Source organism: Pseudoflavonifractor sp. MCC625 (assembly GCF_018784545.1).
Taxonomy (GTDB): Bacteria; Bacillota; Clostridia; order Oscillospirales; family Oscillospiraceae; genus Pseudoflavonifractor_A; species Pseudoflavonifractor_A gallinarum.
The window spans coordinates 121316-177960 of the sequence record NZ_WQOJ01000030.1; the positions used below are offsets into that span (position 1 = coordinate 121316).

Consider the following 56645-nt stretch of genomic DNA (forward strand, 5'->3'; position numbering starts at 1 on the left):
GAGTCCTATCGCCACAAGATCGGGAAGGACGGGCGCAAAGCCCTCCGTTCCCCAAAAGGCGGTTATGACCAGAGAGAGTCCCGCCGAGGCGATGAGGGACACGATGGCCGGACGCAGGCCGTACAGGGCCCCCTGGATGGCGGTGAGACTCCGGTACCGGTAGTAGACCCAGGCCAGCAGGGAGACAATGACGCAGGAGGGAAAGACGCACCCCAGCGTAGCCACAATGGCCCCCAGGGGCCCGGCGATCTGGGTGCCCACAAAGGTGGCTGCATTGATAGCAATGGGCCCCGGGGTCATCTGGGAGATGGTGATGAGATCGGTGAGCTCCGCCATATCCAGCCAGTGGTGGACGTCCACCACCTGGGTCTGGATGAGGGGAAGGGCGGCATATCCTCCGCCGAAGCTGAAGAGTCCGATCTGGAGAAAGCTGAAAAAGAGCTGGATCAGGATCAAGGCGAACCCTCCTTCCGGCGCTGGGCGGCAAAGGTGGCAGTGATGCCCAGAAGCGCGCAGACCAGAAGGATCCAGGCCACATTGAGCCCGTCCCAGAGCAGGGTCACCAGAAAGGAGCCCGCCATGATGGCGGTGGGAAGCCATTCCCGCCGCCGCAGGATGTCCCCGCCCATGTCCACCACCACACTGGCGATGACGGCGGACACACCGGCCTGCATCCCCTTGAGGACGGCGGCCACCACCCGGTTTTCCCGGAAGGCGGTGTAAAAGAGCGAGACCACCGACAAGATGAGAAAGGGCGGCAGAATGGTCCCAAGGATGGAGAGGGCGGCCCCCAGCGGCCCGCCCACCCGGTACCCCAGCAGGATGGCGGCGTTGACCGCGATGGGGCCGGGCGCGGACTGGGCGATGGCGGTGAGGTCCAGCATCTCCTGCTCCTCCAGCCAGTGGAGCTGGTCCACAAACTTCTGCTTCATCAGGGGAACAATGACATAGCCCCCGCCGAAGGTAAAGGCGCTGAGCAGAAAGGTGGAGGAGAACAGACGGAAATAGAGTGTGTGGTCCCGCTTCAAAACAGGAAACGCCTCCTTTTGCACTGTGCTTGCCGGGAAAGGGGAGTGGACAGCCCGTCAGGGACGGGTGGCCACTGCTTCGGCCACCCGCACTCCGTCCACGGCGGCCGACATGATGCCGCCGGCGTATCCCGCGCCCTCCCCGCAGGGGTAGAGCCCCCGCAGGCCGGTGGACTGGAGATCCTCCCCCCGCAGGATGCGCACGGGGGAGGAGGAGCGGGTCTCCACACCGGTGAGGACGGCGTCCGGGGCGGCAAAGCCATGCACCTTCCGGTCAAAAATGGGGAGGGCCTCCCGCAGGGTGTCGGTCACATAGGCCGGGAGACAGCGGGTGAGGTCGCTCCAGGTGACCCCGGGGCGGTAGGTGGGCTGCACCTGACCGGGCCCCTGGGAGGGGCGTCCCGCCAGGAAATCGCCCACGGTCTGCGCGGGGGCGTGGAAGAGGGGGGCGTCTTCCTGCCAGCGAGGGGCCGCGCCGCCCGTCCCCAGCTCCCAGGCCGCCTGCTCCCAGGCCTCCTGGAAGCGGACCCCGGCCAGGGGATCGTCCCCGGGGAAATCCTCGGGCCCCACACCCACCAGGAAGCCGCCGTTGATGTTCTCCCCGTCCCGGGCCCGATGGCTCATGCCGTTGGTGACCACCTGGCCGTAGTCCGAGGCGGCGGCCACCACCTCTCCGCCGGGGCAGACACAGAAGGTGAAGGCACTGCGCCCCGAGGGAAGGTGACAGGAGAGCTTGTAGTCGGCCGGAGGTAGGTCCTTCCAGTAGTCCCCGAACTGGGCGGCGCTGATGTCCCGCTGCCGGTGCTCGATGCGCACGCCGATGGCAAAGTTCTTCTGCTCCATGGGCAGATCCATGGCGTGGAGCATGGCGAAGGTGTCCCGGGCCGAGTGGCCGGGGGCCAGGATGAGGGAATCGCAGGGGAGGTCATAATTGCCCGTGTCGGTGGTGACGGTGATGGAACGGACCGCTCCCTCCTCCGTGTGAATGGCGGTGAGCTGGCTCTCAAAGCGCACGTCACAGCCCAGGCGGATGAGCTCCAGCCGGATGGTTTTGACCACCTGGCGGAGCACGTCGGTGCCGATGTGGGGCTTGTGGCTCCAGGCCACGTCGGCGGGCGCGCCCGCCCCCACCAGGGTGTCCAGCACGGTGCCGATGCGGCTGTCATGGGTGCCGGTGGTGAGCTTGCCATCCGAGAAGGTGCCCGCGCCCCCCTCCCCGAACTGCACGTTGGAGGTGCGGGAGAGGGCGCCGGTGCGCCAGAAATGCTCCACATCCGCGGCGCGCTGGTCCACGTCCCGGCCCCGCTCCAGCACGATGCAGGGGATTCCGGCCCGGGCCAGATAGAGGGCGGCAAAGAGTCCGGCCGGCCCCATCCCCACCACCACCGGCGGCAGGGAGGAGCGGCGCAGCACCGGCGGGAAGCGGTAGGGCTTCCGCTCTACCTTGGAGACCTGCTTGGACTTGCAGCGGCTGAGGACCTTCTCCTCCCGGTCCACCGCCACCTGGACGGTGCAGACCAGATGGACGTCGTTCTTTTTCCGGGCGTCGATGGACTGGCGGATGAGCCGGAGCTCCCCGATGTCCTCGGGGCGCAGATTCAGGACGCGGGCGGCGCGCTTGCGCAGCTGTTCCTCCCCGCCGCCCACGGGGAGGGAGAGATTGCTGATCTGTATCATGGGACAGAGTCCTTACAGGGCGGCGGCGGTGTCCAGGGCCACCTCCATCATGGCGGTGAAGGCAGTCTGCCGCTCAGCGGCGGAGGCGCTGGCGCCGGTGAGGAGTTCATCGGAGACCGTGAACATGGCCAGGGCCTGTTTTCCGGCCCGGGCGGCGTTGCAGTAGAGGGCGTTGGCCTCCATCTCGATGGCCAGGACGCCCATCTTCCGCCAGTCCTCCACGGGGGAGACATCGTCATAGAACACATCGGCCGAGAGCACGTTGCCTACCACGCAGTGGAGATCCTTCCGGGCGGCGGCAATGGCCTCCGCGGTCTTGAGCAGGGGGAAGGAGGCGGTGGAGGCAAAGAGGCCGGGCAGGTGGTACTGGGCGGCGAAATTGGAGGTGGTGCAGGCACCCATGGCCATGACCAGGTCGCCCACCTTCAGGTCCTCCCGGATGGAGCCGGTGGTGCCGATGCGGATGATATTCTCCACATCGTAGAAGTGGTAGAGCTCATAGGAGTAGATGCCCATGGAGGGGCAGCCCATGCCGCTGCCCTGGACGGAGACCGGGACGCCCTTGTACTTGCCGGTGAAGCCCAGCATGCCGCGCACGCCGTTGACCTGCACGGCGTCGGTGAGGAAGGTCTCGGCAATGAATTTGGCCCGGAGGGGGTCGCCGGGCATGAGAACGGTCTTGGCGTAAGCGCCGCGCTCGGCTTCGATATGGGGAGTGGACATAGTGAGATCCTCCTTGTCAGTGAGTGTATGATTTGGGAGAAGTAGGAAAAAACAGACATCCCCACGGCCGGACTGGGACCGCGGGGATGCTGCGATGCAAGAAATTTACTTGCCGACGATCTCGGCGGTGTCGCGGGCGATCATGAGCTCCTCGTTGGTGGGGATGAGCAGGACCTTGACCTTGGAGTCGGCGGCGGAGATGACAGCCTCCTTGCCGCGGACGTTGTTGGCCTCGGCGTCCATCTTCACGCCCATGAACTCCAGACCGGAGGCGATGGCCATACGGGTGGCGGCGTCGTTCTCGCCCACGCCGGCGGTGAAGATGATGGCGTCCACCCCGCCCATGGCGGCGGCATAAGCGCCCACGAACTTGCGCACGCTGTACTGGAAGGCCTCCAGAGCCAGAGCGGCACGCTGGTTGCCCTGAGCAGCAGCCTCTTCCAGGTCACGGAAGTCGGAGGACACACCGGAAATGCCCTGCACGCCGGACTTCTTGTTCAGAACGGTGAGCATCTCCTTGATGTCCATGTTGTACTTGTTCATCAGGTACTCCAGGATGCCGGCATCCAGATCGCCGGAACGGGTACCCATGGGCACGCCGGCCAGGGGGGTGAAGCCCATGGTGGTGTCCACGCTCTTGCCGCCGTCGATGGCGGTGATGGAAGAGCCGTTGCCCAGGTGGCAGGAGATCAGCTTGAGCTCCTCAGGCTTCTTGCCCAGCATAGCGGCGGCACGGCCGGCCACGTACTTGTGAGAGGTGCCGTGGAAGCCGTAGCGGCGGACCTTGTCGTTCTCATAGTACTCGTAGGGCAGAGCGTAGATGTAGCTCTTGGCGGGCATGGTCTGATGGAAAGCGGTGTCGAACACGGCGACCATGGGCACGCCGGGCATGACCTTCTCGCAGGCCTTGATGCCGGTGATGTTGGCGGGGTTGTGCAGAGGAGCCAGGGGGATGCACTCCTCCAGAGCGGCCATCACGGCCTCGTCGATCTTGACGGAGGAGGCGAACTTCTCGCCGCCGTGGACCACGCGATGGCCCACCGCCTCGATCTCGCTCATGCTCTTGATGACGCCGTGCTCCGCGCTGGTCAGAGCGTCCAGAACGGCCTGGATGGCCTCGGCGTGGGTGGGCATGGCGATCTCAAACACGTGCTTGGCGCCGGTGGCGGGGATCTTGTGGGTCAGACGGCCGTCGATGCCGATGCGCTCACACAGACCCTGAGCCAGGACCTCCTCCGTGCTGGGATCCAGCAGCTGATACTTCAGGGAGGAGCTGCCCGCGTTGATAACAAGAACCTTCATGACACATAACTCTCCTTTATTTTGGGTTCCCCGGCTTGTGTGCCGGGGGGAAGGTATTGTAGAATAGAGCTGTAACATATGTATTTTAGCGTATTTTTCTGGAAAGAACAACCCCGCTTTGCCCCATGTGATAGGATTTTTTTCAAGGAGGCCCCTTTTTATGCGCGCAGTTGGAATAGTAGCCGAATATAACCCCTTTCACACGGGACACGCCTGGCATATTGCCCAGACCCGCCGCCGTCTGGGCGGGGAGCGGGCCATCGTGTGCGCCATGAGCGGGCACTGGGTCCAGCGGGGAGAGTGTGCGCTGACCGACAAATGGCGCCGGGCGGAGCTGGCCCTGCGGGGGGGCGCCGACCTGGTGCTGGAGCTCCCCACCCTGTGGGCCTGCGCCTCGGCGGAGGCCTTTGCCCGGGGGGCGGTGGAGGTGCTGGCCGGGACGGGAGTGGTGGATACCCTCTCCTTCGGCAGCGAGAGCGGGGAGTTGGAGTCCCTCCGGGCGGCGGCCGACTGCCTGAACCGGGAGGAGTACCACCGGGAGGTGCGCCGTCTGGCGGGGACGGGGATGGCCTTTCCGGCGGCCCGGCAGGCGGCGGCTGCCGCGCTGCTGGAGGAACAGGGGCGGCCGGACGGGGCGGACTGCCTGGCCCGGCCCAACGACAACCTGGGGATCGAGTACCTCCGCTTTCTCCCGGCCGGGTGGGAGGCCATGACCGTGCAGCGGCAGGGCGTGGCCCATGACGGCGGGGCGGCGGAGGGCTTTGCCTCGGCGTCCCATCTGCGGCAGCTGCTGCGGGCAGGAGAGGGCGGGGCGGCAGAGCCCTTTCTCACCCAGCCCTGGCAGGGAAACCTGGCCGACGGAGCGCGGTGCGAGCGCCTGGTGCTGGACCGTCTGCGTACCATGGAGGAGGGAGACTGGGCCCTCCTCCCCGACAGCGGGGCCAGAGAGGGTCTGCCCGAGCGGCTGGTGCGCTGCGGCCGGGCGGCGGGCACGGTGGAGGAATTTTTGACCCTGGCCAAGACCCGGCGCTATACCCACGCCCGGCTGCGGCGGATGGTGACCTGGGCCTTTCTGGGTCTGACCGCCCGGGACCGGCCCGTGCATGTGCCCTATCTGCGGGTGCTGGGCTTCAACGACCGGGGCAGGGCGCTGCTGGCCGAGATGAAGGAAAAGGCCACTCTCCCCATCCTCACGAAACCGGCCCACGCACGGGCGCTTTCCCCGGAGGGGCGGGCCCTCTTCGCACTGGAGAGCCGGTGTACCGACCGCTTCGGACTGTGCCTGGAGGCGGTCCCGCCCTGTGGGGAGGAGTGGCGGCACAGCCCGGTGGTCCTGCGGGAAACAGAATACAGCGTCATTCCATAGACAAGAAATGGGTCCGTTCCCTCCAGGGGAACGGACCCATTTGTTTATCACTGGATATGCACGTGGTTGTTGATGTGCTCTTTGCAGTAGCAGTAGTAGCCGTTGCACTTGGAGCAGTAGCGGAACTCCAGATCGGGGTAGTCCGTGTCGGTCTTGCCGCACACGGCGCACTTGTGGATGTACCCCTTTTTCTGCTGGGCCTGCTGCGTGGCCTTCTTAAAATTGACGGTCTGAGCCGAGGCCTGATGGCGGCGCCGGGCATTGGCACGGCGGAACAGGCGGCTGATATCCGACCAGAAGAAAATGGCGTAGTTGACCCAGGCGGCGATCAGCATGGGCAGCAGAACGGGGAGCAGAATGGGCAGGAACACCCGGTTCATGCTGACGATGTTCCACACCTGAAGGAAGACATAGAAGCCAGCCAGCCACTTGGCCTTGACGGGCAGAATGAAGTACACCCGGATCTGAGCGTCGGGATAGAGGGTGGCAAAGGCCAGAAACAGGGTCTCATGGACCGAACCGAGGCTGATCATATAGCCCATGGTGCCGCCGGTCCAGAAATAGGTGACGATGCTGGCCAGGAAGGTGAGTACCGCGCCGCAGAGATAGAACAGGGTGAATTTGGCGGTTCCCCAGCTCTCTTCCATGGTATTGCCCAGGAAGTAATAGAAGAACATGGCGACCACGAACCAGATCGGCCTGGAGGCCTCGGGCACAAAGATAAAGGTGACCAGGCGCCAGAGCTGAAGATTCAGAATGGCGGCCCCAAAATCCAGTCCCAGCAGGGCGCTGGCCATACCGCTGGAGAACATGTCCAGCACATAGACGATGACGTTGCCGAAGATGATATAGTTGATGAGATGGGGGATCCCGAACCGCGGATGTTTGTAGCAGAAGCGGTCCAGCCAAGTGTCGATCGAACGCAAACGAATACCTCCCAAACAGTATTGTCCAGAGTCTACCCTATCCTAGCAGGGTGAAACGGAAAAATCCAGAACAATTTGTAAATATTTCAGTCCTACTTCAAAACCTTTCGGATGACCTGCTTCATCTGGGGGGTGAGGACCTTGGAGGCCATGCGGTAGGGCAGCGGGGGCTGGGAGAGGAACTGGGCCGCGGTCTTTTCAAAGGGACGGGTGCGGAAGGAGGCAAAGAAGGCGGCTCGTTTGGGGCTGGGCACGCTGGGGGAAGCCAGACGGGGATTGCCCGCCACTGCCTCGGAGAGGGGGCGCTCCACCTGGCCGAACCGGTCGGCCAGGGCGGCAAAACGCTCCTCCGCCTTGCCCGAGTTGATCAGCACCAGAGAGATGCCCTTGCTCCGGTCGGTAGGCAGCTCCAGCTTGGGGTCCAGGCCCCAGAAATCGCCCAGGGTGAAGTCGGCCGGACGGTGGGTGTTGGTATAGGCGCACTGGGCGCAGCAGGGACGCAGGAAGAGTCCCATGCCGAAGCCCCGGCCGAAGGTGGTGCGATAGAGCACCTCAGTCCAGTGACTGCCGTCCAAGAACTCCGCGGTGAGGTGGGCGGTCTGCCAGCCGTGCTCCTTGTCCCGGAAGCGCAGGCCCGTGACCTGCTTGCCGTGGGTGTGCTCCAGCTCCTCCACAAAGGCGCGGAGGACGGCGGGGGAGGGTACGCCGTGACACACCAGATCCACGGTGGTGAGCTGGGGGTAGTCCCGGCCCAGATAGCGGTTCAAACCGTCCACCTGGCAGGCAAGGCCCGAGAAGAGCACGGGCGTTCCCTGCTCCAGAAGGTCCTTGATCTGGCGGAAGGTGTCGCCCAGGTCGCTCTGGGCGTATTTGGAGCCCCGCATGGGGGCCAGTTCCGCCTCGGTGCGGGCGGGGACATGGCGCACGATGCGGCCCTGCTCCAGCACGGCCCCGAAGACCACGCCCCCCCGCTGGAAGGTGTCCCGGGCCAGAACGGTGAAGAAGCCGCCGGAGGTGCTCTTCTGCCGCACGGCCTCCTCCTTGCACCAGACGGCGTGGACCGGATCGGGCTGAGCGTCGCTGTCGGCGGCGGGACGGGGATGCAGGCCGGGGCAGACTCCCTCGCACTTCCGGCAGAGCACACAGGCGTCGGATACCACGGGGCGGAGGAAGCCCTCGTGATCGGGCTGCATGGAGATGGCGTTCACCGGGCAGACCGAGGCGCAGGCAGTACACCCGGTGCAGGCCGCCGGGGCGCACAGGGTGGGCCGGTTGGCGGGTGCGGTGGGCTCATCCGTCTGCTCGGTGGGAATGGGGGTGCCCTCAATGGCGGCCTTCAGATAGGCCAGACAGTCGCTGCGGGCCTCGGTGAGCTTTTCGTGGACATGGTCGTAGTCGATGGGGGCGTCCACGGGGGCGGTGGTCGCCATGCCGATGACCCGGTCGGCGCAGCCCAGCCGGGAGAGAAGGCTGTAAATGCGGGAGAAGGTGGGGTTGGCCCGCTCCTTGGGGGACATGGAGGTGAAGAAGGGGCGGTCGAACTGGAGGGAGAAGACCGAGCCATGGAAGGAGTTGGTACACACGCAGGCGGCATGCTGGAAGAGGCCCAGGAACTCCCGGGGACCGGCGTCAAAGACCAGCTCCTTCACACCGGGGAGCTTCCGCCGGGCGCCGGCCAGCTGCACGATGGGCCAGCCGGTGCGCTCGGCCAGGGCCTGGACATAGGGAGCCACCTCTCCGGGATCGGAGACAAAATAGCACAGGATGTAGGGGCCCTGGATCTTGGGGGCCACGGCCAGCTCGCCCCACTGCTCGCCGGTGAGGAGCAGGGTGGGGTCCAGCACCAGCCGGGCATCCCGTCCGGCGACCTCTTTCATGAGCACCTGTCCCCGCTTCTCCCGGGCGGAGAGGGCGTCAAAGCTGGAGAGGTAGTGCCGGAACTGGGCGTCATAGGGGGGCGGAAGGGTGGGGGTGGCCAGACTGGGCGCGTAGGAGATCTTCCGGCCCTCCCGGACAAAGTCCAGCAGGAAGGCGGGCTCAAACTGCTTGTCCGCGTAGATGAAGGGGTTCCAGATCTGGTCGCTGCCCGCCACATAGACATCATAGGCGGGCGGATCGTTTTTCAGCTCCTGAAAGGAGGTGTAACGGCGGGGACTCAGATTCATCTGCTCCTCCACAAAGGCATTGAAGCGGTCATAGCGGGCCTTAAAGGCGCCGTAGTGGAGGGCGGTGTGGGCGTCGGAGGCCAGTGCGCGCACCGAGGCCGAGCGCTTGAAGAGCTCATTGGTGCGTGTGGTGTGGGGCAGACGGAAGTCGATGATCTCGCAGTCGTGGCCCAGGCCCTGAATGGCCCGCATGGTGGCGTAGGCCTGAAGCTGAGCCCCGTAATGGTGGGCAAAATGGAAGGTGATAAGACCTGTTTTCATAATCAAGGGTCACTCCTGTATTATTTTCCACGGCATTTAGCTCTCTATTATACCATATACCTATCATACCCTTCAAGACAAATCGGGAAACCGGTGGGAAGAGGAGAATCGGGAAGAAAGAGTGGACAAACCGGGTGGTTGACGGTAAAATAAAGAGCGTGGGTTTCTGTCCACATCAATCAAGAAAGAAAAGGAGGGTCCTTTTTATGATGAAGGTCCTCTATCTGCTCAACTTTGCCGGGAAGGCCGGCACCGAGCGGTATGTAGAGACGCTGGTCCGCTATCTGAACCACACCCGGGTGGAGGCCTATTTCGCCTACAACGAGGGCGGGCTCCTGGTGGAGCGTCTGGAGGAGATGGGCGTGCCCTGCCGCCGGGTGGAGATGCGCCGCCGCTTTGACTTCAAGGCGGCCAAAGAGCTGGCCGAGCTGTGCCGGGAGTGGGAGATCGACCTGGTCCACTGCCACTACCTGCGGGAGCACTACACCGCCCTGCTGGCCAAGAAGTACAACCCCCATATCCGGGTGGTATACACCAACCACTTCGTGCTGGCCAACGATGCCCTGACCCGCCTGTCCAACCGCTGGATGGACAAGCGGCAGGATCAGATGATCGCCGTGTGCAACAAGGGAAAGGAACAGCTCATCGCCAACGGCTGGTCTGGGGATCGGATCCAGGTGATCTTCAACTCGGTGGACCCGGCGGCATGGGCCGGGGACCGGTCGGAGTCCACCCTGCGGCAGGAGCTGGGCATCCCGGAGGACCGGTTTGTGATGCTCTGCGCCTCCCGTTTTGCCGAGGACAAGGGGCACAAATACCTCATCGACTCCCTCAAGCGGCTGACCACCATCACGGCGGTGCCCTTCACCATGGTACTGGCGGGAGACGGCCCTCTGCTGGAGCCCTCCAAGGCCCAGGTGAAGGAACTGGGTCTGGAGGAGCAGGTGAAGTTCATCGGCTTCCGCAAGGACATCAAGAACCTCTACAAGGGCTCGGACCTGTATGTGAACGCCTCGGAGCACGAGGCCCTGTCCTATCTCATCATCGAGGCCATGGCGGCGGGACTGCCCGTCATCGCCACCGATATGGGCGGCAACCGGGACATCGTCAACGACGAGGCCGGCTGCGGCGCACTGGTGCGGTATGACGATCCGGTCTCCATGTCGGAGGCCATGAAGCGCCTGATGGAGGATCCGGGCCTGCTGGCGCGGTGCCGCGAGGGGGCGCTGCGGACCATCGACGAGAAGTTCGAGATCCACAAGTGGATGGAAAAGACCTATGCCGTCTATGAGGCCGCACGGAAACGCTGAAAAAGGAGAATCCCATGTCAATTGCAGAAAACAGTATTTTGCTGCGCTTCCTTTTGGGGATCTGGCAGGTCCTTGCCGGGGCCTGGGGGGAGAGCGCTGTGGGGCGGGTGTTTGCCCGGATGGGCCGGGCCATCTGCCGCTGGGTGCAGGGAAGCGCCCTGTGCCAGTTCGTCTGGCGGGAGGGCACCCTGCCCAAAAGCTGGCGGGAGAGTGTATCCTGCTCTCTCTTCACCCTGATTTTAAATCTGCCCTGTACCCTGGTCCGGTGGATCTACCGGGTGGGGAAGGGTGTGTGGGACGGAAGCCTGGTCTTCCGTGCCCTCTCCGCCATGGGCGGGGCCAGCTTCTTCCTGATGGGCCTCTTCCTGCTGGTGATGCTGATCGCCCCCCACCAGATCTGGAACAATGCCTACGGCCTGCTGGGCGCGGTGGGTGTGACCGCCCTCTTTGTGGTGGGGAGCGCATCCCGGCCCAAGCATCATCTGGAGAGCGCCATCTTCGGGCCCTATATGCTCTTCTATCTCATGTGCATCGGCTGCGCGCTGGTGGCCAGTCTGTCCACCCGCCTGTCCATGCGCTTCTTCTCGTTCCATGTGATCTCCTTCCTCATCGTGGTGCTGGTGGTCAGCTCGGTGAAGCGGTATGAGCAGCTCCGGCTGATGGTGGCGCTGGCGGTGGCCGGAATCACGGTGGCCGCCCTGTACGGCTGCTATCAGGGCTATGTGGGCGTGGAGATCGTGGCCTCCCAGCAGGATATGACCGTCAACTACGGCATGCCCGGGCGGGTCTACTCCTTCTTTGATAACCCCAATAACTTCGCCGAGCTTCTGGTCATGCTCATCCCGCTGGATCTGGGAATTCTGATGGCCGCCAAGACCTGGCGTGGAAAACTCTGGTCCTTTGTGGCGCTGCTGCCCTGTTTGGCGGCCATCGGCCTGACCTACTCCCGCTCGGGCTGGATCGGTCTGGCCCTGGCGGTGTGCGTGTTCATCGCCCTGGAGAACTGGCGACTGGTGCCGGTGATGCTGGTGGCCGGCCTGTGCGCCATCCCCTTCCTGCCGGAGACCATCTATAACCGGATCCTCACCATCGGCAATATGAAGGATTCCTCCACCCGGTACCGCTTTGCCATCTACGACGCGGCCCGGGATCTGATGAACGACTACTGGTACAAGGGCGTGGGCCTGGGCTCCGACGTGATGAAGCAGGCCTTCCACGCTTACCCGGCCATGTTTGATGGAAGCTTCCCCATCCATACCCACAACAACTACCTTCAGATGTGGGGCGAGACTGGAATCTGGGGCTTTTTGAGCTATCTGGCTGTGCTGGCCTACACCCTCAAGACCGGTGTGAAGCAGTACTATCAGACCATGGACAAGCGAGTGCGCCATATGCTGGCCGCCGCACTGGGAGCCTTCTGCGGGATTCTGGTGATCGGCTTTGCCGAGTACACCTGGTTCTATCCCCGGAATATGTTTATCTACTGGTTCCTGGTGGGTGTCATCATGGCCTGCGTAAAGCTCTCCCGGATGCCCCGCCGGGAGGAAAACTGAACAGAGTGCAAGAGAGCGGGCCGTCTGCCGGAAAGCAGACGGCCCGCTCTTTGTTCTTATACCGGTGCGGAAGGTTGCTCGGTTTCGGCCGCCGGAATGCTCCGGGGCGTGCCGCGCCGGCGCCGGAAGAGGAGCAGGCCGCCGGCCAGCAGAAGAAGGACGCCCCCGCCGCAGCCGATCAGCAGGGGGAGGGAGGGACCCGGCTTCACGGCCAGAAGGAGGGAACCGGAGGAGGGCGCAGAACAGACCAGATAGCTGCCGTCCACGGTGGTATCCAGCTCGGTCAGTGCTCCGTCCTCCATGAGGAAGACCCGGGCGGAGGGATCCTCACTGCGCAGGCGCAGTGTGACCTGAGAGGGGACCTCCGCGTCGGGATCGGTGATGTCGTAGGAAGTGCTGTCCAGCACCTTGAGGCCGGAGGGGAGCAGGGCGGCGTCACAGCTCCAGTCGGCAATGCTCAGACGGGCTGCAGGTGAAAAGCTGCCCTCGGCCAGGAGCAGGGGCTGTGTGCCGCCCGAGGAGATGGTGGTGGTCCAGTTGTCATAGACCGCATGGACCGTGACGCTGCGGCGGAGATTGACCTGGGGGAAGTCCTCCCAGGTGCCGTAGCGCCCTTCCCAGACGGGGACGTCAGGGATATCTGAGGGGTCTATGCTGCCGCCGTATTCCACAGGAATGGAGCGGATCACCGTTCCGTTGGAGACAAAGGAGACCTGGAAATCCAGAAAATCGGCGGGCAGATCGGGCAGTGCGGAGAAGGCCTCGTAGGAGAGCCCTTCGGCCTGGCCGGTGTAGCTCATGCCGTCCACGCCTCCCAGCTCTTCCTGGAGGAAGTAATTCTCAGAGACCGTGCCGTCGGCGGTCCCGGCCACGGCGCCCAGCTGTTCGCCGGAACTGTCGATGACGGTCATGGCGAGACAGCCGGAGATGTCCCGGCCCTCGCCGGCGATCCCGCCCAGGGCGTCGCCGCCCTTCAGCTCGGCCTGGGCGGCACAGTCCCGGATGACCGAGCGGGAGAGCCCGGCGATCCCGCCGGCCTGTCCGGCGTCATCCGTCTCCACGCGGCTGCGGCTGACGCACTGGAGGATGGCGCCTACCTCGCACCGGCCAACAATGCCGCCGGCCGAGTCCTTTTTAGCGGTGATATCTCCGTCGTTGCGGCAGCCCAGAACGGTGGCGGTGAGCAGGACTGTGGTGTCCACCAGGACCTGCTCATCCTCCAGGTCCAGATCCTGCTCCGGGTCCTCCCCCAGCTCCAGGGAGACCATTCCGGCAATTCCGCCCACATTGGCATCGGCCTGGATGACACCGGTATTGGTACAGGTGCTGATTCGGCCCGGACCGGTGTCCGCATGGTCGGCGGAGATGTCCTCCACCGTCTTTTTCGGCTGATCGGTCAGCGCCCGGATGGCGGCCCGGGCCACATCCAGCTGGGTGAGGATGGCGGTCGTGGTGGTGTGGACGTCCTGATTGACCGAGGAGGCGCCGCTGGTCATCTTCTCCACCTGGTCGTGGATCAGGGAGAGCTGGACATCAATGTCGTCGGCCGCACTCTGTCCCTTGTCGCTGGCGGTGTCCCAATAGGCTTTGAGGGTGTCAGAGATGAGATCGGTCTGGGTGCTCACCGTATGGAGGGAGTCACTGGCGGACTGCCCATAGGCGGAAGCGCTCTTCCGCAGGGCATCGGTGGCCTTGTCCAGGGCGGAGAGAGCGGCATCGGCATCGTCCCAGTCCTCCTGAAGGTCATCGCTGGTGTCCTGATAGATGCGGTTGAGGGAAGAGCTGAGGCTCTTGCTGATGGAGGCGATGTTGCCGATGGCAGTGCGGATACCGTCCAGATGGCCGCGGATGTCCACGCTCTGGATGGCATCGGCTGCCTCCCGCAGGGCGGCGAGCTTTTCACTCAGCGAGCCATCCCCGCTGACGATGCGCGCCACATCTTTCACAAAGTTCTGGAGCTGCTCCAAATCGCGGTGGAGGGCGTCCAGATTGCCGCCGATCCCCTGGTCCACCTCCCGCTGGATGCGGGAGATGTCGCCTTCCAGGGTGTCAAAGGCGTCGGTAAGACCGGCATCGGCATCTCCCGCCAGGTGATCGGCCGCGGTGCGCAGGTCCGAGATGGATTTGTCCATGGCGCTGAGCTGCCGCTCGGCGTCGGCCCGGAAGGAGTCGGTGCAGTCCAGCAGGAGGTCCAGGGCCTGGCCCATGGACTGTGAGGCAGTATAGATGGTCTGGATGGCGGCATCCGCGTCTTCCAGTCCCTCGGTACCGGCGGCATGTGTCCGATCCCGGATGGCGTCCATGGCGTCGCTGATGGCCTGGGTGTCCTGGGCGGCGTCTCCAGCAGCGCTACTGAGCTGGTCAGAGAGGGTCTGCATCTGCCCGGAGAGGTTGGAGAGGGCCGCGTCCAGCTCCTCCATGGGGTCCGTCCCGAAAGAGAGCTCCACATGGGGCTCCAGCTGTCCCACGATGCCGCCCACATCCTTGCGGCCGAAGATGCTCCCCGTGTTGCGGCAGGAGACCACCGCTCCGCTCTGGAGCCCCACGATGCCGCCGGTGTTGTAGCCCAGATGGGGGTATCCCAGGTCGGCGTCATTTTCACAGAACTGGATGGTGCCCGTGGAACGGCCGGCGATGCCGCCGGTGTTGCTGGGTGCGCTGGCTTCGCCGTCCTGGTTGACGGGACCGTGGTTCACACAGTGCTCCACGAGCCCGTCGTTGTGCCCGACGATGCCGCCGGCGTCGGCGGAGGCCTTTACCTCGGCCTGGTTGGTGCAGCCGCGGATCACGCCGCCGGCCTCGTTGATGCCGGCCAGTCCGCCCACCCGGCTCTCACCCTCCACCTGGCCGGAGACGGTGCAGTTAGCAAGTGTGCCGCGATTCTGTCCAACCAGAATTCCCACATCGGAGCGGGAGCCATCGGGGGCGAGGACGGCGTCCTCCACCGTCAGATCGGAGACCACCGCGCCCGCCTCGATGCGGCGGAACAGGCCGGCCTGGGAGCCCTGCTGGGTGTGGTAAAAGTGGGTGATCTTGTGGCCGTTTCCGTGGAAGGTACCACAGAAGACCGGGATGGAGGTAAATCCGCTGCCCGAGAGATCCAAATCGGTCTGAAGCTCCACGGTCAGCCCTTTGGAATAGGCGTCGCTCTGGCAGGACTGAGCAAAGTCTAGAAAATCGGTGATGCTGGAGATGGAAATGGTATCCCCGGCAGCCCAGGCGGGAGGGAGCAGACTCAGGCAGAGGACCAGGGAGAGCAGCGCCGCCGCGGAACGTTTAAGGATGGTCTTCATGGTCTTCCTCCTGTAAGAGATCGGGTTTCTGGTAATGGCTCTCGATGAGGGCGTCCACACTGCCGTGGAGCACGCCCTTGAACTCACCGTCGATGAAGCCGGAGACATGGCCCCGGACATGGCCGTCCAGGCGCATGGTGCCCTGGTTGAAGCGCTGCTTCCGGTCCCGGTTGAGGGTGATGGCGGTGCGCTCAATGAGGGCGTCACCCAGCAGCAGGAGCTGGGGCAGGACGGTCATGACCAGCAGGATGGAGGTGAGAGTACCCCGTCCGAGGGCCAGCCCCACCGAGCCGATGGTGGCGTCCGTGGAGATATTGCCGATGAGGAAGCCGGCCACCGACATGACGCTGCCCGAGGTGAGTACCGTGGGGAAGCTCTGGTTCAGGGCCTGGACCACCGCCTCCCTGCGGTCCATCCGGGTCTTGAGATCCAGATAGCGGTTGGTGATGACGATGGCGTAGTCGATGGTGGCGCCCATCTGAATGGAGGAGACCACCAGATAGCTGAGGAAGAACATGTTGGTCCCCGTGAGAGCGGGGAAGGAGAAGTTGATCCAGATCGAGCCCTGGATGGTCAGCACCAGCAGGATGGGAAGTCCGGCGGACTTGAAAGTAAAGAGCAGGATGACCATGACGAACAGGGCGGTCAAAATGCTGATCTTCAGGTTGTCGCCGGAGAAGGAGCTGGAGAGGTCGAAGGCGTTGGTGGAGTTGCCCACCAGCACCACATCGTCACCGTAGTGGGCTTTGGCGATGGTGCGGATTTGATCCAGCAGGGCATAGGTCTCTTCGCCCTCCTGGGGGAGATCGGCCACAAAGACCAGGCGGGACCAGTGTTCGCCCCGCAGCTGCTTGAGCCCGGCGTCCAGCGTCTCCTGGAGGTCCTCCACCTCCCGGGCCTGCTCTCCGCTCAGGGAGACCACGCCCTTGTCCTTCTGTTCCAGCAGGAACTCAAAGACGTCCACCAGGGGGGCTGTGTATTGGTCCACGTCCTGGAAGATGGCCCCGTATTCCTCGTTGGAGAGGCCGTAGGCCTGATAGAGGAGCCGGGCCAGCTCCACATCCACGCCGGCCAGCTCTGCAAACTGACGGGGGGTGAGCTGGTCGGTCAGATAAGTACCGTCCTCCACCTCGATATTGGCAAGGCCCGTGGCCGAGGTGATGTTGGGGAGGGCTTCCACCTGCCGGAGGACCTGGCCCTCCTTCTCGTAGTCGCCCCGGGGGACCAGAAGGGCGATGGTATTGGTCTGGCCAAAGGTGTCGGCCACCTTCTCGTCGGCAATGCGCCACTCCGGCTTGTTGTCAAAGTCGGTGTCCGTGTCGATAAAGACATAGTCGCAGCCATTGGAGAGGACCGCACAGACGATCACCACCACCAGGAAGATGGGGGGAAGCAGAAAACGCAGCTTGACCACGCCCTGGCCCCAGAAGGTGATCTTGGGAACCAGATTCCGGTGCCGGGTGCGCTCGATGGGGGTATGGAAGAGCATCAGCAGACCGGGCATGAGCAGGAAGACGCACAGCATGCTGCATACGATGCCCTTGGCCAGGACGATGCCCATATCAAAGCCGATGCGCAGCTGCATGAGCATCAGGGCCACCAGACCGGAAATGGTGGTGAGGCTGGAGGATGAGATCTCCACAATGGCCTTGGAGAGGGCGGTGATGTCGGCCTCCCGGGCGTCCAGTCCGTTGTCCCGCTCCTCCATATAGCGGTGGCAGAAGATGATGGCGTAGTCAATGGCCAGCGCCAGCTGAAGCACGATCGCAATGGAGTTTGTGATAAAGGAGATGGTGCCGAAGATGAAGTTGGTCCCCATATTCAGCACGGCGGCCACGGCAAAGACAATGAGGTAAACGGGGACCTCCATATAGCTCTTGGAGGTGAAGGTCAGCACGATCACGATGACGGCCGCCGCGATGAGCAGAATGACCGACATCTCCTTCTGGAGGCTGACCGAAATATCCCGGCCCACCGTGGTGGAGGGATAGGCGTCATAGCCCTCCAGAAGGGTATTGATGGCCTCCATGGCGGCTACGGTATCGGGGTCGGTCTCCTCCCCGTCAAAAGTGACGGAGAAGAGGGCGGAGGAGTCCTTGTAGTGCTCCTCTGTGTGATCAAAGACCACCTCGGAGACCCCTTCAATCTGAGAAATATGCTGTGAGAGGGCGTCTGCCTGCTCAAAGGTGATGTTGGACACCATGACATTTGCGGTGCCCAGGGTGACGAACTCCTCCTCCATGATGGTGAGGCCCCGGCGGGTCTCGGTGTCGGCGGGGAGATAGGAGGTGATGTCATTGTTGATCTGCACCTTGTTGATGGAAGCAGCACAGAAGATGCTGGCCGCCAGAAAGACCAGATAGAGCGCCTTGCGCTTGTCTACGATGAAGCGGGCGAGCTTGATGAGGAAGGTTTCACTGTTTTTACTCTGAGACATCGGTCAGCCTTTCTCCGCACAGACGGACCGGCCGGGCAGAAAGCGGTCCAGATGGCGTACCAGGACCTCTTCGGTCACGGGCATATTGTGCTCCACCCACCAGTAGACGAGGCTCGCCATTGCGCTGGCATAGAAATGGGCCGTGATTTCGGGATTCAGATCGCCCAAAATACCTTGAAAAGAGGGCTGAGTCAGATGTTGGGACATGCGCTGAGACAGGGTGGATTCCAGCGCCAGTGCGCCGAAGTGATCCTGCGTGCCCAGTCCCACCTGGAACAGGCTGCGGTGCTGGCTGAGGAAGACCAGCGCGCTGTGGGCCACGGCCAGGAAGAAGTCGTGCGGAGAGAGGGAGGGAGAGGCTGCCGAGATCTCAAATTCCTGGAGGATGCTTTCGATGGTATAGTGCAGCAGCGCCTGTTTATCCTCAAAATGGGCATAGAAGGTCGTGCGGTGGACCATGGCGCGCTGGCAGATGTCCACCACGGAGAGGGAGGAGAAGGATTGCTCCTCCAGCAGTGCGACCAGGGCCTGCACCAGCAGGTGCCGGGTACGTTTTTGCCGCAGGTCCTCCTTGGAACGGCGGATTGTTTGCGTCATAGGGATGCTCCTTTCCGGTGTGCCTGGGATGGTGTGAGATAGCATAGCACGCAAAACAACACATGTCAAGATAAACAACGAATGTAGATTATCTTATCAAACGGATGGGAAAATAGCAAATTATGTGCCAACTCATAAATGGGAATTGAAATATGTAGAGGGCCATGCTATACTATGTTGAGAATAGCGCAGGAATCCGGTATATTAGCTGGATTTATTAGGCAAAAAAGCAAGAGAATTGGTAGAGAAAGAGATGCGGTGCCATGGGGCTGCCGCCAAGTGGTGAGATGAATGGAACTGAACCTTGTACAAAAACAGACACAGACGCTCTCTCCCCTGATGATGCAGTCCATGGAGATCCTCCAGATGGGGACACAGGAACTGATGGAATTTGTGGACAAGACCCTTCAGGAGAACCCGGTGCTGGAGCGGGAGGACCGTTTTGACTCGGGGGAAGAGGACGGGGAGCTCCTCCGGCGGAAGCTGGAGTGGCTGGAGAGCAATGACCGACAGAACCGCACCTATTACCAGCAGGATGACGAGGACCGCCCGCTGTAGAATTACGGCGTGGACCAGGGGGAGGAGGAGACGCTGTATGCGCACATCCTCTTTCAGATCCGCGGGATGGAGTTGGATCCCGCCATCCGGGAGAGTGTGATCTTCCTGGCCGAGAGTCTGGACCGCAGCGGCTGGCTGGATGAATCACTGGAAGTCCTGGCCGAGGATTCCGGTCTGCCGATGGCCGATCTGGAGGAGGGACTGCGTCAGCTCCAGAGTCTGGAGCCTGCGGGGGTGGGCGCGCGCAATCTGTCCGAGTGCCTGTGTATCCAGCTGCGGCGGCTCTATCCCAGAGATCTGCTTGCCCTGCGGATTGCCCAGGAGTGTCTGGAGCCGCTGGCCCGCAACCAGTACGGCCTGATCGCCCGGCGTGTGGGAGCCGATGCCCAGAAGGTGCGGACGGCCTGTGACCGCATCCGCACCCTGAATCCGCGCCCGGGTGCGGGGTTTGCCGGTCGGGAGGCGCCCCACTACATCACGCCCGATCTCCGGGTGGTGTGGGAGTATGACCATTTTGAAGTATATCCCAATGACCAGTGCTTTCCGGAGTTGAGCCTGAGCGGGTATTATACCCGGATGCTCCGGGAATGCGGAGAGCAGGAGGTACAGAATTATCTGTCCGATAAAGTGCGCCAGGCCAAATGGGTCATGCGGAGCATCGAGCAGCGGCGCAGTACGCTGCTGTCCTGCGCGAAATGTATTTTGAAGTTCCAGGAGGAATTTTTCCGCCAGGGACCGGGGCATCTGCTGCCGCTGGCGCTGTCTGACGTGGCTGAGGTGGTAGGGGTACATGAGTCCACGGTGAGCCGGGCAGTGAAGGACAAGTACCTCCAGTGTGACAAGGGGCTCTATCCCCTCTCCTATTTCTTTTCCCGCAAGCTGGGGGAGGGCGGCGAGGGCATGTCTCCCGATACGGCCAAGGCCCTTCTGCGCCGGCTGATCGACGAGGAGGACAAGCATAAGCCCCTCTCCGACCAGCATCTGTGTGAGCTGATGACTGAGGAGGGCTGTCAGATCTCCCGCCGCACGGTGGCCAAATACCGGGAGGAGATGAACATCCCCTGTACCAGCGGCCGAAAGTTCTTTGCCTAAACGGAATCGAAAAAAGCGTCCCGATCTTCCACTGTGTATCGACACAGGGAGATCGGGACGCTTTTCTAAACAGAGGGCGAAGGTCATTGCGGATTGTTTCCGTCCTGCGGATTGACGTTGCGCCGCCAGCCGAAGAGCCGGGCGGGGAGCGAGTAGCCCACCAAAATTCCCAGCGCGATGGCCACGGCAAACATCAGCGTGGTATAGGCCTGGGCCACCGCCTCATCCGGCTGGTTCATAAAGATATAGTACGCGGTATAGTAGATATAGGCTCCGGGCACCAGTGTAAAGATACCGCTGAGGAGAAAGACCAGGGTGGGCGTCCGCCGCAGGGTGGAGAACCACCGGGCGCATGCAGTCAGGACCAGGGTGGCCAGAAAGGTGGCCAGAGGCGTGGAGTCGGAGCTCCACTGGACCAGCCGGTAAACCAGCCAGCCGATGGCCCCTACCAGGCCGCAGAAGGGGAAATGACGGGGTGCTACCTGAAACAGAATGGAAAAGCCGACGGTACCCACCGCGGCGGCCACCAGCTCCAGAAGAAAATGGGTGAGATTCATAGAACGATCCCTCCAAAGAGCGTATTCCAGGTCGTGATGACACAGCCCACGCCGACCGCGATACAGCCGGCGACCAGTACGGCGTCCGTCAGACGGACCAGACCGGCGATATAATCATTTTCCATAAAATTGCGCACGGCAATGGTAAGGGGCACGCCGGGCACCAGAGGGAAGATGGCGCCCACGATCATCTTGTCCAGATGGTCTCCCAGCCCCAGGTGGAGCGCCACGCAGCAGAACAGCGTGACCAGCGCACTGCTGAGGATATTGGTCATCACCTTGCGGATGTGGAAGCGGTTGCAGAAATTGAGGATGAACACATAGAGCAGCAGCCCGGCCAGGGCGGACATGGCGCAGTCCCGCAGATTTCCGCCGAAGAGAAAACCGAATCCGCCGGCGCCCAGAGCGGAAGCCAGGGTGAGGGCCACTGGCCCCGCGCCCTTGATGGCGCGAATGCGGTGTACTTCGGCCTTGGCCTCCTCCGGACCAACCACACCGGCCGCAATCCGCCGGGAGAGATCGTTCATGGCCTCCACCCGCTCCAGGTGGATGGGGGTGAGCGGAATGTGCCGTACCTGACAGGAATAGAGCTCGCCCTCCACAATGGCAGAGACAAAAATACCGTTGGCGATGGTAAAGACGCTGCATTCCCGCAGACCGAACTGCCGGGCGGCGTAGACCATCAGCTCATTGGTGCGAAAAATTTCTCCTCCGTTGGAGAGCATGGTCTCCCCCAACAGAAGGACCAGATCAAACAATTCCTTTTGACTCACAGAGCCCCCACTCCTTTTTCCACTCCCTTTGCGGGTATAACGGTACTAGAAACCGACCGCTTTGTCAAGTGGAGAAAAAGCCGGCGGTATCATAACGAATTCCAAGGAATTCGACCAGGGCGGGGGAGAAGCTCCGTGCCCTACACAGACGTGAAAAAAACCGGGGACAGGCTGCCTGTCCCCGGTTTTTGCAGATCGGAAAAAGGGTGTGTTCCCGGCCGTTTTTTACACCATCTCGTGTCCGGCCTTGAGGGCCTTGGCCACCTGGGCCACCTTCCGGCCCAGCGTCCGGCAGTTATCGATGCCGATGGGATCGTCCATGGTCGTGGAGCCGTCACCGGGATTCCACAGCATGGCACCGCCGTAGATTCCGCCGCCGCAGGAGCAGATGTTGATGCCGTGGGTGGAAAACAGATTGTGGATGGAGCGGAGCACCGCCTCCTGTCCGCCGTTGCGGGTTCCGCCCACCACGATACCGGCGCCCACCTTGTACTGGAAGAAAGAGGTGTTGTCGACGCTCAGCTTCCAGGAAGAGCGGAAGCGGCTGTAAAACTGTGCCAGCTGGGCAGTGACATTCATATCATAGACCGGACAGCCGATGATGATGCCGTCCGCCTGGAAGAACTTATCATACAGTTCGTCCATATCATCATGGAATACCGTGCAGCGGTCCGAGTCGTCCCGCAGACACTTGTTGCAATGGATACAGGGTGCGATTTTCCGGCCGAAGAGCTCCACCAGTTCCACCTCGACCCCATCGATGCTCTGAGCTCCCTCCATCGCAGCCATCAGACCGGCGTAGGTGGCGGAACGCGCCTTTGGGCGGGGACTGCCGCAAACCAACAAAAGCTTGACTTTGTCCATCCGAATTCCCTACCTTTCATATTCTCCGTTTGCCAAAAGGCAAAAGTCATAATAAGAGTATACGACGAAGTGTAAAAAAAAGCAAGTGGTATCTGTGAAATTTTCTAGGAGCAGCCAAAAGAGAAGGGTAAAACTTGTGCAATTTAGCAGAGCGCCCAACGAAAAAAGACTTGAAACCAAAGTTTCAAGTCTTTTCATGGTGGAGATAAGCGGGATCGAACCGCTGACCTCTTGAATGCCATTCAAGCGCTCTCCCAGCTGAGCTATACCCCCATATTTACTTACTGCGCCGCCGGATCGGCGACTTAACGTTGAATATTATAGCGTTTCACGGAGCGTTTGTCAACCCTAAATTGAAAAAAGAACAGATAAATTTGGAAAGGCCCCGGGCGGACCCATTTGTCCGCCCGGAGCCTTGGGAAAATTACGCCTCCATGAGGGACTCCATCTCATCCAGCAGCTGATCGAACAGGTCCAGTGCGGATTGGATGGGCTGGGGGGAGGTCATATCCACCCCGGCGCCCTTCAGCAGGTCGATGGGGTCCTGGCTGCATCCGCCGGAGAGGAAGTGCAGATAGTCCTCCACGGCCTGGGGCCCGCCGGAGAGGATGCGGCGGGACAGCGCGATGGCGGCGGAATATCCGGTGGCATACTGGAAGGCGTAGTAGTTGTAGTAGAAGTGGGGAATGCGGGACCACTCCAGGGCGATGGCGTCATCCGAGACCATGTCGGGACCGAAATAGGCCTCGTTGAGGGCCTTGTACTCCCGGCAGAGGAGGTCGGCGGTCAGGGTCTCCCCCTGGGCGGCGAGCTCGCCCATGCGCAGCTCAAATTCCGCAAACATGGTCTGCCGGTAGAGGGTGCTCTTGAACTGCTCCAGGAAATGGTTGATGAGGACGGCGCGGGAGCGCTTGTCGGAGGTACGGGCGAGCAGATGCTCCATCAGCAGGGCCTCATTGCAGGTGGAGGCCACCTCGGCCACAAAGATCACATAGTCCCGGTAGACCGTGGGCTGGTCCCGGTTGGAGCGGTAGGAGTGGACGGCGTGCCCCAGCTCGTGGGCCAGGGTGAACATGCTGTCCAGATCATCCTGATAGTTGAGGAGAATATAGGGATGGACCATGGCACCCGACATGTATCCGCCCGAACGCTTCCCCACGTTTTCGTACACATCGATCCAGCGGTGATCCAGCGCCTCCCGGAGGATGGCCTGGTACTCTTCCCCCAGGGGAGCCATGGCCTGGTAGACGGTCTCCTTGGCCTGGTCGTAGGGAAAGGCCGTAACACCGCCCGAGACCATGGGAGCATACACATCATACATATGCAGCTCATCCACCCCCAGCAGCTTCCGGCGGAGGCGGACATACCGGTGCATCTTGTCCAAATTGGCCCGGACCGTGCGGATGAGGGTGTGATAGACCGATTCCGGAACGTGATTGGCGTCCAGAGAGGCGGAGAGGGCGCTGGGGTATTTGCGGGCGGTGGCAAAGAATTGCAGCTGCTTGACCTGAGAGGACAGCGTGGCGGCCAGGGTATTCTTCATTCCGCCGTAGGAGGCATACAGCCCCTCGAAGGCCGACTTGCGCAGGGCGCGGTCCTCGCTGGCCATGAGGAGGGTGTAGGAGGCGTTGGAGAGAGGATGCTGCACCCCCTGGCTGTCCACCGCCGGGGGGAAGGTGAGATCGGCGTCGGTCAGCTTGGAGAAAATATCATCCGGGGCCTGGGCCATGTCACCGGCAGCGGCCAGGAGCCGCTCCTCGGCGTCCGAGAGGGTATGGGCACGGCGGCGCTGGATGTTGTGGAAATAGCGGCGGTAGAGGGTCAGCTCTGGCTTTTGGGCATAGAAGGCCTCCAGCTGCTCCTCCGGAATGGAGAGGACCTCCGGCGTTTCAAAAGCGGTGGCGCGCAGGAAGTCCACATAGAGGGACATGGCCTTGCCCACCATGGCCTGATAGGTGTCTACGCGGGTATCCTCGTCGCTTTTGCGCTGGGCATAGTCCAGCAGCTTGGAGAGCCGCTCGCCGGCCTCCTGCTCCAGTGTGACATAGTCGTACAGCGTATCCGCGCCGGAACCCAGACGCCCGGCATAGCTGCCCAGGGTGTCGATCTGGGTGCGGAGAAGCTGGGCATCCGTATGCCACGCGTCATCCGTGGGATAGAGGTCGGCGGTATTCCAGGTATAGGCCTCCGGAATTTCACTGCGGAGGGGGATCGTTTTATGGTCAGGCATGAAGAGAGCCTCCTTTTCAGAATGATAAGGTGGGGTGGAAAACAGGGTACACCACACGATTAGTATGGTAACACGGCGGAGTGCATATCACAATGGGCAAAGAAAAACTCAAAAGTATCTTGACAAGATGCTTTTGGCTGAGTATACTATTGGTATCCTGACAAGATATTTAAGAAAGGTTTTGTGTGGCTCTTTTTTTCAAGTAAAAAGTATCTTAAAAAGAGCTAAAAGGGAGGAGTATATGGCAACACTGCTGGAATTATCGGAGCGGTATCTGGAGGAGGCGGAGCGGCTGAAGCAGGATATTGCCTGCCGCAGCCGCCTCCTGCCGGAGCTGCTGCCCGAGGAGCAGAAGGCGATGGAGCACGATCTTCGGCTGCTGCGTCAGATGCTCCGGGAGACACGGGAGATCGGCAATACCCTGCGCCACTACTATGAGCCGTCCTACTGGCGCAATCGCAAGTACATCTGCTGAAGCCAAGAGGGGAGATTGGACCGCCAAAGGGCGGAGAAATGAGGAAAGAGAGGAAGATACGATGGAGATGGATTGGAACATGGGACGTACCGAGAGGTTCTGCCGCGGCACACCTTCTTGCTTTGCGGAGCATAGCATTGCCATAGAGGGGATGCGCCGGCCTCCGGTCCGGAGGAAGTGCGGCTGCGGCGGGCCGTTCCGTGCTATGGCACAAGTGGAGTGAAAGGAGGTGATGGATATGGATCTGAATCATGTGAAAGCGTGGAAAGCCGCCGGGACCGCTCTGTTGGGCGGTCTGACCGCCTTCTGGGGTTGGTTGGGCTGGCTCGTTGTGGGCTGGCTGGGCTGTATGTGCCTGGACTATATCACAGGCTCGGCTGCGGCGGCCAAGGCGGGAAAGTGGTCCTCCCAGACCGCTCGGGACGGGATCTGGCATAAGGCGGGTATGATCGTGGTGGTTTTAGTGGCCGCCGGGGCGGATCTGCTGCTATGCCTGGTGCTGGACCAGCTTCCGGTCATCCAGCTTCCCATGACCTACCGCGGACTGGTCTGTCCACTGGTGCTGGTGTGGTACTGCATTACGGAGCTTGGCTCCATCGGGGAGAACGCCATGGCCATGGGCGCGCCGGTCCCACGCTGGCTGCCCAAGCTGCTGGAGGCGGGAAAGAACGCGGTGGACCAGGTAGGAGAAAGCCTCCCCACGGAGGAGAAGAAATAGAATACAGAGCAAAAGTATCTTAAAAAGAAAAGATCCACCGGGAGAACGGTGGATCTTTTTTGTGCAATAAGAATCTTATTGAGATATGATAGCTGCCAAGCAGGAGTGGATGGATCAGGCTGCCAGAAGGGCGCGGGCGCCAAAGAAGAGCAGCACGATCACACCCAGAACGATGCGATACCAGCCAAAGGGCTTGAAGTCATGCTTCTTGACGAAGTCCATCAGGAAGCGGATGCACAGCAGAGAGACCAGGAAGGAGACCACGAATCCCACCAGCAGGATGGCAGCCTCTTCGCCGGTAAAGAGAGCCTGACCGGCCATCAGCTTTTTGGCAGAGAAGGAGCCCAGCTTGAGCACGCTGACCCCCACCATGGTGGGGATCGCCAGGAAGAAGGAGAACTCCGCGGCCACGGGGCGGGCACAGCCCAGGAGAATGGCGCCCAGGATCGTGGCGCCGGAGCGGGAGGTGCCGGGGATGATGGACAGGGTCTGGAAGAGACCGATGTACAGGGCGATTTTCCAGGAGAGATCGTCCGTGCGGCGCAGAGTGGGGGCGGCATGCCGGTTTTCGATGACCAGGAAGCCCACACCATAGACGATCAGGGCGGCAGCCACCACCCAGGGGGTCATCAGGTGGGCATCCATCCAGTCGTTCAGAGGCAGTCCGATGACGGCCGAGGGGATACAGGCCAGCACGACCTTTCCCCAGAGCGTCCAGGTCTGGGTGCGCTGCAAGGTATTTTTCCGGGGAGAGAAGGGGTTGAGCTTGTGAAAAAAGAGGACCAGGACGGCCAGAATGGCGCCCAGCTGAATGACGTAGCGGTACATATCCATAAATTCGGTGGACACGCGCAGCTGGATGCACTCATCCAGCAGAATGAGATGCCCGGTCGAGCTAATGGGCAGCCATTCGGTGATGCCCTCCACAACGCCGAACAGCAGGGACTTGAACAGTTCCAGAATAAACATGGGACGCTCCTTTCATATGACGGGGTCTGACCGGAAACACCGGTCAACTGCCAAGTATACCATGCCGCGCCGGGAGAAACAAGCAGAACCGGGCGGATTGCGCCACAGAAAAGAGAAGGGGCGGGGACCAGAATGGTCCCCGCCCCCAAACAGTTCCGCGGAAAGCGAGGGTCAGGAGAGCTCGAACATGCCGTGATAGAGCTGGTAGTAGACGCCCTTTTGCGCCAGCAGTTCGGCGTGGCTGCCCCGCTCCACCACCCGGCCCTGCTCCAGGACCAGGATGGCGTCGGCATTGCGCACGGTGGAGAGGCGGTGGGCGATGACAAAGACGGTACGGCCCTCCATCAGCCGGTCCATTCCCTGCTCGATGAGGGACTCAGTGCGGGTGTCGATGGAGGAGGTGGCCTCGTCCAGAATGAGCACCGGGGGATCGGCCACGGCGGCCCGGGCGATGGCCAGGAGCTGCCGCTGACCCTGGGAGAGGTTGGCCCCATCCCCGGTGACCAGCGTATCGTACCCCTGGGGGAGCCGTCGGATGAAGGAGTCGGCGTTGGCGATGACGGCAGCCCGTTCGATCTCCTCCTGCGTAGCATCCAGCTTGCCGAAGCGGATGTTGTCCGCGATGGTGCCGGTGAAGAGGTGGGTGTCCTGGAGGACCATACCTAGGCTGCGGCGCAGGTGGTCTTTGCGGATGCGCCGGACGTCGATCCCGTCGTAGGTGATGGTGCCGCCGCTCACCTCATAAAAGCGGTTGATGAGGTTGGTGATGGTGGTCTTGCCCGCGCCGGTGGAGCCCACAAAGGCGATCTTCTGACCCGGCTTGGCGTAGAGGGAGAGGTCGTGGAGGATGGTCTGCCGCGGCTCATATCCAAACTGCACATGGTCAAAGCGCACATCCCCCCGGAGGGGCACGTCGGGCGCACCGGGCTGGGCCGGGTCCCGCCAGGCCCACGGGGAAGGACCTCCTTCCGTGCGGACCAGCTCCACAGAGCCCTGGTCGATCTCCGGCTCCTCCTTCATGACGGCGAAGATGCGCTCCGCTCCGGCCAGAGCGGCCAGGAGGAAATTCCCCTGCTGGGTAAACTGGTTGATGGGCATGGCGGACTGACGGACAAAGACCAGATAGCTGGCCAGGCTGCCCACGTCCGACCAGCCCAGGATCACCATGATCCCGCCCAGAACGGCGATGACGGCGTAATTGATATAGGAGATGCTGACCACTGCGGGGATCATGGTACCGGCAAAGCTCTGGGCGCTGGTCCCCGCCCGGCGCAGGTTTTCGTTGCGTTCCAGGAAGCCCTGGAGGTTGGCCTCCTCATGGCGGAAGACCTTGACCACCTTCTGTCCTGCCACCATCTCCTCGATGTAGGCGTCCAGCTCGCCCAGGTATTCCTGCTGCCGCTTGAAGTAGTATTTGCTCCGCTGGCCGCTGTACCGGATGTAGAGGAACATCCCGCCGTAGCCCACCACCACGATCAGGGAGAGCCGCCAGTTGAGGAGGAAGAGAAGGGCCAGCGTGCCCACCACCTGAATGAAGCTCTGGATCAGCATGGCAAAGCTGTTGTTCAGGGCATCAGAGATGGTATCCACGTCGTTGGTGAACAGGCTCATCAGCTCCCCCTTGCGCTGGCTGTCAAAAAAGCGCAGAGAGAGGGTCTGGAGATGGGCGAAGAGATCCCGGCGGATGTCGCTGAGGACCTTCTGGGCCGCCCGGGCCATGATCTGTGTGTAGCCCAGTGTGGACAGGGCCCCGGTAGCATAGATGGCGGCGGCGATGGCCACCCCCACGGCCAGACCGGAGAGGCTGCCCTCTTCCATGACCTGGTTGACGATGGGTTTGATCATATAGGTGCCCAGGAGACTGGCGGAGGCGCTGACCGCGGCCAGGATCCCCACCAGGATGAGCAGCACCCGGTGCCGGCCCAGATAGGAGAGGAAGGTGCGTAGGGTCTGCCCCAGGTCCTGGGGGCGTTTTCCGTTAAAGGGCTTGGCCATCGTTCTGACCTCCTTTCATCTGGGAAGCATAGATCTCCTGGTAGATGGGATCGCTCCGCAAAAGCTGATCGTGGGTGCCCACGGCGTGGACCCTGCCGTCCTCCAGGAGAATGATCTGATCGGCCTGCATCACGGAGGTGACGCGCTGGGCGATGATGATCTTGGTCACATCGGAGAGGGAGGAGAGGGCTCGGCGGATGCTGGCCTCGGTGGCGGTATCCACCGCGCTGGTGGAGTCGTCAAAAATCAGGACCTTGGGCCGCTTGAGGAGGGTGCGGGCAATGCACAGGCGCTGCTTCTGCCCGCCCGAGACATTGACGCCGCCCTGTCCCAGATCGGTGTCCAGTCCGTCGGGCATCCGGGAGAGGAACTCGTCCGCGCAGGCCATGCGGCAGGCCTGCCAGAGGGTATCGTCGTCGGCATCCGGGTCGCCCCAGCGCAGATTGTCCCGGATGGTGCCCGAAAAGAGGACGTTTTTTTGCAGAACGATGCCCACTGCGTCCCGGAGCGTACCCAGATCATAGTCCCGCACATCGTGTCCGCCCACCCGGACGGTGCCCAGGGTGGCGTCATAGAGGCGGGGAATGAGCTGGACCAGTGTGGTCTTGGCCGCTCCGGTGCCGCCCAGGATGCCCACCGTGGCCCCGGCCGGGATGTGGAGGTTTACATGGGAGAGGGCATAGGTCTGCGCGCCCTGCACATACTGAAAGGACACATCCTCAAAATCGATCTCCCCATTGGGGACCGACCCCACCGGAGCGGCGGCGTCGGTGAGCGCGGGGACCTCCTCCAGCACCTCCCGGATGCGCCGAGCGCTGGCCAGGGAGCGGGTGAGGAGGAGAAATACGTTGGAGATCATCATGAGGGAGTTCATCACCTGGAGCACATAGCTCAGGAAGGCGGTCAGATCGCCTACCAGCATTCCGCCCACCAGCATCTGCTTCCCGCCCTGCCAGAGGATGAGCACGATGGCGGTGTACATCACCGCCTGAAAGGCGGGCAGGTTGAGGACCGCGTGGCGGAAGGTGTCCCGGCTGGCGTCGGTCAGCTCATCGTTGACCTTGGAAAATTGTTCGGTCTCATAGCTGCCCCGGACAAAGGCCTTGATGGCCCGGATGGCGGTGAAGCTCTCCTGCAGGCGGCCGTTGACATGGTCCACCGCCTGCTGCTGCCGGCGGTAGAGGGGGCTGACCTTGTGTACGATGAGGGCCAGAATGATGCCCAGAATGGGGGCGGTGAGCACAAAGACCAGGGCCAGGCTCGGGTTGAGGAAAAAGGCCAGACCGATTCCCATAAAGAGCATGACCGGGCTGCGGACCAGGGGGCGCAGGCCGGCGTTCACCGCATTCTGCATGACTGTGACATCGGTGGTCATGCGGGTGACCAGGGAGGGAGTGGAGAAGCGGTCCAGGTTGGAGAAGGCGTAGTCCTGGAGCCGGCGGTACTCCGCCTGGCGCAGCTCCGCGCCGAAGCCATAGGCCGCCCGGGCGGCATAGCGGGCGTAGAGCAGACCGGTCACCAGGGCTAGGACGGCGCAGAGCACCATTTTTCCGCCCTGTTGGAGAAGAAAGGCAATGTCGTGGTTGGCCACCCCGATGTCCACCATGTCGGTCATGAGCAGGGGGATAAGCATCTCGAAGACACACTCCACAAAGACCAGAAAGATGGCCAGAAAGAGATCACGGCGATAGGGTTTCAGGTAGGAAAAAATATGCTTCAAGTCTTTCATACCGCATTCCTTCCCCCACTCACAGCAGGCGTCCGCCCACGTTTCGGTAGGCGCGGGTGAGAAAGTCCCGGAGCTGGGCGCGCTCCTCCGGGGAGAAGTCGTGCAGCATCTGATCCTCCAGTGTCTGACACTGGTCCTCCCAGGCGGCAAAGGCCTCCCGGCCCTTGTCGGTGATGGAGACCTCGCCGGTGCGCCGGTCGGTCTGAGAGGGACGGCGCGTCAGAAAGCCATCCCGCTCCAATGTGTCCAGGATACGGCAGATGGCGGAGGGGTCCACCTCACAGCAGTCGGCCAGCATCCGCTGAGAGCAGGGGCCCAGATGGACCAGACAGCGCAGGATCTTGGGTTGACCCAGGGAGAGGCCCAGTTTACTCAGGTGAGGCCGAAGATGGTTCTGCACGGCGTGGGTGGTGCGGGCCAGCAGAACGTGGACGGCATATTCCATCGGGATACCTCCTTTGTTGATATATCAATTATTGACATGAAATGATTATAGGAGGGCGGGGGAGAAAAGTCAATACGCCGGGACAAACGATCCGCCCCGCAGACCAACGTCCGCGGGGCGGGAGAGAGGAAACGTGTTCAGAGTGCCGCGCTGGGCAGATGGGCCGCGAAGGAGCGCACCTGCTGGGGCGTGCTGAGCTGGTGAAGCTGATTCAGGATAGCCTGCTTCTGCTGGGGAGAACAATTCTGATAGAAGCGCGCGGCGGAAGGATGGGATTGCAGACAGCTCTGGAAGGCCGCGTCGGGCGAAAAGGATGGTCTCATAATCAAATCACCTCATCGCTAGTATATCCAGAGCGGGGAGCTCACAACCGTGAAAAGAATCTCCAATCCCATGCACAAAAAATGCCGCGCACCCGATTCGGGTGCGCGGCATCTGGGATCAGCGGCGGAAACAATCGCTGCAGTAGACCGGGCGGTCATTGCGGGGCTCGAAGGGCACCTTGCAGGAGACGCCGCAGGAGGCACAAACGGCATCATACATCTGGCGGGCGGGACGGCTGTCCCGGCTGCTGGAACCGCCGCCGCCCTTGCGGGTATCACGGCAGGACTTGCAGCGCTGGGGCTCGTTCTGGAAGCCGCGCTCTGCGAAAAATTCCTGCTCACCGGCGGTAAAGGTGAACTCCTGGCCACAATCTTTGCAAACGATCATCTTGTCTTGGAACATAAAACATACCTCTTTTAAATATAAAAAATTTCAATGGGTTCGGTGTAAGTGCACTCCCTTACACCAGGGAGACGCGGGCTGCGCGCAGTTTGTGGGAATCCCGTGGATCCCGCTCGACCTCGAATGTGACTTTCTGGCCCTCAGTCAGGGATTTGAAACCCTCGGTCTGGATGGCGGAAAAATGCACAAACACATCTTCCCCGCCGCCGTCGTTGGAGAGAAAGCCGAAGCCCTTCTCATCGTTAAACCATTTGACAGTACCTTGCATGGAACATACCTCCTTTCCAGCAGGATAACTGAGCAAAAAAACGGCGCCTATGAAGTCAAAATGAAAAATTGACTCCATAGGCGCCGATCAATTACTACATTTGAATACTTGCTTAGTATAGCACGGTGGGATAGACTTGTCAAGGAAAAGTTTTTTCCTTTTTGAGAGGCCCGGATCAATAGAAGTGCGGGGTCCCGTCCTCCATGATCCCCAGCATCCGGCACAGGGGGCTGGTGATGGTAAAGGCGGGGCGGCAGTAATCCCCGTGGGGACCATAGGGGAAGGCACGTCCACCCCCCTCCCAAACGGCGATGGGGGGGAGGCCCCGGTCGTCCTTCCGGTCGGGATAGAGGGTCCGGGCGGCGGAGCGGAGGGCCTCCAGATCGGTGGAACGGGCGGTCTCATAGATCTGGAGGAGTTCCTCCGCGGTAAAGGTGACCATACCCTGGTGCATCTTTTGAATGGATGTGACAATATCGTCGGGCATAAGTGGAATACCTCCGGGATTGGATTTGTACGGAAGCGGGAAAGTGCGGTATAATGGGAGCAGACGATGGGAGGGAGTGGTCCCAATGTGTCCCCCTCCATATATATAATAGGAGGGAGGCGGAGGAGGATGCCATCCCACCGCCCCATCAGAACAGGAGGAAGCGAATATGAAGGTATTGTTGCTCAACGGAAGCCCCCACGAAAAAGGGTGTACCTATACAGCGCTGCGGGAGGCGGCCGATATGCTGGAGCAGTGCGGCGTGGAGACCGAGATCTTCTGGATCGGGACGCAGGCCATCCACGGCTGTGCCGGCTGCGGCGGGTGCGCCGCCGGAAAGGGATGTGTTCTCCCCAGCGGAGAGGTCAATTCCTTTTTGGAGAAGATGGAAGGGGCGGACGGCCTGATCGTCGGCTCCCCGGTCTATTATGCCTCGGCCAACGGCGCGCTCACCAGCTTTCTGGACCGGGCCTTCTATGCCGGAAAGTGCTTTGCCCACAAGCCCGCTGCGGCGGTGGTCTCGGCCCGGCGGGCGGGTACGACGGCCTCGCTGGATCAGCTGACCAAGTACTTCACCATCTCCCAGATGCCGGTGGTCTCCTCCACCTACTGGCCCATGGTCCATGGAACCCGGCCGGAAGAGGTGCAGCAGGACCGGGAAGGACTTCAGATCATGCGCAATCTGGGGCGGAATATGGCCTGGCTGCTGCGCTGCATCGAGCTGGGCCGGGCCCAGGGCGTGGAGCCCCCGGCCGCCGAGCGGGAGGCGCGGACCAACTTCATCCGCTGAGCAAATGGAGAAAAGGCCCCTGCGGTTTTGCCGCGGGGGCCTTTTTGTTCTGCGGTTATTCGGTGGTATAGTTGTCGAAGTAACCCTGGATGTAGACGATGGGGGTGCCCTTATCGCCGGAACCGGAGGTCAGATCGCACAGAGAGCCGATCAGGTCGGTGAGACGGCGGGGAGTAGTGCCCTCGGAGACCATCTTGCCCACCAGGCTGCCGTCCTTCTTCTGGATCTCCGCCTTGATGGCGTCCCGCAGGGCCTCGCCGGACAGGTCGGCAAAGTCGTTGTCGGCCAAGTACTTGAGCTTGAGCTCATTGGGAGTGCCCTCCAGACCAGCGGTGTAGGCAGGGGAGACCACCGGGTCGGCCAGCTCCCAGATCTTGCCCACGGGGTCCTTGAAGGCGCCGTCGCCGTAGACCATGACCTCCACGTGCTTGCCGGTCTTCTCCAGCATGATCTTCTGGATGGACTCAACCAGGTCCTGGCACTCCCGGGGGAAGAGCTTCACAGTCTCCTCGGTGGACTTGTTGGAGCCCAGCAGACCATACTTCTCGTTGTAGCCGCTGCCGTCCACGGGGGCGGTCAGGATGTCGTCCAGACCAAAGACCCGCTCGGCGCCCGCCGCCTTGAGCAGGCGCTTGGTGCGCTTGCGGGTGTGGATGTCACAGGCCAGGACGTTCTTGGTGTACTTGAGGATGGCGCGGGGATCGTTGGCGAAGATGATCTCCACCTCGGCGCCGCTCTCCCGGATGAGGTCGGCGTAGTAGGCCACATAGTCCACGCCGGTGAAGGGGTGGGTGGTGTACCCGAACAGCTCCCGGTACCGCTCCAGGGTGAGCACGTCCTGGTAGGGATCGATGCCCTTCTCGTCCATCACGTCCACATCGATGAGATGGTTGCCCACCTCGTCAGAGGGATAGCTCAGCATCAGCACCACCTTCTTGGCGCCCTTGGCGATGCCGCGCAGGCAGATGGCAAAGCGGTTGCGGCTGAGGATGGGGAAGATGACGCCGATGGTCTCGCCGCCCAGCTTGGCGCGCACGTCAGCGGCAATGTGGTCCACCGAGGCGTAGTTGCCCTGGGCACGGGCCACAATGGCCTCCGTCATCGCGATGATGTCCCGGTCACGGACAGAAAAACCGTCCTCCGCGGCGGCCTCCAGGACGGATGCGGGCACGATCTGGGAGAGATCATCTCCGCTGCGGATAATGGGGGCCCGGACGCCCCTGGAAATGGTGCCGACCATCCGGCTCATGTTGCAACACTCCTATTACTCATTCAAATCAAAACACAGATTGTGCTCTTCTGACAGAAGAGCACAACTATTATACTATAATTCTCGGAAAATGTAAAATAAAAACTGGACGGATTGCAGTCCTCCCGGGAAAAACAGGGGAGAGGGACCAACTGTAACCAAAATGTAGTTGACAGTTGTAGTCCAAAATGATACGTTAGGTTTACAAGAGTAGACCAAAGGAGGGAAGAATATGGGACAGGAAAGCAGACTGCGTCTGAGTGAGAGCGAATGGCGGGTGATGGAGGTGCTCTGGGAGGGCCCGGCCACCCTGATGGAGCTGGTGCGGGCGCTGCATGAGCGGGCGGGCTGGGCCAAGAGTACGGTGACCACCATGGTGCGGCGCATGGAGAAAAAGGGGCTCATCCGCCACACGGAGGGCGGACGGACCAAGACATTTTATCCGGCGGTGGAGCGGGAGGCGGCGGCTGCCGCCGAGACGGAATCCTTGCTGGAGCGGGCCTACCACGGCAGTGTGGGCCTGCTGGTGAGCAGCCTGGTGCGGCGGGAGCGGCTGAGCCGGGCGGAGATCGACGCGCTCTATGCCCTGCTGGAGGAACAGAAGGAGGGGTAGATCATGCTGGAACGGATGGTCACGTCGTCGGTGTTGATTTTGGTGCTGTGCGCCCTGCGCTTTCTGCTGCGGGGCCGGGTGAGCGCCCGGGTGATGTACGGGCTCTGGCTGCTGGTGGCACTGCGTCTGCTCCTGCCCGTGGGACTGGTGGAGAGCCCGGCCAGTGTCATGAATGTGGTGCCTTCCGCGCCGGTGGTGGAAGAGACGCTGAGTTGGCTTCCGGCCGCACCGGCGGAGAACCCCACGCTCCCGGAGATAGACCCGGTCCTGCCGCAGGCCGATCCGGAGTCCCGGCCGGAGGCGCCTGCCCAGTCTGTGGAAACAGGGGCCGGGCCGGAGCTCTGGCCGGTGGTCTGGGGGGCAGGAGCCTTGGCCGTGGCGGTGTGGTTCCTTCTGGTCAACCTGCGCCTGCGTGTCCGGCTACGGGGGGCGCGGCGGCTGGAGATGGAGGGAAGGGTGCCGGTGTATGTGGCCGAGGGGCTTCCATCTCCCTGTGTAGTGGGACTCTTCCGCCCGGCCATCTATGTGACCCCGCCCTGTCTGGAGGATGAGCGGCGGATGCGCCATGTGCTGGCCCACGAGAGGACCCATCTGCGCCACGGTGACCCGCTGTGGGCCTGGCTGCGGTGCCTGTGTCTGGCGCTCTACTGGTTCCACCCGCTGGTCTGGGTGGCGGCAGCGCTCTCCCGGCGGGACTGTGAGCTGGCCTGTGATGAGGGGACAGTGGCCCGACTGGGAGAGGAGGAGCGCATCCCCTACGGCCGCACTCTGGTGGATCTGGTGGCGGTAGGAGCCTCGCCCAACGACCTCCTTCAGACCGCCACCACCATGGCGGGACGCCGAAGCGCCATCCGGGAGCGGGTAACGCGCATTACCCGCAGGCCCCGCATGCTGGCCGCTGGTCTGGCGGTGGCAGTCCTGGCGGCGGGCATCGCCGCGGTGTGTACCTTTACCGCCCGGACGGAGGAGACGCCCACCCTGGAGGAGCGTCTGGCAGAGCTGCCGGAGGAACTGGCGGACACCGTGGTGCTGGAGCGGAATCCAAGTGAGGACACCCTCCTGGTCTGCTACCATGCACCTGACTACCAGAGCGACTATGGCGGCTATCTCTGCTCCCTCTTTGCGGTGGAGCGGGCATTCTTTGAGCGGGAATACGACAGCCGGGAGATGACCGGCGGCTGGGACTACCTGGGCGTAAGCGGGGAGGGGAAGTACTACATCCTCCAGACTCCCACCGATGTGCAGTTTGACCCAGCCAATCAGGAGAGTTACGTGGCGGCCCAGAAGAAAGTGACAGCGTGGCTGGCCGAGGCGGTGAAAGCATCTGCCGGGACCATTCCCGTGGAGGAGGACCCCCGCTGGCAGTCCTTCCAGGCGGCCTGCACTTTCCCCGGGGAGCACCGGCTGGCCAAAGCAGTGCTGCCGGGCGGGACGGAATACTACTTTGTGCTCTCCCAACCTGTTGAGCAGGGGGAGGAGGGCATCTGGTGTGTAGACCGCTGGATCACCGGGCAGGGCGATAACCGGATCGTCCATCCTCAGGACGCGTACAGCGTCCCCATGGAGGAGTACTATGCCCGGCAGCAGCAGGAGAACCAGGCGGCGTGGTCCGACCCGGAGCAGGTCCTACTGGACTACTGGCAGGAGGCCTTTGGGTGGCAGTATGTCCGGCCGGAGTCCATGGTCCCGGTGACGGAAGAGGAGGTAGAGGCGCTGGTGGACACCCTGCGGCGGGAGAGCGGCACGGAGGTGTCGGCCACCTCCGCCCTTCAGAAGGAGCTGGAGGACCGGAAGGAGCAGCCTCTTTTTTTGACACTGGAGCAGACGGGCGTGGAGACCACTACCCTCCCGCTTTCGCGCGGGGAGCTGCCCCTGGAGGTCCTTACCCAGTCCTATGACTGGTACCCCCAGGCGGGCGGCGAGGAGATGGACAGCGACTATACCGTCACCCTGACCGACGGAGCGGGGTTCTCGCTCCGCGGTACGGCGGGGCGGGCAGAGGTGGCGTGGACTGCGGACGGGCGGACGGACTGGTATCGGACCGAGCCCCGCTATCCCTCGGATACCGATCCCGGGGTGACGGGTCAGCTCCGGCTCTGGTATGACGAACAGGAGGCAAACGTCTACGCCCTTACCCTCCCGGTGGAGGAGGGGGAGGCCCCCGCCCGCACCATGCGGCGGCTGAGCGAGGCTCTGGCCGCCCATATCCGTGGATTGACGCCGGGCAGCTGCTTTGCGGTTTCGGACGCCAGAAGTCTGGGCAGCGGCATCTTTGATGTGGCCGACCAAGGGCAGGATGCCCTGGCGGGGACGGTCAGTCTGGCGCTCTCCATCCCACCGGAGTCGGTGGAGAACTCAATTTATCAGGCCGGTTCCGGGCTGGGTGAGCTCTCCAGCGACTGGACGGGCTGGTACGGCTGGGGAAGAGAGGTCATGCTGCGGCTGGACGGCGCCCGCTGGCAGGTGACCGAGCTGGGCACCGGAGGCATGGCGGTGGATGGAGCGGCCGATCTGGGCTGGGAGCGGGACGGTTTCGCTGGCGGGAGCGTGGCGGTCTATGACGACAGCGCGCTCTGGAGGCAGGTGGAGGAGGCGCTGGACCGGCCGGTGCCGGGCCAAGCACCGCCGGACGGCGATCAGCTTACCCTGATTCCCTATGGGCGGGGAGATCATCCGACAGTCAGCGCCTGGCGGGACAGCGACTTGATTCGGGTGTGCGTTGGAGAGGAGGAGAGCTTCTACGCCGCACCGGGGCTGTGGGAGGTCTTTCAGACGGCATTCGCCCGGCTGGAACGGGAGGAGAGCGTCTCTTTCACGCTGATGGCGGATGGACGCAGCCCCCAGGCACTGGCGGAGGACTGGGCCGGACAGTGGCTTGCCTGGGAGCATGCCAACGCACCCTATGGAGCATATGGGACCAGTGAGATGGCCCGCTGTGTCTTGGGATCACACAGCCAGGACCAGATCTCTTTTTCCGTCTACTTCCGGGACGGTGAGGACCCCCTCGCGGTCCGGCTGGAGCGGGGGGACGGGGTCTGGCACGGTACCTTTACTACCTGACCGGACATTGGAAAGCATTGCCGGAACGGGGACGGTGTGGTAAACTGGTCAAAAAAAGAAAGCGAGGTCTTGCAGGATGAAGCAGGCAGCATTTTTGGGAACAGGAAATATGGGCGGTGCGCTGGTGCGGGCGGCCTGCCGGTCGGTGGGGGCGGAAGAAGTGATCCTTTCCAACCGGACCCCGGCCAAGGCCCAGGCCCTGGCGGATGAGACCGGCTGCTCCGTGGCGGAGGACAACCGGGCTGCGGCGGAGAGCGCCCGCTATCTCTTCCTGGGTGTCAAGCCCCACATGGTGCGCCAGCTGCTGGAGGAGATTGCCCCGGTCCTCACCCGGGGTCAGGTACTGGTATCCATGGCCGCCGGACTCACCACCGAGACCCTGGCCTCCTGGGCCCCGGAAGGGGTCCCCATCCTGCGTATCATGCCCAACACCCCCAGCGCCATCGGAAAGGGGATGACCGCGCTGTGCGCCGCCCCTGGCGTGGCGGAGGAGCACCTGGCGGCGGTGGAGACCATCCTGACCGGGTCCGGCCGGATCGAGCGGCTGGAGGAGCGGCTGATGGACGCCTTTTCGGCGGTGGCCGGATGCGGACCGGCCTTCGTCTATCCCTTCCTGGAGGCCATGGCCGACGGCGGCGTGCTGGCGGGCCTGCCCCGGAAGCAGGCCATGGTGTTTGCGGCCCAGACCATGTTGGGCGCGGCGGCGCTGGTGCTGGAGAGCGGGGAGCATCCGGGCGCCCTCAAGGATGCGGTGTGCTCGCCCGGCGGCTCCACCATTGAGGGTGTGGCGGCGCTGGAGCGGCATGGCTTCCGCGGCGCGGTGCTGGATGCAGTGGAGGCTGCCTGGAAGAAAAACACCGCCCTGGGCAAGGCATAACCGAATCGGAAAACGGGCCGGACCGCTCCAGAGAGCGGGTCCGGCCCGTTTTGGCGTGGAAAAAAGAAATGAGCCTGTACCGAAACGGTACAGGCTCATGATCTTCTTTTCTGTGGTAATCAAATTACACAGCGCGGGTGACCTTACCCGAACGGAGGCATCTGGTGCACACATAGACGTGCTTGGGCGTACCATTGACAACCGCCTTGACGCGCTTCACGTTGGGCTTCCAGGGACGATTGGAGCGGCGGTGAGAGTGGGAGACCTGGATACCGAACACAACGCCCTTGTCGCAGAATTCACATTTAGCCATTCGCTTAAACCTCCTCGCTTGCAGATATCACGCTTCTTAAAGCATCGAACGATATAATAGCAGAAAAGAGGAGAAAATGCAAGAGGGAATTTAAAAAAACTCGATCTCATCTTGTGGGAGAGTTGCCAAAGGGCTGGAAGACGTGGTATACTAATCCCATATTAAGACACGCGCGACTCATTACACGAGCAGGGAGGGACCAGCCATGTCTACGCCGTTGAGCGTCAAGCTAGGTAGTCTCATTGATGAATTCAATCTGGAGGTATTGCGGGGTGCGGAGGGGTACCGCGATCTTCCCATCTCCACGGAGGATATCAACCGCCCCGGTCTTCAGCTGACGGGATTTTTTGATTACTTTGATGCCCAGCGCATCCAGGTGATCGGCTTGGTAGAGAGCACCTATCTGGACGGCATTACTTCGGAGGAGCGGAGCATCCGCTTTGAAACCCTCTTCCAGAGCGAGATTCCGGCGTTCATCATCGCCCGCGGGATGGAGCCCTTCCCCGAGTGCATGGAGATGGCGGAGAAATACAACCGCACCGTGCTGCGCAGCAATGAGACCACGTCGGTGCTCATCAGCGCCATCGTCACGTCCCTGCATAACCATCTGGCCCCCCGGATCACCCGCCACGGCGTACTGGTGGAGGTCTACGGCGAGGGCGTGCTGCTGCTGGGCGACTCGGGCGTGGGCAAGAGTGAGACCGCCATTGAGCTGGTCAAGCGCGGCCACCGTCTGATCGCGGACGACGCGGTGGAGATCCGCCGGGTCAACAACAAGAGCCTGATGGGCACCGCTCCCGAGCTGATCCGTCACTATATCGAGCTGCGGGGCATCGGCGTGGTGGATGTGCGCCGCATCTTCGGTATGATCGCCATTAAGGAAGAGACCGAGATCGACATGGTCATCAACCTGGAGCCCTGGCGCGAGGATGCGGTCTATGACCGTCTGGGACTGGACGAGCTCTATGTGGACATTTTGGACGTCAAGGTGCCCACCATCACCGTTCCCGTGAAGCCAGGCCGTAACCTGGCGGTCATCATTGAGGTGGCGGCCATGAACAACCGCCACAAAAAGATGGGCTTCAACTCCGCGCTGGAGTTCACCAAGCAGATCGAGAGCCATTTTGACCAGGCGATGGGGAATTTCTAAGCCTTCGATACAATAAGAGACAGACCGGGCGACTTGTTGCCTGGTCTGTTTTTTTATTCATATCGATAGAAATATTATGCAAAAATAGGGAGTATAATTTGGAAAAAATGTGCATTGCACTGGGGCGGCACACGCCGTATAATAACAGCCATCGCGTCCAGAATTTGGCGTGAAATCGGAATAGGGCAACATGCCCTCAACAAAGGAGATCGAGAAATGAAACAACCTGTCACTCTGGCTCTGGCCTCCACCCTGATGCTGACCACGCTGGTCGGCTGCGCGGCGGGAGCGGCCCAGACTTCCGGGGCGGACACGACATCCCTTGCGGATGCCAAACCGACTGCGGCCCAGACCGCGGAGAATTTCAGCGATGAGATGAAGATCGAACACGCCGTGGACCTCTCCCCCGAGGACGGAGCCGACTCCGTCGAGCGGGCGGGAGATCACGAGGACTCCCCCTACTTCAAGCATCCGGATTTCTACAATATGGAATCCACCGATACCCTTACCATCCTGCCCAAGTTCAAGACCATTCAGCAGACCAGCGAGTGGAGCTGCGGCGTAGACGCCATCCTGATGGCCATGGACTACTACGGCAAGCTGGGCGACTGGAATGAGGAGAGCCTGGCCGCGCTGCGCCATGAGCTCACCGGCGAGATGGCAGGGTATCCGGGCACCACTCTGAAGCAGGCCATGGATATTCTGGACGGCGTGGGCGGTTTTGAATATATTACCAGCCTGGACTATGAGGATGTGTACAGCGAGGTCACGCTGGAGACCTTCCAGCAGTGGCTGAGCGAAGGCAAGCCCATCCTGGTGGCCTGGAACGACTGGGGCGGCCACTGGCAGGTCATCATCGGCTATGACACCATGGGGACCGAGACCACCCAGGACGACGTCATCATTGTGGCCGACTCCTACGACACCACCGACCACAACCAGGACGGCTACGGCATCTATCCCGCCGAGCGGTTCTACTACAATTTCACCATGTATGACTCCTTCACCGAGGAAGAGGGCGGAAACGATATGCTCTTTATCGTCCCCACTCCTACGGAGGCTTGATGGAAGCCCCCGGGACCACATAGGTCCCGGGGGCTTTTACACTACCAGGGAGCGGTGTAACGGGCCTCGGCCAGGGGCCAGGCGAGCAGGGAGAACCAGCGTTCCACGTAGTCGCCCCGGCGGTTGCGCACGTCCAGATAGTAGGCGTGTTCCCACACGTCCAGACAGAGCAGGGGGCGCAGGCCCAGAGTGAGGGGGCAGTCCTGGTTGGGCAGGGCCAGGAGGGACAGCGCGCCCTCCCGGTCGGAGACCAGCCAGGCGTAGCCCGAGCCGAAGAGGGTGCGCGCGGTCTCCGCCATCTGCCGCTTCCAGGCGAAAAAGGACCCGAAATCCCTCTGGATGGCCTCGGCCAGTGCTCCGGAAGGCTCTCCTCCGCCGCTGGGAGAGAGACCGGCAAAATACAGAAGGTGGTTGTACACCCCGCCGGCGCTGCGGCCCACCGGGACACGGTCCTGGGCGGGCAGGCTGTCCAGGTCCCGGAGCAACTCCTCCAGAGTCTTGCTCCGGCCGGCCTCGCAGTCCTCCAGCGCCCGGTTGAGCTGCTCCACGTAGGAGCGGAGGTGCTTGTCGTGGTGAAAGCAGAGGGTCTCCTCCCCGATGGCGGGGCACAGCTCGTCATAGCCGTAGGGGAGTGGGGGAAGGGTGTAGGGATAGCGCAGATCCATCCTTGCATACTCCTTTCAGGGGGGCGGTTGTGTTTCCGGTGGTTTTGCGGTATACTAAATCGTTACAGGCGCGCCGGGTGCGCCCCCTGTGAGATACCAATATATGCGGGTCTGCCGCAAGCCATACAAGAGGGAGACTGGGACCATGAAACAGGAACGCGGATATGCGAAAGTGACCATCACGCCAAAGGGAGAGCGAGCCCTGCTGGGCGGACACCCCTGGGTGTACGACGGGGAGATCGTCTCCATCGAGGGCGCGTATGAGAACGGCGCTCTGGTGGATGTGGTGAGCGGAAAGGGCCGCTACCTGGGCACGGGATTTCTCAGCGAGACCTCCCGGATCCGGGTGCGTCTCATCTCCCGCAACGCCAACGACCGGTTTGACGAGGCCTTCTGGGAGCGCCGGGTGCGCTACGCCTGGGAGTACCGCAAGACGGTCATGGGGGAGGATACCGACTGCTGCCGCATCATCTTCGGGGAGGCCGATTCCTTCCCCGGACTCACGGTGGACCGGTTCCATGATCTGCTGGTGACCCAGACCCTCTCGCTGGGGATGGAACTGCGCAAGGAGATGATCTTCCCCCTGATCTATAAAGTGCTGACCGAGGACGGACAGACCATCCGGGGGATCTATGAGCGCAACGACGTGGCCATCCGGGCCCACGAGGGGCTGGCGGAGAACAAGGGATGGTTCCCTCTGGAGGGAGTCCCGGTCCCGGAGAGCCCCCGCACCGCCATCGTGGAAAACGGGGTGGAGTACGCCGTGGACGTGGAGAACGGACAGAAGACCGGCTTTTTCCTGGACCAGAAGTACAACCGCCAGGCTGTGGCCCGGCTGGCCCGGGGCAAGCGGGTGCTGGACTGCTTTACCCACACCGGCTCCTTTGCCCTGAACGCCGCCAAGGGGGGCGCGGCCCATGTGACCGCCGTGGATGTGTCTGAGCTGGCGGTGGAGATGGCCCGGGAGAATGCCCGGCGCAACGGCCTGGAGGGGATCATGGACTTTACGGCGGCCAATGTGTTCGACCTTCTGCCTGCTCTGGAGGAGAAGGGGGGCCATCCCTACGACTTCATCATCCTGGACCCGCCCGCCTTCACCAAGAGCCGCAAGACCATTGACGCCGCCGCACGGGGCTATAAGGAGATCAACTACCGGGCCATGAAGCTGCTCCCCCGGGGCGGCTATCTGGCCACCTGCTCCTGCTCCCACTTCATGGATGAGGAGCGGTTCGTGCGGATGCTCCACAGCGCGGCCCGGGACGCGGGCGTGCAGCTGCGGCAGATCGAGGCCCGCCAGCAGTCGCCCGACCATCCCATCCTGTGGAATGTACCCGAGACCAATTACCTGAAATTCTACCTGTTCCAGGTGGTATAAAGGAGAACGACCATGGATTATTTTCACTTGAACGCCTCCCGCGACCAGATCGCCGGGATCAGCAACCTGGGCCTGGCCCATCTGGGAGACGCGGTCTTTGAGGTGATGGTGCGCTCCTGGCTGTGCCTGCACGGCAAGGCCAGCGCCCGGGGCCTCCACAAGGCCACCGTCCGCTATGTGGCCGCCCCTGCCCAGGCCCAGGCGGTGGAGCGGATCCTCCCCCTGCTCAGCGAGGAGGAGGGGGACGTCTACCGCCGGGGCCGCAACACCAGCCCCCACTCGGTCCCCCAGAAGGCCAGTCGGGCGGAGTACCAGAGTGCCACCGGACTGGAGGCCCTCTTCGGCTGGCTCTATTTGCAGGGGCGGACCGAGCGGCTCAACGAGCTCTTTGCCCATATGATGGAGGAGTGACCCATGCCCTTGGACGCCATTTGCCTCTCCGCCGTGGCGGAGGAGCTGCGCGCCGCCCTGGTGGGCGGGCGCATCGATAAAGTATATCAGCCCGGCCGGGACGAGGTGGTGCTGGCCGTGCGGGGCAGCGAGGGGAACGGAAAGCTCCTCCTCTCGGCCAGCCCCAACCAGCCCCGGGCCCAGCTCACTACCGTCAGCCGGGAGAACCCGGGCACGCCCCCCATGTTTTGTATGCTCCTGCGCAAGCACCTGACCGGGGGCCGCATCCTGGAGATCGTCCAGCCCCCCATGGAACGCCTGCTGGACTTCCGGCTGGAGGTCCTGGACGAGCTGGGAGACCGGGTGGAGCGGCGTCTGATCCTGGAGTGTATGGGCCGCCGGGCCAACCTCATCCTGCTGGACGGGGAGGGGCGGATCGTGGACTGCCTGCGCCGGGTGGACGGAGATCTTGCCTCCAACCAGCGGCAGGTATTGCCCGGGATGTTCTACCGCCTGCCGCCTGCGCCGGACAAGCTGGACCTGCTCGCCTGCTCGGAGGAGGAGCGGGCCGCCGCCCTGGAAAATCCCATGGGGAAGAGTCTGGACAAGCTCCTGCTGGACGCCTTTACGGGCATCTCCCCCCTCATCGCCCGGGAACTGGTCTTCCGGGCCGGGGAGGATCCCGCCGCACTGCGGGAGGAGCTGGAGAAATTCCGCACGGAGGTGCAGGAAAAGCGCTTTGCGCCCTATCTGCTGGTGCGGGAGGGCCGGGCGGTGGACTTTACCTTTCTGCCCATCCTCCAATACGGACCGGAGACTGAGTGCCGCCGTCAGGAGCGCTTCTCTCCGATGCTGGACGCATTCTATGAGACCCGGGATCAGGCTGAGCGGGTGCGCCAGCGGGGCCAGGACCTCATCAAATCGGTGACCAGCGCCCGGGATCGGGTGGCCCGTAAGCTGGCCAACCAGGAGCGGGAGCTGGAGGCCACTCTGGACCGGGAGCGGCTGCGGGAGCTGGGGGACATCATCACCTCCAATCTCCACGCCATGCACAAGGGACAGAGCGTACTGCGGGCGGTGGACTTCTATGACCCGGAGTGCCGGGAGGTGGAGATCCGGCTGGATCCCCTCCGCACTCCCCAGCAGAACGCCGCCAAATATTATAAGGATTACAACAAGGCCAAGACCGCCGAGGAGATGCTCACCATCCAGATCGAAAAGGGTGAGAAGGAGCTGGAGTACCTCAACAGTGTGCTGGAGAACATCACCCTGGCCGAGGGCGAGCGGGATTTGCAGGAGATCCGGCAGGAGCTGGCCGACACCGGCTACCTCCGCCGGGGCAAGACGGCCGCCAAGCGGGAGAAGCGGGTGTCGGGCAAGCCCATGGAGTTCCGCTCCTCCGCGGGGCTGCGGATCTCGGTGGGCAAGAACAACAGTCAGAACGACCAGCTCACCACCAAGATGGCCTTCAAGAGCGACATCTGGTTCCACACTCAGAAGATCCACGGCTCCCACGTGATCCTCTGGACCGAGGGAGGGACCCCCGACGTGCAGAGCCTCCACGAGGCGGCGGTGCTGGCGGCCTGGTTCTCCCAGGGACGGGAGGGGAAAAAGGTGCCGGTGGACTATACGCCGGTCAAGTATGTGAAAAAGCCCGCGGGGGCCCGGCCCGGCATGGTGATCTATACCACCTATGAGACCGCCTATGTGGACCCGGACGGGGAACTGGTGAAGCGTCTGCGCGTAAAATAAGAGGAGGAAAGTGCCATGGAGAACTGTCACATTCTGGTGGTAGAGGACGACCCGGACATCAACCGCCTGCTCTGTACGGTGTTGGGGAACGCGGGATACGACTGCCGCCCCGCCTTTTCCGGGAGTGAGGCGGAGCTCTGGGCCACCCAGTACAACTATGACCTGGTGCTGCTGGATCTGATGCTCCCCGGTCTGACCGGAGAGGAATTCATCCAGAAGATGCGCCGGAAAAAGACCATGCCCATCCTGGTCCTCTCGGCCAAGGCGGGCCTGGAGGACCGGGTGAACGTCCTGCGGCTGGGAGCGGACGATTTCATCCCCAAGCCCTTTGACAACGCGGAGGTCCTGGCCCGGGTGGAGGCCCAGCTGCGGCGGTACAAGGAATTTTCCGGCGGCGGGGCGGGGCAGGTCCTCACCCACGGCGCGCTGGTCCTGGACCGGGAGAGCGTGACCGTCACCGTGGACGGAAAGCCCGCCAGCCTGACCGCCCGGGAGTTTGAGATCCTGGCCCTGCTGATGGCCCATCCGAAAAAGGTCTTTACCCGGGAACAGCTCTATGAGCAGGTATGGGGCGGGGAGTTTATGGGGGATGATAATACGGTGAATGTCCACATCTCCAACCTGCGCTCCAAGCTGAACAAGGTCAGCAAGGGGGACTATATCAAGACGGTCTGGGGCATTGGGTTCAAAATGGCGGAGGAGAACGAGTGAGTCCCCGGGCAGAGTTTAGACATTCTTAATCTTTGCTTTATTCGGCTTTATGGACGAGCTGCTACAATGGCATCACAATCAAAAAGGAAGGGTTGATGCCTGTATGGCAGAACAAGTATTGACGACCCGGGGCCTTACCAAGCGCTACGGCCATGCGCTAGCCGCGGATCATATCGATCTGGACCTGGAACGGGGACAGATCTACGGCCTGGTCGGACGCAACGGCGCCGGAAAGACCACCATCATTCGGATGATCACCGCCCAGACCACCCCAACCGAGGGGGAGATCTCCCTCTTTGGGGCACGGGATGAGCGGGAAAACGCCCGTATGCGCGCCCGTACCGGGGCCATGGTGGAGACCCCCAGCTTTTATCCCTATCTGAACGCCCGTCAGAATCTGGAGTATTACCGCATTCAGCGGGGCATCCCGGGGAGGAATGCGGTGGACGAGGCGCTGGAGGCGGCCGGACTGACGGATACCGGGACCAAGCCGTTCAAGCATTTTTCTCTGGGCATGAAGCAGCGCCTGGGCCTGGCGCTGGCCCTGATGAACCGCCCCGACCTCCTGCTCCTGGACGAGCCCATCAACGGCCTGGATCCGGAGGGGATCGTGGAATTCCGGAACCTGCTCCTGAAGCTCAACCGGGACCGGCAGACCACCATCCTGATCTCCAGCCATATTCTGAGCGAGCTTGCCAACCTGGCCACCTGCTACGGGTTCATCGACCACGGCGTGCTGCTGGAGCAGATCTCCGCCGCGCGGCTGAGTGAGAAGTGCCGGGCCTGTCTGGAGCTGCGGGTGGACGATGCCGCCAAGGCGGCCCGGGTCCTGGAGGAAGATTTGGCAACCCGGGACTTTGAGGTGCTCAGTCCGTCGGTCATCCGGCTTTACAGTCATCTGGACCGGCCGGGAGAGGTCACCCGTGCCCTGGTAGGGGCGGGCGTGGGCCTCTCTGCCGTGGAGCCCCAGGGGGCCAATCTGGAGGATTACTTCCTGGGCCTGATCGGAGGTGTCCGCCATGCGTAACTATCTGGCTGCCGAGTGCTTCAAGGTGTTCCGGCGCAAGTATCTCTATGTGGCCCTGGCCATCTGCCTGGCCCTGGAGGGCGTGCTCCTGTGGGGGTATTGGAGCACCTATTCCTGGGGCAATCCGCAGGTCTCCTTTTACTCCACCAGCATGATCGTGGCCCTGCTGCTGACCTTTGGTATGTATGCCACGTTTTTGACAGGAGATGTGGTGTTTTCCGACCAGTACAAGCATACCACCCTGAAAAATGAGGTGTCCTACGGTATCCCGCGGGTACGCATTTATCTGGGCAAGCTGCTGGTCGCCCTGTTGGTAGCACTTGTCGCCTGTGCAGTGCTGGTGGGCTTCTATCTGGCAGGGTGCTGGCTTCTCTTCCCCCACAGCGGAGAGGACGGGCAGGCACTTGCTGTGGTGGGCTACTGCCTGGCCGGGGCGCTGCCGCTGTGGATGGGGGCCCAGGCGGTAGTGCTGGCCTGCTGCTTCCATGTGCGCAGCTCCGCGATGGCGGCCTTCCTGGGGGTCGCGATCCTGGCGGTCCTGCCCAGTGTGTTTCAGGCCTTTGGTATCCTGTTCCACCCCATCTTTGAGACATTGCGGGGCTTTATGCCCGCCGTGATGCTGGAGGAGCTGAGAAATCGTGCCTTTGATGGAGGCTATCTGGCCCGATGCTGGATCACCGGACTGGTCTGGTTCGGTGCTGCCACCGGGATCGGGATTGGCCTGTTCCAGAAAAAGGAGATTCGCTGAGGTGGAAAGGGGGGAGCTTCCATATGTTCAACTATGTCAAGGCGGAGCTGTGGAAGCTCACACAGCGCCCCGCGCTCTTTCTGACCTGGGGCATCCTCTTTCTGCTCATGGTGGTCTATTCCGTCCTTTTGAGCGGGAGAGAGTACAGCAATCTCGTGGCGGCATGCACGGTGGTACTGGTGGCGGGCGTTCTGGTGGCACCTCTGCTGGTGATGCTGGTGGATGACGGCGCATCCGATACCCTGAAGCATGAGGTAGCCTTTGGCCTGAGCCGCACCCGGATCTATCTGGGAAAACTGGTTGCGGTCCTGCTGGCCGGGCTGGCCCTGTGTGCCATCCTGCTGGGGGCCTGCCTCGTCGGGGGGTGGCTGCTGCTGAACCACAGCGATCCGGAACAGGAGTGGACCAATCTGGCGGTGCTGGGTTTTTCTGTCCTGGGTGCGGTGCCCATCTGGTGCGGTATGGCGGGGGTCTGCCATATGGCGGCGCTGGCCATCCGGAACACGGCGGTGTGGATCTGCGGATACTATATTTATTTCTTCTTTGGACAGCCCATTTTATTGGCGTTGGTGGCCATCCTCTTTGCGGGCAACACCTCCTCTTGGACGGCAACCGTTGCCGAGGCGGTTTTTATGCCCTCTCTGCTTCTGACGCCCCGGTTTCTGAGCGGATGGCTGACCTGGACGTATCAGGTCTGGTGTTGGGGCGTGGGCCTGGGATGGCTGGCTGCCAGCACGGCGGCTGGACTGGCTCTGCTGAAACGGAAAGACATCCGGTAGACAGAAAAAACAGGCGCACCCGCGCAAAGCGGGTGCGCCACGATTTGTTTGGAAGGGGAAGGGTCCACAGGCGTGGGCCCTCCTCAAGAAAGGGGAAAGGACCATGTGGATCCTCTGCGGAATCTTGCTGGTGCTGTGCACTGTGCTGGTGTGTTGGTGCCGTATGCAGAACCGCTCTCTCCGCTCGGCGGTGGAGCAGCTTCGGCAGCTGGAGGAGCAGGACAGCGTCTCCCGGGTACGGCTCGAGGCCCCCAATGCCGCGGCGGAAGCCCTCCTGGAGGAGGTCAACCGGCTGCTGGCCCTTCGGCAGGAGGAGCGGGCGGAGGGAAGGGCCCGGGAGCGGGAGCTCCGGCGGCAGATCTCCAACATCTCCCACGATCTGCGCACCCCGCTGACCTCCATTTTGGGCTACCTCCAGCTTCTGGAGGAGGGCGGCCTGACCGAGGAACAGCAGACGGAATATCTGGGCGTGATCCGGGGCCGGGCTCAGACGTTACAGCGGCTCATCACCAGCTTTTATGATCTCTCCCGGCTGGAGGGCGGGGAATTTCCGCTGGAAAAGCAGCGGGTGGACCTGAGGGCGGTCTTTTCCGAGCTGCTGGCTTCCTTCTATACCGACTTTACCGAGGCGGGGTTTGAGATGGAGGTGGATCTGCCCTCCGATCTGCCCCCCGTCCAGGCCGACCCGGGGGGCGTGCTCCGGATCGGAACCAATCTGCTGCGCAATGCGCTGGACCACGGCGCCGGTCCCATGTCCATCCGTCTGTGGCAGGAGGGGGGCACGGTCGTCAGCTCCTTCGCCAATGCGGCCCCCGGGCTGGAGGCGGAGGATGTGCCCCGGGTGTTTGAGCGGTTTTTTACGGCGGATAAGATGCGTACCGGACGCAACACCGGGTTGGGCCTTGCCATTGTCAAGACCCTGGGGGAACAGATGGGATGCACCGTTACCGCATCCGGAGATCAGGCGCGCTTTGAGATCCGGATCACCTGGCCCAGGTGGCGGGAGAGAGGGTGAGGCTCTCCGGTCAGGAGACCGGGTCCAGCCGTCCGGTGGCGGGGTCCATCAGAAAGCCGCGCACCACCAGGCCGTCCGGCATGAGCGGGTGGGAGACGATCTGCTCCACGGTGGCCCGGACGGAGTCCTCCGCACTGTCAAAGCCGGTGAGCCAGCGGCGCAGGTCAATGCCGCAGCTCTCCACCAGACGGATGCGGTCCTCGGAGATACCGCGCTCCCGCATATGGCGGAGCATTTCCTCGCCGTCCATGTGCTGCACTCCGCAGTCGTAGTGGCCCACCACCATGATCTCCTCCACGCCCAGCTCATAGACAGCGATGAGGAGGCTGCGCATGATGCTTCCGAAAGGATGGCTGACTACCGCGCCGGCATTCTTGATGAGCTTGACATCCCCGTTGCGCAGTCCCAGCGCCGCGGGGAGCAGTTCCGTGAGCCGGGTGTCCATACAGGAGAGGACCGCCAGATGCTTGTCGGGATATTTACTGGTCTGATAGGGGGCATACCGCTCCTGAGAGACAAAGGAGCGGTTATAGCGCAGGATCTCATCGATCATATCAGGACCACCGCCTTTCACGAGATTGACTGTATTATCATACTCTTTTTGGAAAACAATGTAAAGAGCGGGCGGCGTGTTGCGGATTGCCTGCGGAGCGATTGTAGAAATAGAGAAAAAGCTCTGATAATTTCTTGACAAAGTTATGGGAAACTGCTATCTTTTCTTAGAGGATAAGAACTCATAGGACTTGAAACGGAGCAGAAGGCCGTTTTTATTAAACTTGTGAGTCTTATTTGTTGAGTTTAGAGAGTCCGGCGGGACCCTGTTCTGCCGGAAAACGAGACGGATGGCCCCGGCTCCGCTGTCCAGCCCCACCGAAGGGAAACGGGATGGTCTGGAAACGTGCGGGCATTGGCCGAGTCGGAGGAAAGGAAAGATCAAGGTATGGTTAAAGTCGTGAGAAAGAAGGTCCTCAATCCCAGCGTGACCCTGCTGGAAGTCGAGGCCCCCATGATCGCCAAGAAGGCACAGGCGGGACAGTTCATCATCCTGCGTCTGGATGAGGAGGGCGAGCGTATCCCCCTCACCATCGGCGATTATGACCGCGAGAAGGGCACCATCACCATCATGTTCCAGAAGGTGGGCCTGACCACGGAGCTGCTGGGCGACCTCAATGAGGGTGATTATATCCGGGACTTCGTAGGCCCCCTGGGCCAGCCCACCCGCCCCGAGCTGGGCGATGTGAAGCGGGTGTGCGTGGTCGGCGGCGGCGTGGGCTGCGCCATCGCCTATCCCCAGGCCAAGAGCCTCCACGCTGAGGGCATCCAGGTGGACGTCATCGCCGGTTTCCGCTCCAAGGACATCGTGATCCTGGAGGAGGAGTTCAAGGCCGCCTGTGACAACTTCTACCTGACCACCGACGACGGCACCTACGGCGAGAAGGGCTTTGTCACCGACAAGCTCAAGGCCCTCATCGAGGCCGGCAACCAGTATGACGCTGTGATCGCCATCGGCCCCGTTCCCATGATGAAGTTTGTCTGCAAGACCACCGAGCCCTTCGGCATCCACACCCTGGTGAGCCTCAACCCCATCATGATCGACGGCACCGGCATGTGCGGCTGCTGCCGTGTCACGGTGGGCGGCGAGATGAAGTTTGCCTGCGTGGACGGCCCCGACTTTGACGGCCACAAGGTGGATTTTGACGAGCTGATGAACCGCAACTCCGTGTACCGCGAGCGTGAGGCCAAGGAAAAAGAGCGCCACACCTGCCGCATGGAGACGCTCGCCAAGAACATGATTCACTAAGGGAGGTCGAAGAAAATGCCGAACATGAGCATGACGAAGAATCCGATGCCGGAGCAGGATCCCGGCGTCCGTAACCATAACTTTGAAGAAGTGGCCATGGGCTACACCGCCGAGATGGCCATCGACGAGGCCAAGCGCTGCCTGAACTGCAAGAACAAGCCCTGCGTCAACGGCTGCCCCGTGAACATCCGCATCCCTGAGTTCATCGCCAAGGTGGCCGAGGGCGACTTCCAGGGCGCCTATGACGTCATCACCAGCACCAACGCCCTGCCCTCCATCAGCGGCCGCGTCTGCCCCCAGGAGACCCAGTGTGAGTGCCACTGTGTCCGCGGCATCAAGGGCGAGCCCGTGGCCATTGGCCGTCTGGAGCGCTTCGTGGCCGACTGGTACCGTGAGAACGTCAACGCCATGCCCGAGAAGCCCGCGTCCAACGGGATCAAGGTGGCGGTGGTGGGCTCCGGCCCTGCCAGCCTGACCTGCGCCAGCGATCTGGCCAAGAAGGGCTATCAGGTCTCCATCTTCGAGGCCTTCCACACCGCCGGCGGCGTGCTGGTCTACGGCATCCCCGAGTTCCGTCTGCCCAAGGCCATCGTGCAGAACGAGGTCGACAAGCTGTGCGCTCTGGGCGCGGATCTGGAGTGCGACGTGGTGGTGGGCCGTACCTACACCATCGACGAGATGTTTGAGGACGGCTACAAGGCCGTGTTCGTCGGCTCCGGTGCCGGCCTGCCCATGTTCATGGGTATTCCCGGCGAGGCTCTGGCCGGCGTGTACTCCGCCAACGAGTACCTGACCCGCATCAACCTGATGAAGGCCTACCGCGAGGGCTATGACACCCCCGTGAAGGACGCCAAGGCCGTGGCCGTCGTGGGCGGCGGCAACGTGGCCATGGACGCCGCCCGCTGCGCCAAGCGCATGGGCGCCAAGGTGTATGTGGTCTACCGCCGGGATGAGGAGGCCATGCCTGCCCGCCGGGAGGAGATCCATCACGCCAAGGAAGAGGGCATCGAGTTCCTGTTCCTCAACAACCCCGTCAAGATCCTGGATGATGGCCACGGCAAGGTCCGCGCCATGGAGTGCGTGAAGATGGAGCTGGGCGAGCCCGACGCCTCCGGCCGCCGCCGTCCGGTGGAAATCCCCGGTTCCAACTTTGAGCTGGAAGTGGACACCGTCATCATGTCCCTGGGCACCAGCCCCAACCCCCTGATCCGCTCCACCACCCCCGGCCTGGAGGCCAACAAGAAGGGCTGCCTGGTGGCCGATGAGGAGACCATGGCTACCAGCCGTGAGGGCGTGTACGCCGGCGGTGATGCCGTGACCGGCGCCGCGACCGTGATCCTGGCCATGGGCGCCGGCAAGAAGGCCGCTGCCGCCATGGACAAGTACCTGCAGGAGAAGTACGGCAAGTAATCCGGCTGACCCCTAAAACAACAGCGCGCCGCAGAGTCAAAGCTCTGCGGCGCGTTTTTGCATGTTACCAGGGAAGGAAGCTCCCGGTCTCCCGGTTTTCCAGTACGTTGAGCGCACCGACCAGAAGCTGGGCGGCCTCCGCCCGGGTCAGGGTGTTGGAAAGGGTAAGTGTGCCGTTGGACTCGGCCTGAAGGACGCCGCAGCTCTCCAGATTGGCCGCCGACTGGACCGCCCAGGCGGGCGCGCCGGTCAGATCCACGCCGAAAGTGGGCTGCGCCACGTCGGTGACCTGGAGCACCCGGTTGAGCAGTACGCTGGCCTCGGCCCGGGTCACGAGGGCCTGGGGCTGGAACACCACCTGTCCGTCGGCGCTCTGGGTCCCCTGGACCAGTCCTGCTTTGAGGGCGGAGGCCACATAGGGCTTGGCCCACTGGGGAATGGAGGTGTCGTCGGCAAAGCCGGTGCGGCTCACGTCCTCCAGGGCCTCCAGCCCGGTGGTATCCATCACCATAGCCACGAACTGGCTGCGGGTCACAGGCAGATCAGGCTGGAAGAAGTAGGAGTCCCCCATACATTCCCCCACAAAGATCCCCTCTTCGGCCAGACGAATGGCGGCGTTGGCGGCGGCGTGGCCGTCCATATCCGCATAGGTGACCTTGGTGGCCGGCTTCTCGATGGTGATGGTCACCTTGGCCGGAGCGGAGGTGTTGCCCACCGAGTCCACGGCCACGTAGGTGAAGGCGTCTTTTCCGGTCTTGCCCTCATAGGGCGTGTAGGTGAAGGTATTCTCCCCCTCGGCGGGCATGGTCACCGCGCCCCGGGCCGGCTTGCTGACCAGCTGGTAGGAGAGCAGATCTCCCTCGGGATCGGTGGCGGAGAACGGTGCGGTGAGTACGGTGTTTTTATAGGTGGAGAGCTCCAGATGCTGGGCCACCGGGGTGTTGTTCTCAGCGGAGAGAAGGTAGAGCCCTACCTCCACCTCCCGGCCGGACACACCGTTGGAGAAGACCGGGGCAAAGGTAAACTGCGAGGTGGCCGCGGTGGGCTGAGTGGAGGCGAGAAAGCGCAGTCCATCCACCGCGTCCATGGAGACGGAATCCCCCACGTTCAGCGGGATACCGGCCAGGGTGAGCACGCCGGCTGCGGCGTCGGGAAGGGAGGAGATGACCACGGCGTCCAGGGCCACATCTCCGTCGGCGTCCACCCGAAAATCCTCGGCGGAGAAGGAGATGGACTCTCCGGGCAGGCCGTTTTTGGCAAAGGCGGCCACCGTGGCCTCTCCGACCGATGTCTCCTCCTTGCCCCAGAACAGAAAAGCGGAGGCGGGAAGGGAGAAGGTCAGGGTGAGGGCGCACAGCGCACCCAGGGATACCAGGCGGCGGGTCAGTGCGGAATGCTTCAAAGAAAAAACCTCCTTGTTTGGAAAAATGGGATCACCCACAGTCTTTCCCAAAACAAGGAGGTTATGCGGTTTTTCCTATAATTTGCTCCGGTCCCGTAGCCAGCTGGGGAGGGAGCGCATTTTTACGCTGGATACGATGCCCATGGCGGCAAACATGGTGATGATGGAGGAGCCGCCGTAGCTCACGAAGGGGAGGGTCAGACCCACCACGGGGAAGATATACAGGCACATGGCGATGTTGACGCCCACCTGAGCCAGGAGCATTCCGGCATATCCCATCACCAGGTAGGCCGACTGGGGGGAACAGGCCCGCCGGGCCACCCAGATGCAGCGCAGGATAATGGAAGACATCAGGAGGAGCAGGAACACGCAGCCGATAAAGCCGAACTCCTCACCACAGACGGCGAAGATCTCGTCGTTGTACCGGGCGGGCAGGCTGGTGGCATAGGCGCTCTGGGTCAGGTTGCCGTTGAGGTAACCCATGCCGGTGAGCTGTCCGCTGCCGATGGCGGTGATACTCTTGGTCTGCTGCCACCCGGTGTCCATGGTCTGATCGTAGAGGGTATCCGGGTTGCCGGTGATGTGGTCCACCACCACCTTGATCCGGCGGAAGAAATAGATGCCGCTGAACTTGTCCCAGAACAGAACGATCAGCACCACCATGGCGGCAAAGAGCAGGATGGCCAGGACAAACCAGCGCTTCTTGACACCGGACACCCAAGCCACCACCACGAAGATGAAGAGATAGGTGAGTCCCATGCCGAAGTCGCCCGAGGCCACCGCGATCAGGCCGAACATCATCAGGGTATGTCCTGTGATCTGCATGACCGAGGGAATGGAGCTGATGTCATGCCCCTGGCTCTGGATGCGGCTGCACTGCCAGGCCAGTAGCAGGATAAAGGTGAGCTTGACGATCTCCGCAGGCTGGAGCTCAAAGGGGATACCGGGGATAGAGAGCCAGCTGCGGTTGCCCGTGCCGTGGTCCACACCGATGGGGGTGCGGGTGAGCAGCACAAAACCGATGTTGAAGGCCAGAAGAAACTTCCAGGATTTTTCGGTAAAAAGCTCCACGTCCACCGAGGACATCACAATATAGACCAGCACGCCCAGCACAATCGCGATGGACTGGACCGGCATGAAGCGGGTGCTCTCGGTATAGCGGGATGCGCTGTAAATGAGCACCAGTCCAAAGCCGCTGGCAGCCAGGCAGAGGGAGAGGAGCACAAGGTCGCCCTTGCGGAAAAACTCTTTCAGGGAATCGGTGAGCCAGGACAGAGAAAACGGCCTCCTTTCCAAATCGAACCAATCAGAAATCCGGAGCGCTTCCGCCGGGAAGCTCCGAGGAACGGCTCTTATCATATCACCTTTTTGGAGAGACGTAAACCGTTTTGCGCTTTCTTCAAAGATATGTTATAATATCCCCGGTTTGAAGGAGCGTGAATCCATGGAATATGTTTCCAATTGTGTGGACGATACCGAGGCGCTGGGGGAGGCCTTGGCGCGGGTGCTGACACCCGGGTCGGTGGTGGCCTTTTCCGGAGACCTGGGGGCGGGCAAGACGGCCTTTACCCGGGGGCTTGCCCGGGGCCTGGGCATCGCAGAGCGGGTGACCAGTCCCACCTTTACCATCGTCAACGAATATGAGGGCGGCCGTCTGCCGCTGTTTCACTTTGATATGTACCGCCTTGGCTCGGAGGAGGAGCTCTTTGACATCGGCTGGGAGGACTATCTGGCCCGGGGCGGCGTGTGTGCCGTAGAGTGGAGCGAAAATGTGGAGCGGGCCCTGGAAGCGGGCTGTATCCGGGTGGATATCCGCCGGGGAGCAGGAGAGGACCAGCGTCTCCTCACCATCACCGGGGCCCCCGCGCTCACGGAGAAGGAGGGGAGAGCATGAAGATTTTGGCACTGGAATCCTCGGCCACGGCCTGT

Annotated in this window: 52 protein-coding genes, 1 tRNA gene and 1 pseudogene (2 of these 54 running past the window's edge); 25 read left to right on the forward strand and 29 right to left on the reverse strand. The window is 62.2% G+C overall.

Annotated features, from left to right (window positions below):
• The 5 genes from GPK94_RS07915 to GPK94_RS07935 form a co-directional block, all read right to left on the reverse strand.
• Positions 1–456, reverse strand: partial view of a chromate transporter gene (locus tag GPK94_RS07915; RefSeq protein WP_215655458.1) — the 5' portion only. 114 nt of this gene lie to the left of the window's left edge; the window shows 456 of its 570 coding nt (coding positions 1–456); the start codon lies at positions 454–456; the stop codon falls past the left edge of the window.
• A complete protein-coding gene (locus tag GPK94_RS07920) occupies positions 453–1028 on the reverse strand; it encodes a chromate transporter (RefSeq protein ID WP_101693524.1) in 576 nt (191 codons plus the stop codon). Before GPK94_RS07920 ends, GPK94_RS07915 begins: the two co-directional genes overlap by 4 nt.
• A gap of 57 nt (positions 1029–1085) precedes the next feature.
• A complete protein-coding gene (locus tag GPK94_RS07925) occupies positions 1086–2705 on the reverse strand; it encodes an FAD-dependent protein (protein ID WP_215655460.1) in 1620 nt (539 codons plus the stop codon).
• 12 nt (positions 2706–2717) lie between these two features.
• Positions 2718–3428 carry a purine-nucleoside phosphorylase gene (gene deoD / locus GPK94_RS07930; RefSeq protein ID WP_215655462.1) on the reverse strand — a complete coding sequence of 237 codons (711 nt, stop codon included), beginning with the start codon at positions 3426–3428 and terminating at the stop codon, positions 2718–2720.
• Positions 3429–3533: 105 nt separating this feature from the next.
• The gene (locus GPK94_RS07935; protein WP_101693521.1) at positions 3534–4730 is read right to left on the reverse strand and encodes an acetate kinase; all 1197 of its coding nucleotides are present in this window, start codon (positions 4728–4730) and stop codon (positions 3534–3536) included.
• Positions 4731–4890: 160 nt separating this feature from the next.
• Between GPK94_RS07935 and GPK94_RS07940 the strand changes: the two genes are divergently transcribed.
• Positions 4891–6096 (forward strand): nucleotidyltransferase family protein, encoded by a 1206-nt coding sequence (locus GPK94_RS07940; RefSeq protein WP_215655463.1) that lies wholly within the window; start codon positions 4891–4893, stop codon positions 6094–6096.
• 47 nt (positions 6097–6143) lie between these two features.
• Here GPK94_RS07940 and GPK94_RS07945 read toward each other — a convergent pair whose 3' ends face one another.
• Together GPK94_RS07945 and GPK94_RS07950 are read right to left on the reverse strand one after the other, a co-directional pair.
• Positions 6144–7022: a rhomboid family intramembrane serine protease gene (locus GPK94_RS07945; RefSeq protein WP_193537664.1), complete on the reverse strand. Its 879-nt coding sequence runs from the start codon at positions 7020–7022 to the stop codon at positions 6144–6146.
• 92 nt (positions 7023–7114) lie between these two features.
• Positions 7115–9448: a polysaccharide pyruvyl transferase family protein gene (locus GPK94_RS07950; RefSeq protein WP_215655466.1), complete on the reverse strand. Its 2334-nt coding sequence runs from the start codon at positions 9446–9448 to the stop codon at positions 7115–7117.
• 206 nt (positions 9449–9654) lie between these two features.
• Between GPK94_RS07950 and GPK94_RS07955 the strand changes: the two genes are divergently transcribed.
• On the forward strand, positions 9655–10758 hold the full coding sequence (locus GPK94_RS07955; protein WP_101693518.1) for a glycosyltransferase family 4 protein: 1104 nt from the start codon (positions 9655–9657) through the stop codon (positions 10756–10758).
• 14 nt (positions 10759–10772) lie between these two features.
• The gene (locus GPK94_RS07960) at positions 10773–12311 is read left to right on the forward strand and encodes an O-antigen ligase family protein (protein ID WP_195278315.1); all 1539 of its coding nucleotides are present in this window, start codon (positions 10773–10775) and stop codon (positions 12309–12311) included.
• Between the two features lie 56 nt (positions 12312–12367).
• Here GPK94_RS07960 and GPK94_RS07965 read toward each other — a convergent pair whose 3' ends face one another.
• The 3 genes from GPK94_RS07965 to GPK94_RS07975 are packed head-to-tail and all read right to left on the reverse strand — an operon-like array spanning position 12368 to position 18638.
• Complete coding sequence (locus GPK94_RS07965; protein WP_215655468.1) at positions 12368–15604, reverse strand: GLUG motif-containing protein; 3237 nt, start codon at positions 15602–15604, stop codon at positions 12368–12370.
• On the reverse strand, positions 15588–18041 hold the full coding sequence (locus tag GPK94_RS07970) for an MMPL family transporter (RefSeq protein ID WP_215655470.1): 2454 nt from the start codon (positions 18039–18041) through the stop codon (positions 15588–15590). Before GPK94_RS07970 ends, GPK94_RS07965 begins: the two co-directional genes overlap by 17 nt.
• A 3-nt stretch (positions 18042–18044) precedes the next feature.
• On the reverse strand, positions 18045–18638 hold the full coding sequence (locus GPK94_RS07975; protein WP_215655472.1) for a TetR/AcrR family transcriptional regulator: 594 nt from the start codon (positions 18636–18638) through the stop codon (positions 18045–18047).
• A gap of 291 nt (positions 18639–18929) precedes the next feature.
• Between GPK94_RS07975 and GPK94_RS16015 the strand changes: the two genes are divergently transcribed.
• Together GPK94_RS16015 and rpoN are read left to right on the forward strand one after the other, a co-directional pair.
• Entirely contained in the window at positions 18930–19196 is a 267-nt protein-coding gene (locus tag GPK94_RS16015; RefSeq protein WP_252192547.1) for a hypothetical protein, read from the forward strand.
• Between the two features lie 9 nt (positions 19197–19205).
• Complete coding sequence (rpoN, locus tag GPK94_RS07980; RefSeq protein WP_346728003.1) at positions 19206–20288, forward strand: RNA polymerase factor sigma-54; 1083 nt, start codon at positions 19206–19208, stop codon at positions 20286–20288.
• A gap of 83 nt (positions 20289–20371) precedes the next feature.
• Here rpoN and GPK94_RS07985 read toward each other — a convergent pair whose 3' ends face one another.
• The 5 genes from GPK94_RS07985 to pepF form a co-directional block, all read right to left on the reverse strand.
• Positions 20372–20845 carry a threonine/serine exporter family protein gene (locus GPK94_RS07985; RefSeq protein WP_101693512.1) on the reverse strand — a complete coding sequence of 158 codons (474 nt, stop codon included), beginning with the start codon at positions 20843–20845 and terminating at the stop codon, positions 20372–20374.
• Positions 20842–21618, reverse strand: coding sequence for a threonine/serine exporter family protein (locus GPK94_RS07990; RefSeq protein WP_328821056.1), 777 nt, complete (start codon positions 21616–21618; stop codon positions 20842–20844). The genes GPK94_RS07985 and GPK94_RS07990 overlap by 4 nt, the downstream gene beginning before the upstream one ends.
• A 225-nt stretch (positions 21619–21843) precedes the next feature.
• The gene (locus GPK94_RS07995) at positions 21844–22482 is read right to left on the reverse strand and encodes a flavodoxin family protein (protein WP_101693511.1); all 639 of its coding nucleotides are present in this window, start codon (positions 22480–22482) and stop codon (positions 21844–21846) included.
• A gap of 197 nt (positions 22483–22679) precedes the next feature.
• Positions 22680–22755: transfer RNA gene (locus GPK94_RS08000), tRNA-Ala, on the reverse strand.
• A 151-nt stretch (positions 22756–22906) separates the two neighbouring features.
• Positions 22907–24712, reverse strand: a complete 1806-nt coding sequence (gene pepF / locus GPK94_RS08005) for an oligoendopeptidase F (RefSeq protein ID WP_215655474.1) — start codon at positions 24710–24712, stop codon at positions 22907–22909.
• Positions 24713–24953: 241 nt separating this feature from the next.
• On the opposite strand from pepF, the gene GPK94_RS08010 reads away from it, so the two are divergent.
• Together GPK94_RS08010 and GPK94_RS08015 are read left to right on the forward strand one after the other, a co-directional pair.
• Positions 24954–25187 (forward strand): hypothetical protein, encoded by a 234-nt coding sequence (locus tag GPK94_RS08010; RefSeq protein WP_101693509.1) that lies wholly within the window; start codon positions 24954–24956, stop codon positions 25185–25187.
• Between the two features lie 238 nt (positions 25188–25425).
• Entirely contained in the window at positions 25426–25905 is a 480-nt protein-coding gene (locus GPK94_RS08015) for a phage holin family protein (protein ID WP_101693508.1), read from the forward strand.
• A 114-nt stretch (positions 25906–26019) separates the two neighbouring features.
• On the opposite strand, the gene GPK94_RS08020 is transcribed toward GPK94_RS08015, so the two are convergent.
• The 8 genes from GPK94_RS08020 to GPK94_RS08055 all read right to left on the reverse strand — a co-directional run bounded on the left by GPK94_RS08020 (position 26020) and on the right by GPK94_RS08055 (position 32524).
• Positions 26020–26874, reverse strand: coding sequence for an undecaprenyl-diphosphate phosphatase (locus tag GPK94_RS08020; protein WP_207730553.1), 855 nt, complete (start codon positions 26872–26874; stop codon positions 26020–26022).
• 171 nt (positions 26875–27045) lie between these two features.
• Positions 27046–28869, reverse strand: coding sequence for an ABC transporter ATP-binding protein (locus GPK94_RS08025; protein ID WP_215655476.1), 1824 nt, complete (start codon positions 28867–28869; stop codon positions 27046–27048).
• Entirely contained in the window at positions 28853–30598 is a 1746-nt protein-coding gene (locus tag GPK94_RS08030; RefSeq protein ID WP_215655478.1) for an ABC transporter ATP-binding protein, read from the reverse strand. Before GPK94_RS08030 ends, GPK94_RS08025 begins: the two co-directional genes overlap by 17 nt.
• Before the next feature lie 19 nt (positions 30599–30617).
• Positions 30618–31043 carry a MarR family transcriptional regulator gene (locus GPK94_RS08035; protein WP_101693504.1) on the reverse strand — a complete coding sequence of 142 codons (426 nt, stop codon included), beginning with the start codon at positions 31041–31043 and terminating at the stop codon, positions 30618–30620.
• 137 nt (positions 31044–31180) lie between these two features.
• Positions 31181–31366, reverse strand: coding sequence for a hypothetical protein (locus GPK94_RS08040; protein WP_101693503.1), 186 nt, complete (start codon positions 31364–31366; stop codon positions 31181–31183).
• A 118-nt stretch (positions 31367–31484) separates the two neighbouring features.
• On the reverse strand, positions 31485–31769 hold the full coding sequence (locus GPK94_RS08045) for a zinc-ribbon domain containing protein (protein WP_101693502.1): 285 nt from the start codon (positions 31767–31769) through the stop codon (positions 31485–31487).
• Positions 31770–31827: 58 nt separating this feature from the next.
• Positions 31828–32037, reverse strand: a complete 210-nt coding sequence (locus GPK94_RS08050) for a cold-shock protein (protein WP_186962800.1) — start codon at positions 32035–32037, stop codon at positions 31828–31830.
• Between the two features lie 175 nt (positions 32038–32212).
• Entirely contained in the window at positions 32213–32524 is a 312-nt protein-coding gene (locus GPK94_RS08055; RefSeq protein WP_193537639.1) for a hypothetical protein, read from the reverse strand.
• Between the two features lie 169 nt (positions 32525–32693).
• Between GPK94_RS08055 and GPK94_RS08060 the strand changes: the two genes are divergently transcribed.
• The gene (locus GPK94_RS08060) at positions 32694–33314 is read left to right on the forward strand and encodes a flavodoxin family protein (RefSeq protein WP_186962799.1); all 621 of its coding nucleotides are present in this window, start codon (positions 32694–32696) and stop codon (positions 33312–33314) included.
• 55 nt (positions 33315–33369) lie between these two features.
• Here GPK94_RS08060 and GPK94_RS08065 read toward each other — a convergent pair whose 3' ends face one another.
• Entirely contained in the window at positions 33370–34563 is a 1194-nt protein-coding gene (locus GPK94_RS08065) for a coenzyme F420-0:L-glutamate ligase (RefSeq protein ID WP_101693498.1), read from the reverse strand.
• Between the two features lie 232 nt (positions 34564–34795).
• On the opposite strand from GPK94_RS08065, the gene GPK94_RS08070 reads away from it, so the two are divergent.
• The 3 genes and pseudogenes from GPK94_RS08070 to proC form a co-directional block, all read left to right on the forward strand.
• Complete coding sequence (locus GPK94_RS08070) at positions 34796–35176, forward strand: BlaI/MecI/CopY family transcriptional regulator (RefSeq protein WP_215655480.1); 381 nt, start codon at positions 34796–34798, stop codon at positions 35174–35176.
• 3 nt (positions 35177–35179) lie between these two features.
• Positions 35180–38236, forward strand: coding sequence for a M56 family metallopeptidase (locus GPK94_RS08075; RefSeq protein WP_215655482.1), 3057 nt, complete (start codon positions 35180–35182; stop codon positions 38234–38236).
• A gap of 64 nt (positions 38237–38300) precedes the next feature.
• A pseudogene (proC, locus tag GPK94_RS08080) lies at positions 38301–39113 on the forward strand (pyrroline-5-carboxylate reductase); the annotation flags it as partial.
• A 124-nt stretch (positions 39114–39237) separates the two neighbouring features.
• On the opposite strand, the gene rpmB reads toward proC, so the two are convergent.
• On the reverse strand, positions 39238–39426 hold the full coding sequence (rpmB, locus tag GPK94_RS08085; RefSeq protein ID WP_101693494.1) for a 50S ribosomal protein L28: 189 nt from the start codon (positions 39424–39426) through the stop codon (positions 39238–39240).
• Between the two features lie 205 nt (positions 39427–39631).
• Between rpmB and hprK the strand changes: the two genes are divergently transcribed.
• Together hprK and GPK94_RS08095 are read left to right on the forward strand one after the other, a co-directional pair.
• The gene (gene hprK, locus GPK94_RS08090; RefSeq protein ID WP_101693493.1) at positions 39632–40576 is read left to right on the forward strand and encodes an HPr(Ser) kinase/phosphatase; all 945 of its coding nucleotides are present in this window, start codon (positions 39632–39634) and stop codon (positions 40574–40576) included.
• Between the two features lie 216 nt (positions 40577–40792).
• Complete coding sequence (locus GPK94_RS08095) at positions 40793–41641, forward strand: C39 family peptidase (RefSeq protein WP_186962795.1); 849 nt, start codon at positions 40793–40795, stop codon at positions 41639–41641.
• A gap of 41 nt (positions 41642–41682) precedes the next feature.
• On the opposite strand, the gene GPK94_RS08100 is transcribed toward GPK94_RS08095, so the two are convergent.
• Complete coding sequence (locus GPK94_RS08100) at positions 41683–42306, reverse strand: superoxide dismutase (protein ID WP_215655485.1); 624 nt, start codon at positions 42304–42306, stop codon at positions 41683–41685.
• A 145-nt stretch (positions 42307–42451) separates the two neighbouring features.
• Between GPK94_RS08100 and GPK94_RS08105 the strand changes: the two genes are divergently transcribed.
• From GPK94_RS08105 to GPK94_RS08140, 8 genes are all read left to right on the forward strand, one after another.
• Positions 42452–43681: a class I SAM-dependent rRNA methyltransferase gene (locus GPK94_RS08105; protein ID WP_215655486.1), complete on the forward strand. Its 1230-nt coding sequence runs from the start codon at positions 42452–42454 to the stop codon at positions 43679–43681.
• A 12-nt stretch (positions 43682–43693) separates the two neighbouring features.
• Positions 43694–44092, forward strand: a complete 399-nt coding sequence (locus GPK94_RS08110; RefSeq protein WP_101693489.1) for a ribonuclease III domain-containing protein — start codon at positions 43694–43696, stop codon at positions 44090–44092.
• A gap of 3 nt (positions 44093–44095) precedes the next feature.
• Entirely contained in the window at positions 44096–45823 is a 1728-nt protein-coding gene (locus tag GPK94_RS08115; RefSeq protein WP_215655488.1) for an NFACT RNA binding domain-containing protein, read from the forward strand.
• A 15-nt stretch (positions 45824–45838) separates the two neighbouring features.
• Entirely contained in the window at positions 45839–46534 is a 696-nt protein-coding gene (locus GPK94_RS08120) for a response regulator transcription factor (protein ID WP_101693487.1), read from the forward strand.
• Between the two features lie 103 nt (positions 46535–46637).
• Positions 46638–47561, forward strand: a complete 924-nt coding sequence (locus GPK94_RS08125) for an ABC transporter ATP-binding protein (protein WP_215655490.1) — start codon at positions 46638–46640, stop codon at positions 47559–47561.
• Positions 47554–48309, forward strand: coding sequence for an ABC transporter permease (locus GPK94_RS08130; protein ID WP_215655491.1), 756 nt, complete (start codon positions 47554–47556; stop codon positions 48307–48309). The genes GPK94_RS08125 and GPK94_RS08130 overlap by 8 nt, the downstream gene beginning before the upstream one ends.
• A 23-nt stretch (positions 48310–48332) precedes the next feature.
• A complete protein-coding gene (locus GPK94_RS08135; protein ID WP_215655493.1) occupies positions 48333–49088 on the forward strand; it encodes an ABC transporter permease subunit in 756 nt (251 codons plus the stop codon).
• Positions 49089–49191: 103 nt separating this feature from the next.
• The gene (locus GPK94_RS08140) at positions 49192–50103 is read left to right on the forward strand and encodes a HAMP domain-containing sensor histidine kinase (protein ID WP_215655495.1); all 912 of its coding nucleotides are present in this window, start codon (positions 49192–49194) and stop codon (positions 50101–50103) included.
• Between the two features lie 10 nt (positions 50104–50113).
• On the opposite strand, the gene GPK94_RS08145 is transcribed toward GPK94_RS08140, so the two are convergent.
• Positions 50114–50656, reverse strand: a complete 543-nt coding sequence (locus tag GPK94_RS08145; protein ID WP_195278295.1) for a carbonic anhydrase — start codon at positions 50654–50656, stop codon at positions 50114–50116.
• Between the two features lie 387 nt (positions 50657–51043).
• On the opposite strand from GPK94_RS08145, the gene GPK94_RS08150 reads away from it, so the two are divergent.
• Positions 51044–51904 carry a sulfide/dihydroorotate dehydrogenase-like FAD/NAD-binding protein gene (locus GPK94_RS08150; RefSeq protein ID WP_186962791.1) on the forward strand — a complete coding sequence of 287 codons (861 nt, stop codon included), beginning with the start codon at positions 51044–51046 and terminating at the stop codon, positions 51902–51904.
• A 15-nt stretch (positions 51905–51919) separates the two neighbouring features.
• Positions 51920–53314 (forward strand): NADPH-dependent glutamate synthase, encoded by a 1395-nt coding sequence (gene gltA, locus GPK94_RS08155; RefSeq protein WP_193537619.1) that lies wholly within the window; start codon positions 51920–51922, stop codon positions 53312–53314.
• A 64-nt stretch (positions 53315–53378) separates the two neighbouring features.
• On the opposite strand, the gene GPK94_RS08160 is transcribed toward gltA, so the two are convergent.
• Together GPK94_RS08160 and GPK94_RS08165 are read right to left on the reverse strand one after the other, a co-directional pair.
• Entirely contained in the window at positions 53379–54716 is a 1338-nt protein-coding gene (locus GPK94_RS08160) for an S-layer homology domain-containing protein (protein ID WP_193537617.1), read from the reverse strand.
• Positions 54717–54791: 75 nt separating this feature from the next.
• Positions 54792–56012 carry an FtsW/RodA/SpoVE family cell cycle protein gene (locus GPK94_RS08165; protein WP_252192548.1) on the reverse strand — a complete coding sequence of 407 codons (1221 nt, stop codon included), beginning with the start codon at positions 56010–56012 and terminating at the stop codon, positions 54792–54794.
• A 148-nt stretch (positions 56013–56160) separates the two neighbouring features.
• Between GPK94_RS08165 and tsaE the strand changes: the two genes are divergently transcribed.
• Positions 56161–56610: a tRNA (adenosine(37)-N6)-threonylcarbamoyltransferase complex ATPase subunit type 1 TsaE gene (gene tsaE, locus GPK94_RS08170; RefSeq protein WP_186962788.1), complete on the forward strand. Its 450-nt coding sequence runs from the start codon at positions 56161–56163 to the stop codon at positions 56608–56610.
• A protein-coding gene (tsaB, locus tag GPK94_RS08175) for a tRNA (adenosine(37)-N6)-threonylcarbamoyltransferase complex dimerization subunit type 1 TsaB (protein ID WP_252192549.1) crosses the window boundary here: on the forward strand, positions 56607–56645 show its 5' portion. 687 nt of this gene lie beyond the right edge of the window; only the first 39 of its 726 coding nucleotides appear in the window; its start codon is at positions 56607–56609; its stop codon lies off the right edge, out of view. Before tsaE ends, tsaB begins: the two co-directional genes overlap by 4 nt.

Excerpts from the sequence above, each read along its gene's own strand:
- GPK94_RS07955 (WP_101693518.1), top strand. The coding sequence starts at position 9,655 with ATGATGAAGGTCCTCTATCTGCTCAACTTTGCCGGGAAGGCCGGCACC.
- GPK94_RS08035 (WP_101693504.1), bottom strand. The coding sequence starts at position 31,043 with ATGGAATATGCCGTCCACGTTCTGCTGGCCCGCACCACCCACGCCGTG.
- GPK94_RS07970 (WP_215655470.1), bottom strand. The coding sequence starts at position 18,041 with ATGTCTCAGAGTAAAAACAGTGAAACCTTCCTCATCAAGCTCGCCCGC.
- deoD (WP_215655462.1), bottom strand. The coding sequence starts at position 3,428 with ATGTCCACTCCCCATATCGAAGCCGAGCGCGGCGCTTACGCCAAGACC.
- GPK94_RS08060 (WP_186962799.1), top strand. The coding sequence starts at position 32,694 with ATGAAGGTATTGTTGCTCAACGGAAGCCCCCACGAAAAAGGGTGTACC.
- GPK94_RS08020 (WP_207730553.1), bottom strand. The coding sequence starts at position 26,874 with ATGTTTATTCTGGAACTGTTCAAGTCCCTGCTGTTCGGCGTTGTGGAG.
- GPK94_RS08110 (WP_101693489.1), top strand. The coding sequence starts at position 43,694 with ATGGATTATTTTCACTTGAACGCCTCCCGCGACCAGATCGCCGGGATC.
- GPK94_RS08010 (WP_101693509.1), top strand. The coding sequence starts at position 24,954 with ATGGCAACACTGCTGGAATTATCGGAGCGGTATCTGGAGGAGGCGGAG.
- pepF (WP_215655474.1), bottom strand. The coding sequence starts at position 24,712 with ATGCCTGACCATAAAACGATCCCCCTCCGCAGTGAAATTCCGGAGGCC.
- GPK94_RS08105 (WP_215655486.1), top strand. The coding sequence starts at position 42,452 with ATGAAACAGGAACGCGGATATGCGAAAGTGACCATCACGCCAAAGGGA.
- GPK94_RS08045 (WP_101693502.1), bottom strand. The coding sequence starts at position 31,769 with ATGTTCCAAGACAAGATGATCGTTTGCAAAGATTGTGGCCAGGAGTTC.
- rpmB (WP_101693494.1), bottom strand. The coding sequence starts at position 39,426 with ATGGCTAAATGTGAATTCTGCGACAAGGGCGTTGTGTTCGGTATCCAG.
- GPK94_RS08075 (WP_215655482.1), top strand. The coding sequence starts at position 35,180 with ATGCTGGAACGGATGGTCACGTCGTCGGTGTTGATTTTGGTGCTGTGC.
- GPK94_RS08145 (WP_195278295.1), bottom strand. The coding sequence starts at position 50,656 with ATGATCGATGAGATCCTGCGCTATAACCGCTCCTTTGTCTCTCAGGAG.
- GPK94_RS08140 (WP_215655495.1), top strand. The coding sequence starts at position 49,192 with ATGTGGATCCTCTGCGGAATCTTGCTGGTGCTGTGCACTGTGCTGGTG.
- GPK94_RS07995 (WP_101693511.1), bottom strand. The coding sequence starts at position 22,482 with ATGGACAAAGTCAAGCTTTTGTTGGTTTGCGGCAGTCCCCGCCCAAAG.
- GPK94_RS08125 (WP_215655490.1), top strand. The coding sequence starts at position 46,638 with ATGGCAGAACAAGTATTGACGACCCGGGGCCTTACCAAGCGCTACGGC.
- GPK94_RS08055 (WP_193537639.1), bottom strand. The coding sequence starts at position 32,524 with ATGCCCGACGATATTGTCACATCCATTCAAAAGATGCACCAGGGTATG.
- GPK94_RS08015 (WP_101693508.1), top strand. The coding sequence starts at position 25,426 with ATGGATCTGAATCATGTGAAAGCGTGGAAAGCCGCCGGGACCGCTCTG.
- GPK94_RS07975 (WP_215655472.1), bottom strand. The coding sequence starts at position 18,638 with ATGACGCAAACAATCCGCCGTTCCAAGGAGGACCTGCGGCAAAAACGT.
- GPK94_RS08135 (WP_215655493.1), top strand. The coding sequence starts at position 48,333 with ATGTTCAACTATGTCAAGGCGGAGCTGTGGAAGCTCACACAGCGCCCC.
- GPK94_RS08040 (WP_101693503.1), bottom strand. The coding sequence starts at position 31,366 with ATGAGACCATCCTTTTCGCCCGACGCGGCCTTCCAGAGCTGTCTGCAA.
- gltA (WP_193537619.1), top strand. The coding sequence starts at position 51,920 with ATGCCGAACATGAGCATGACGAAGAATCCGATGCCGGAGCAGGATCCC.
- GPK94_RS07965 (WP_215655468.1), bottom strand. The coding sequence starts at position 15,604 with ATGAAGACCATCCTTAAACGTTCCGCGGCGGCGCTGCTCTCCCTGGTC.
- GPK94_RS08095 (WP_186962795.1), top strand. The coding sequence starts at position 40,793 with ATGAAACAACCTGTCACTCTGGCTCTGGCCTCCACCCTGATGCTGACC.
- GPK94_RS08050 (WP_186962800.1), bottom strand. The coding sequence starts at position 32,037 with ATGCAAGGTACTGTCAAATGGTTTAACGATGAGAAGGGCTTCGGCTTT.
- GPK94_RS07960 (WP_195278315.1), top strand. The coding sequence starts at position 10,773 with ATGTCAATTGCAGAAAACAGTATTTTGCTGCGCTTCCTTTTGGGGATC.
- GPK94_RS07935 (WP_101693521.1), bottom strand. The coding sequence starts at position 4,730 with ATGAAGGTTCTTGTTATCAACGCGGGCAGCTCCTCCCTGAAGTATCAG.
- GPK94_RS08115 (WP_215655488.1), top strand. The coding sequence starts at position 44,096 with ATGCCCTTGGACGCCATTTGCCTCTCCGCCGTGGCGGAGGAGCTGCGC.
- tsaE (WP_186962788.1), top strand. The coding sequence starts at position 56,161 with ATGGAATATGTTTCCAATTGTGTGGACGATACCGAGGCGCTGGGGGAG.
- GPK94_RS08100 (WP_215655485.1), bottom strand. The coding sequence starts at position 42,306 with ATGGATCTGCGCTATCCCTACACCCTTCCCCCACTCCCCTACGGCTAT.
- GPK94_RS08150 (WP_186962791.1), top strand. The coding sequence starts at position 51,044 with ATGGTTAAAGTCGTGAGAAAGAAGGTCCTCAATCCCAGCGTGACCCTG.
- GPK94_RS08065 (WP_101693498.1), bottom strand. The coding sequence starts at position 34,563 with ATGAGCCGGATGGTCGGCACCATTTCCAGGGGCGTCCGGGCCCCCATT.
- GPK94_RS08030 (WP_215655478.1), bottom strand. The coding sequence starts at position 30,598 with ATGAAAGACTTGAAGCATATTTTTTCCTACCTGAAACCCTATCGCCGT.
- GPK94_RS07950 (WP_215655466.1), bottom strand. The coding sequence starts at position 9,448 with ATGAAAACAGGTCTTATCACCTTCCATTTTGCCCACCATTACGGGGCT.
- GPK94_RS07985 (WP_101693512.1), bottom strand. The coding sequence starts at position 20,845 with ATGAATCTCACCCATTTTCTTCTGGAGCTGGTGGCCGCCGCGGTGGGT.
- GPK94_RS08120 (WP_101693487.1), top strand. The coding sequence starts at position 45,839 with ATGGAGAACTGTCACATTCTGGTGGTAGAGGACGACCCGGACATCAAC.
- GPK94_RS07940 (WP_215655463.1), top strand. The coding sequence starts at position 4,891 with ATGCGCGCAGTTGGAATAGTAGCCGAATATAACCCCTTTCACACGGGA.
- hprK (WP_101693493.1), top strand. The coding sequence starts at position 39,632 with ATGTCTACGCCGTTGAGCGTCAAGCTAGGTAGTCTCATTGATGAATTC.
- GPK94_RS08130 (WP_215655491.1), top strand. The coding sequence starts at position 47,554 with ATGCGTAACTATCTGGCTGCCGAGTGCTTCAAGGTGTTCCGGCGCAAG.
- GPK94_RS07925 (WP_215655460.1), bottom strand. The coding sequence starts at position 2,705 with ATGATACAGATCAGCAATCTCTCCCTCCCCGTGGGCGGCGGGGAGGAA.
- GPK94_RS08025 (WP_215655476.1), bottom strand. The coding sequence starts at position 28,869 with ATGGCCAAGCCCTTTAACGGAAAACGCCCCCAGGACCTGGGGCAGACC.
- GPK94_RS08070 (WP_215655480.1), top strand. The coding sequence starts at position 34,796 with ATGGGACAGGAAAGCAGACTGCGTCTGAGTGAGAGCGAATGGCGGGTG.
- GPK94_RS16015 (WP_252192547.1), top strand. The coding sequence starts at position 18,930 with ATGGAACTGAACCTTGTACAAAAACAGACACAGACGCTCTCTCCCCTG.